The sequence below is a fragment of the Nonomuraea longispora genome (assembly GCF_004348345.1).
Lineage (GTDB): Bacteria > Actinomycetota > Actinomycetes > Streptosporangiales > Streptosporangiaceae > Nonomuraea > Nonomuraea longispora.
This window is the reverse complement of sequence record NZ_SMJZ01000026.1, coordinates 1-55,469: the sequence shown is the minus strand read 5'-3', so window position 1 is coordinate 55,469 and position 55,469 is coordinate 1. Positions and strand designations below refer to the sequence as shown.

Annotated in this window: 51 protein-coding genes, 1 tRNA gene, 1 pseudogene and 2 riboswitches; of the genes and pseudogenes, 32 read left to right on the top strand and 21 right to left on the bottom strand. The window is 70.0% G+C overall.

The features are described from left to right. The 11 genes from dacB to E1267_RS09980 all read left to right on the top strand — a co-directional run. Positions 1-654, top strand: a 654-nt coding sequence (dacB, locus tag E1267_RS10030) for a D-alanyl-D-alanine carboxypeptidase/D-alanyl-D-alanine endopeptidase (RefSeq protein ID WP_132332072.1), incomplete at its 5' end; no start/stop codon positions are given. Between the two features lie 78 nt (positions 655-732). After that, positions 733-1,809 carry a zinc-dependent metalloprotease gene (locus tag E1267_RS10025; RefSeq protein WP_171055449.1) on the top strand — a complete coding sequence of 359 codons (1,077 nt, stop codon included), beginning with the start codon at positions 733-735 and terminating at the stop codon, positions 1,807-1,809. A gap of 74 nt (positions 1,810-1,883) precedes the next feature. Continuing rightward, a complete protein-coding gene (gene tilS / locus E1267_RS10020) occupies positions 1,884-2,885 on the top strand; it encodes a tRNA lysidine(34) synthetase TilS (RefSeq protein WP_132332070.1) in 1,002 nt (333 codons plus the stop codon). A 10-nt stretch (positions 2,886-2,895) separates the two neighbouring features. Beyond that, positions 2,896-3,447 carry a hypoxanthine phosphoribosyltransferase gene (hpt, locus tag E1267_RS10015; protein WP_132332068.1) on the top strand — a complete coding sequence of 184 codons (552 nt, stop codon included), beginning with the start codon at positions 2,896-2,898 and terminating at the stop codon, positions 3,445-3,447. A 250-nt stretch (positions 3,448-3,697) separates the two neighbouring features. Next, positions 3,698-5,692: an ATP-dependent zinc metalloprotease FtsH gene (ftsH, locus tag E1267_RS10010; protein ID WP_132332067.1), complete on the top strand. Its 1,995-nt coding sequence runs from the start codon at positions 3,698-3,700 to the stop codon at positions 5,690-5,692. Further along, a complete protein-coding gene (folE, locus tag E1267_RS10005; protein ID WP_132332065.1) occupies positions 5,689-6,267 on the top strand; it encodes a GTP cyclohydrolase I FolE in 579 nt (192 codons plus the stop codon). The genes ftsH and folE overlap by 4 nt, the downstream gene beginning before the upstream one ends. Before the next feature lie 58 nt (positions 6,268-6,325). After that, positions 6,326-7,183 carry a dihydropteroate synthase gene (folP, locus tag E1267_RS10000; RefSeq protein WP_165959538.1) on the top strand — a complete coding sequence of 286 codons (858 nt, stop codon included), beginning with the start codon at positions 6,326-6,328 and terminating at the stop codon, positions 7,181-7,183. Continuing rightward, complete coding sequence (locus tag E1267_RS09995; protein ID WP_132332063.1) at positions 7,180-7,626, top strand: nuclear transport factor 2 family protein; 447 nt, start codon at positions 7,180-7,182, stop codon at positions 7,624-7,626. Before folP ends, E1267_RS09995 begins: the two co-directional genes overlap by 4 nt. Next, positions 7,616-7,978: a dihydroneopterin aldolase gene (folB, locus tag E1267_RS09990; protein ID WP_132634350.1), complete on the top strand. Its 363-nt coding sequence runs from the start codon at positions 7,616-7,618 to the stop codon at positions 7,976-7,978. Before E1267_RS09995 ends, folB begins: the two co-directional genes overlap by 11 nt. Next, the gene (gene folK, locus E1267_RS09985; protein WP_132332059.1) at positions 7,978-8,481 is read left to right on the top strand and encodes a 2-amino-4-hydroxy-6-hydroxymethyldihydropteridine diphosphokinase; all 504 of its coding nucleotides are present in this window, start codon (positions 7,978-7,980) and stop codon (positions 8,479-8,481) included. The genes folB and folK overlap by 1 nt, the downstream gene beginning before the upstream one ends. Next, positions 8,478-8,933 (top strand): DUF3180 domain-containing protein, encoded by a 456-nt coding sequence (locus E1267_RS09980; protein ID WP_132332057.1) that lies wholly within the window; start codon positions 8,478-8,480, stop codon positions 8,931-8,933. The genes folK and E1267_RS09980 overlap by 4 nt, the downstream gene beginning before the upstream one ends. Here E1267_RS09980 and E1267_RS09975 read toward each other — a convergent pair. Genes E1267_RS09975 through E1267_RS09965 form a run of 3 tightly spaced genes read right to left on the bottom strand, consistent with a single transcriptional unit; the run spans position 8,930 to position 11,377 of the window. After that, positions 8,930-9,115, bottom strand: coding sequence for a hypothetical protein (locus E1267_RS09975; RefSeq protein ID WP_132332055.1), 186 nt, complete (start codon positions 9,113-9,115; stop codon positions 8,930-8,932). The two genes, E1267_RS09980 and E1267_RS09975, sit on opposite strands and share 4 nt — an antisense overlap. Beyond that, positions 9,108-10,235: an acyltransferase family protein gene (locus E1267_RS09970; protein ID WP_220449398.1), complete on the bottom strand. Its 1,128-nt coding sequence runs from the start codon at positions 10,233-10,235 to the stop codon at positions 9,108-9,110. Before E1267_RS09970 ends, E1267_RS09975 begins: the two co-directional genes overlap by 8 nt. Then, entirely contained in the window at positions 10,232-11,377 is a 1,146-nt protein-coding gene (locus tag E1267_RS09965; protein WP_132332053.1) for an NADH-quinone oxidoreductase subunit D, read from the bottom strand. Before E1267_RS09965 ends, E1267_RS09970 begins: the two co-directional genes overlap by 4 nt. Positions 11,378-11,501: 124 nt before the next feature. On the opposite strand from E1267_RS09965, the gene E1267_RS45300 reads away from it, so the two are divergent. Next, on the top strand, positions 11,502-12,128 hold the full coding sequence (locus E1267_RS45300) for a DoxX family protein (protein ID WP_181957774.1): 627 nt from the start codon (positions 11,502-11,504) through the stop codon (positions 12,126-12,128). 3 nt (positions 12,129-12,131) lie between these two features. On the opposite strand, the gene E1267_RS09955 is transcribed toward E1267_RS45300, so the two are convergent. Then, positions 12,132-13,430: an aminotransferase class V-fold PLP-dependent enzyme gene (locus tag E1267_RS09955; protein ID WP_132332051.1), complete on the bottom strand. Its 1,299-nt coding sequence runs from the start codon at positions 13,428-13,430 to the stop codon at positions 12,132-12,134. A gap of 43 nt (positions 13,431-13,473) precedes the next feature. Next, positions 13,474-13,589, bottom strand: a riboswitch (SAM riboswitch). A 107-nt stretch (positions 13,590-13,696) separates the two neighbouring features. Here E1267_RS09955 and E1267_RS09950 point away from each other — a divergent pair. Further along, entirely contained in the window at positions 13,697-14,893 is a 1,197-nt protein-coding gene (locus E1267_RS09950; protein WP_246063676.1) for a cytochrome P450, read from the top strand. On the opposite strand, the gene E1267_RS09945 is transcribed toward E1267_RS09950, so the two are convergent. Further along, a complete protein-coding gene (locus tag E1267_RS09945) occupies positions 14,877-15,839 on the bottom strand; it encodes an SAM-dependent methyltransferase (RefSeq protein ID WP_132332047.1) in 963 nt (320 codons plus the stop codon). The two genes, E1267_RS09950 and E1267_RS09945, sit on opposite strands and share 17 nt — an antisense overlap. 171 nt (positions 15,840-16,010) lie before the next feature. On the opposite strand from E1267_RS09945, the gene E1267_RS09940 reads away from it, so the two are divergent. From E1267_RS09940 to E1267_RS09910, 7 genes are all read left to right on the top strand, one after another. Next, positions 16,011-16,238 (top strand): chaplin, encoded by a 228-nt coding sequence (locus tag E1267_RS09940; protein ID WP_132332045.1) that lies wholly within the window; start codon positions 16,011-16,013, stop codon positions 16,236-16,238. Positions 16,239-16,642: 404 nt separating this feature from the next. Beyond that, on the top strand, positions 16,643-17,533 hold the full coding sequence (locus E1267_RS09935) for a Rossmann-like and DUF2520 domain-containing protein (protein ID WP_132332043.1): 891 nt from the start codon (positions 16,643-16,645) through the stop codon (positions 17,531-17,533). Between the two features lie 19 nt (positions 17,534-17,552). Beyond that, the gene (gene panC / locus E1267_RS09930) at positions 17,553-18,389 is read left to right on the top strand and encodes a pantoate--beta-alanine ligase (RefSeq protein WP_132332041.1); all 837 of its coding nucleotides are present in this window, start codon (positions 17,553-17,555) and stop codon (positions 18,387-18,389) included. Between the two features lie 81 nt (positions 18,390-18,470). Beyond that, entirely contained in the window at positions 18,471-21,014 is a 2,544-nt protein-coding gene (locus E1267_RS09925) for an L-aspartate oxidase (protein WP_132332039.1), read from the top strand. 3 nt (positions 21,015-21,017) lie between these two features. Further along, positions 21,018-21,800 (top strand): type III pantothenate kinase, encoded by a 783-nt coding sequence (locus E1267_RS09920; protein ID WP_132332037.1) that lies wholly within the window; start codon positions 21,018-21,020, stop codon positions 21,798-21,800. A gap of 49 nt (positions 21,801-21,849) precedes the next feature. Further along, complete coding sequence (lysX, locus tag E1267_RS09915) at positions 21,850-23,331, top strand: bifunctional lysylphosphatidylglycerol synthetase/lysine--tRNA ligase LysX (protein ID WP_132332035.1); 1,482 nt, start codon at positions 21,850-21,852, stop codon at positions 23,329-23,331. A 530-nt stretch (positions 23,332-23,861) separates the two neighbouring features. Then, positions 23,862-24,074, top strand: a complete 213-nt coding sequence (locus E1267_RS09910; RefSeq protein ID WP_132332033.1) for a helix-turn-helix domain-containing protein — start codon at positions 23,862-23,864, stop codon at positions 24,072-24,074. Between the two features lie 29 nt (positions 24,075-24,103). Here E1267_RS09910 and E1267_RS47165 read toward each other — a convergent pair whose 3' ends face one another. Continuing rightward, a complete protein-coding gene (locus E1267_RS47165) occupies positions 24,104-25,060 on the bottom strand; it encodes a C40 family peptidase (RefSeq protein WP_281283610.1) in 957 nt (318 codons plus the stop codon). Between the two features lie 93 nt (positions 25,061-25,153). Beyond that, positions 25,154-25,297, bottom strand: a riboswitch (cyclic di-AMP (ydaO/yuaA leader). 268 nt (positions 25,298-25,565) lie between these two features. Between E1267_RS47165 and E1267_RS09900 the strand changes: the two genes are divergently transcribed. The 5 genes from E1267_RS09900 (at position 25,566) to E1267_RS09880 (ending at position 32,861) form a co-directional block, all read left to right on the top strand. After that, positions 25,566-26,135 carry an amino-acid N-acetyltransferase gene (locus E1267_RS09900; RefSeq protein WP_181957773.1) on the top strand — a complete coding sequence of 190 codons (570 nt, stop codon included), beginning with the start codon at positions 25,566-25,568 and terminating at the stop codon, positions 26,133-26,135. A gap of 85 nt (positions 26,136-26,220) precedes the next feature. Continuing rightward, a complete protein-coding gene (locus E1267_RS09895) occupies positions 26,221-27,729 on the top strand; it encodes an RDD family protein (protein WP_165959536.1) in 1,509 nt (502 codons plus the stop codon). Positions 27,730-27,839: 110 nt separating this feature from the next. Next, a complete protein-coding gene (locus E1267_RS09890) occupies positions 27,840-28,328 on the top strand; it encodes an RDD family protein (RefSeq protein ID WP_132332027.1) in 489 nt (162 codons plus the stop codon). Positions 28,329-28,843: 515 nt separating this feature from the next. Continuing rightward, positions 28,844-29,176, top strand: a complete 333-nt coding sequence (locus E1267_RS09885; RefSeq protein WP_132332025.1) for a histone-like nucleoid-structuring protein Lsr2 — start codon at positions 28,844-28,846, stop codon at positions 29,174-29,176. A 1,183-nt stretch (positions 29,177-30,359) separates the two neighbouring features. Continuing rightward, complete coding sequence (locus tag E1267_RS09880; protein WP_132332023.1) at positions 30,360-32,861, top strand: ATP-dependent Clp protease ATP-binding subunit; 2,502 nt, start codon at positions 30,360-30,362, stop codon at positions 32,859-32,861. Positions 32,862-33,015: 154 nt separating this feature from the next. On the opposite strand, the gene E1267_RS09875 is transcribed toward E1267_RS09880, so the two are convergent. From E1267_RS09875 to E1267_RS09865, 3 genes are read right to left on the bottom strand one after another with little or no spacing between them, the layout of a single operon-like run. After that, complete coding sequence (locus tag E1267_RS09875) at positions 33,016-33,507, bottom strand: GerMN domain-containing protein (RefSeq protein ID WP_132332021.1); 492 nt, start codon at positions 33,505-33,507, stop codon at positions 33,016-33,018. Continuing rightward, the gene (locus tag E1267_RS09870; RefSeq protein ID WP_220449397.1) at positions 33,504-34,955 is read right to left on the bottom strand and encodes a sensor histidine kinase; all 1,452 of its coding nucleotides are present in this window, start codon (positions 34,953-34,955) and stop codon (positions 33,504-33,506) included. The genes E1267_RS09875 and E1267_RS09870 overlap by 4 nt, the downstream gene beginning before the upstream one ends. Positions 34,956-34,962: 7 nt before the next feature. After that, a complete protein-coding gene (locus E1267_RS09865; RefSeq protein ID WP_165959535.1) occupies positions 34,963-35,637 on the bottom strand; it encodes a response regulator transcription factor in 675 nt (224 codons plus the stop codon). Positions 35,638-35,828: 191 nt separating this feature from the next. Here E1267_RS09865 and vanY-N point away from each other — a divergent pair, with 191 nt between their 5' ends. Together vanY-N and E1267_RS09855 are read left to right on the top strand one after the other, a co-directional pair. Further along, positions 35,829-36,374: a D,D-peptidase/D,D-carboxypeptidase VanY-N gene (vanY-N, locus tag E1267_RS09860; protein ID WP_132332017.1), complete on the top strand. Its 546-nt coding sequence runs from the start codon at positions 35,829-35,831 to the stop codon at positions 36,372-36,374. Positions 36,375-36,464: 90 nt separating this feature from the next. Next, positions 36,465-38,474, top strand: a complete 2,010-nt coding sequence (locus E1267_RS09855; RefSeq protein WP_132332015.1) for an ATP-binding protein — start codon at positions 36,465-36,467, stop codon at positions 38,472-38,474. A 25-nt stretch (positions 38,475-38,499) separates the two neighbouring features. Here the strand turns inward: E1267_RS09855 and E1267_RS09850 are convergent, their stop codons facing one another. The 3 genes from E1267_RS09850 to E1267_RS09840 form a co-directional block, all read right to left on the bottom strand. Then, positions 38,500-39,192 carry an aspartate/glutamate racemase family protein gene (locus tag E1267_RS09850; RefSeq protein ID WP_132332013.1) on the bottom strand — a complete coding sequence of 231 codons (693 nt, stop codon included), beginning with the start codon at positions 39,190-39,192 and terminating at the stop codon, positions 38,500-38,502. Positions 39,193-39,270: 78 nt separating this feature from the next. Then, a complete protein-coding gene (locus tag E1267_RS09845; RefSeq protein ID WP_246063681.1) occupies positions 39,271-40,641 on the bottom strand; it encodes a UDP-N-acetylmuramoyl-tripeptide--D-alanyl-D-alanine ligase in 1,371 nt (456 codons plus the stop codon). 5 nt (positions 40,642-40,646) lie between these two features. Continuing rightward, entirely contained in the window at positions 40,647-41,603 is a 957-nt protein-coding gene (locus E1267_RS09840) for a D-alanine--D-alanine ligase family protein (protein ID WP_132332009.1), read from the bottom strand. Between the two features lie 572 nt (positions 41,604-42,175). Between E1267_RS09840 and E1267_RS09835 the strand changes: the two genes are divergently transcribed. Further along, positions 42,176-43,117 (top strand): TIM barrel protein, encoded by a 942-nt coding sequence (locus E1267_RS09835; RefSeq protein WP_132332007.1) that lies wholly within the window; start codon positions 42,176-42,178, stop codon positions 43,115-43,117. 94 nt (positions 43,118-43,211) lie between these two features. On the opposite strand, the gene E1267_RS09830 is transcribed toward E1267_RS09835, so the two are convergent. After that, on the bottom strand, positions 43,212-43,682 hold the full coding sequence (locus E1267_RS09830; protein ID WP_132332005.1) for a MarR family winged helix-turn-helix transcriptional regulator: 471 nt from the start codon (positions 43,680-43,682) through the stop codon (positions 43,212-43,214). A gap of 60 nt (positions 43,683-43,742) precedes the next feature. Here E1267_RS09830 and E1267_RS09825 point away from each other — a divergent pair, with 60 nt between their 5' ends. Next, positions 43,743-44,120: a cupin domain-containing protein gene (locus E1267_RS09825; RefSeq protein WP_132332003.1), complete on the top strand. Its 378-nt coding sequence runs from the start codon at positions 43,743-43,745 to the stop codon at positions 44,118-44,120. A gap of 14 nt (positions 44,121-44,134) precedes the next feature. After that, entirely contained in the window at positions 44,135-44,551 is a 417-nt protein-coding gene (locus E1267_RS09820; RefSeq protein ID WP_132332001.1) for a cupin domain-containing protein, read from the top strand. A gap of 210 nt (positions 44,552-44,761) precedes the next feature. Here the strand turns inward: E1267_RS09820 and E1267_RS09815 are convergent, their stop codons facing one another. Continuing rightward, the gene (locus E1267_RS09815; RefSeq protein ID WP_132331999.1) at positions 44,762-45,637 is read right to left on the bottom strand and encodes an HhH-GPD family protein; all 876 of its coding nucleotides are present in this window, start codon (positions 45,635-45,637) and stop codon (positions 44,762-44,764) included. A 360-nt stretch (positions 45,638-45,997) separates the two neighbouring features. Between E1267_RS09815 and E1267_RS09810 the strand changes: the two genes are divergently transcribed. Continuing rightward, positions 45,998-46,660, top strand: a complete 663-nt coding sequence (locus E1267_RS09810) for a hypothetical protein (protein WP_246063674.1) — start codon at positions 45,998-46,000, stop codon at positions 46,658-46,660. Between the two features lie 272 nt (positions 46,661-46,932). On the opposite strand, the gene disA is transcribed toward E1267_RS09810, so the two are convergent. The 7 genes and pseudogenes from disA to E1267_RS09775 form a co-directional block, all read right to left on the bottom strand. Then, complete coding sequence (disA, locus tag E1267_RS09805; protein ID WP_132331995.1) at positions 46,933-48,009, bottom strand: DNA integrity scanning diadenylate cyclase DisA; 1,077 nt, start codon at positions 48,007-48,009, stop codon at positions 46,933-46,935. 41 nt (positions 48,010-48,050) lie between these two features. Beyond that, positions 48,051-49,454: a DNA repair protein RadA gene (gene radA / locus E1267_RS09800; protein WP_132331993.1), complete on the bottom strand. Its 1,404-nt coding sequence runs from the start codon at positions 49,452-49,454 to the stop codon at positions 48,051-48,053. A 52-nt stretch (positions 49,455-49,506) separates the two neighbouring features. After that, positions 49,507-51,753 carry a M28 family peptidase gene (locus tag E1267_RS09795; RefSeq protein ID WP_132331991.1) on the bottom strand — a complete coding sequence of 749 codons (2,247 nt, stop codon included), beginning with the start codon at positions 51,751-51,753 and terminating at the stop codon, positions 49,507-49,509. 333 nt (positions 51,754-52,086) lie between these two features. After that, positions 52,087-53,145 carry a WD40 repeat domain-containing protein gene (locus E1267_RS09790; RefSeq protein WP_132331989.1) on the bottom strand — a complete coding sequence of 353 codons (1,059 nt, stop codon included), beginning with the start codon at positions 53,143-53,145 and terminating at the stop codon, positions 52,087-52,089. Between the two features lie 101 nt (positions 53,146-53,246). Further along, positions 53,247-53,860: pseudogene (locus tag E1267_RS09785) on the bottom strand (transposase). A 108-nt stretch (positions 53,861-53,968) separates the two neighbouring features. Further along, positions 53,969-54,042: transfer RNA gene (locus E1267_RS09780), tRNA-Pro, on the bottom strand. A gap of 65 nt (positions 54,043-54,107) precedes the next feature. Then, complete coding sequence (locus E1267_RS09775; RefSeq protein ID WP_132332074.1) at positions 54,108-54,971, bottom strand: metallophosphoesterase; 864 nt, start codon at positions 54,969-54,971, stop codon at positions 54,108-54,110. An 89-nt stretch (positions 54,972-55,060) separates the two neighbouring features. On the opposite strand from E1267_RS09775, the gene E1267_RS09770 reads away from it, so the two are divergent. Next, positions 55,061-55,469 (top strand): GatB/YqeY domain-containing protein (locus E1267_RS09770; RefSeq protein WP_132331987.1); only part of this gene is annotated, 409 nt, incomplete at its 3' end.

The window sequence follows — 55,469 nt, the reverse complement described above, 5'->3', positions numbered from 1 at the left end:
CCCCAATACGCCGCCACGGCCTTCGCCGGGCTCCTCAGGAAGGAGGGCATCGCGGTGTCGAAGTCCGTACGCCAGGGCGACGCCCCCGCCGGCGCCGCCGAACTCGGCCGGGTCGACTCCGCCCCCATCTACGCCCTCGTCGAGCACACCCTGACCGAGAGCGACAACGACATGGCCGAGGCGCTGATGAGACACGTCGCCATCAAGGAAGGCCAGCCGGGCTCCTTCGAAGGGGGCGCCAAGGGCGTGACCGCCGTACTCCAGCGGCTCGGGGCCGCCCAGGGCGTGACCGCGCTCTCCGACGGCAGCGGCCTTTCCATCCGCAACCGCATCAGCCCCCGCGCCCTCGCCAAGATCATCGCCATGGGCGGTTCCGCCGACCACCCCGACCTGCACGCCATCGCCTCCGGCATGCCCATCGCCGGCTTCTCCGGCACCCTCGGCAACGGCCGCCGCTTCACCGCCGCCGACAGCAAGGGTCAGGTCGGCCTCGTACGCGCCAAGACCGGCACACTCAACAACGTCAACACCCTGGCGGGGCTCGCCACCACCAAGGACGGACGGCTGGTCACCTTCGCCTTCATGGCCGACCACGTACCCGTCAACGCCGAACCCGTACTCGACCGCCTCGCCGCCATCGTCGCCCGCAACTGAGACGCACATGGCGATCCTGCGGATCGCGGCTCGGCCGGTCCTTCGCGGGCACGACGAGAAGCACGTACGGTGGACGTTATGCAGGTGATCGACTGGGATCTGGCCGTCACGACCGGCACGCGCCTGGTGCGCCCCGGTCCTCAGGTGAGCCGGGAGGAGGCCAGGCAGGCCGTCACCGAGCTCCGCACCCTGTCACGTGAGGCCGAGGGCCACGTGCGCGAGTTCACACAAATTCACACCGACACCGCGCCACAGCCCGCGACCATCGTCGACCGGCCGGGCTGGATCAAGGCCAACGTCGAGGGCTTCCGCGTGGTGCTCGAACCCCTGACCCAGCGCATGAGCAGCGGCGACAACCCGCCGCCCGCCATCGTCACGGCCGTGGGGTCCCGCATCACGGGCGTCGAGGTCGGCGCCGTCCTGGCGTTCCTGGCCTCGCGCGTGCTGGGCCAGTACGAGCTGTTCCTTCCGCCCGACCCGACGGGTGAGGAGCCGACGGGCCGCCTGACCCTGGTCGCGCCCAACATCGTGCACGCCGAGCGCGAGATGGCCGTCAACCCGCACGACTTCCGCCTGTGGGTCTGCCTGCACGAGGAGACCCACCGCGTGCAGTTCACGGGCGTGACGTGGCTGCGCGAATACGTGCGCTCGCAGATGACCGAGTTCCTGCTGGCCTCCGACCTCGACCTGCCCACGCTGCTCGAACGCCTGCGCAACGCCGCCGACACGGTGGCCGACGTGGTGCGCGGCGGCGAGGGCAACCTCATCGACGCCATCCAGTCGCCCGGCCAGAAGGAGATCCTCGACCGCCTGACGGCCGTGATGACCCTGGTCGAAGGGCACGGCGACTACGTGATGGACGCCGTCGGCCCGTCCGTGGTGCCGTCGGTCGCCGACATCCGCTCCAAGTTCGCCCAGCGCCGCGAGGGTGGCTCCCGCCTCGACCGCACGGTCAGGCGGCTGCTGGGGATCGAGGTCAAGATGAAGCAGTACGCGGAGGGCTCGGCGTTCGTCCGCACCGTGGTCGACCGGGTCGGCATGGACGGCTTCAACAAGGTCTGGACCTCGCCCGAGACACTGCCGACGACGCAGGAGATCTCCGACCCCGACCGGTGGGTCTCCCGCGTCATGGGCACTCCGGCCCTGCCCGCCTGACCCGCCTCACCGCGCTGTCCTCAGGGCTGCGCGGTGAGGCCCGGCGTTTCCCGGCGGCGGCGTGAGCCGGGACAATGGGCTGCGTGGGGCCACATCCAGCAGTCGCCGACGTACGCAGGGCTGTGCGCGAGGCGCTGGCCGGCGTCGAGAAGGGCGCGCTGGTCCTGGCGGCGTGCAGCGGCGGAGCCGACTCCGTTGCCCTGTCGGCCGCCCTGGCGTTCGTGGCTTCCCGGATGGGCCTGCGGGCGGGGGCGCTGACCGTGGACCACGGGCTGCAGCCGGGCTCGGCCGAGCGCGCCGCGACGGTGGCGGAGGCGGCACGCGGCATGGGCCTCGATCCGGTCGAGGTGCTCACGGTGACGGTGGGTACGGCGGGTGGTCCCGAGGCGGCGGCCAGGGACGCGCGCTACGCGGCGCTGACGGAGGCGGCCGACCGGCTCACGGCGACGGCGGTCCTGCTCGGGCACACCAGGGACGACCAGGCGGAGACGGTCCTGCTCGGCCTGGCGAGGGGGAGCGGGCCGCGTTCGTTGTCGGGCATGGCGGCGAGCAGCGGGCGTTATCTGCGGCCGTTCCTCGGTCTTTCACGGGCCACCACGGTCGCCGCCTGCCGGGCGCTGGGCCTGTCCCCGTGGGACGACCCGCACAACGACGATCCCCGCTTCACGAGGGTGCGCGTCAGGAGGCACGTGCTGCCGGTGCTGGAGAAGGAGCTGGGCCCGGGGGTCGCGGAGGCGCTCGCGAGGACCGCGGGGATGGCGCGCGAGGACGCCGACGCACTGGACGGGTGGGCGGATTCGGCGTACCGAAATTGCGCTCTAAGCGATATCGAGGGGTCGGTCAGGTTGTCCGTGGGCGAGCTGGAGAGATTGCCCAACGCCGTCAGGCGGCGGGTCCTGCGCCGCGCGGCCATCGCTGCGGGAGCACCGCCGGGAGCGCTGTCGGCCGCCCACGTGCTGGCCGTGGACCGGCTGGTCACGCGGTGGCACGGGCAGAAGGCGGTGGACCTGCCCGGGGGTCTGTCGGCCGTGCGGCGGTATGACACCCTGATACTCGCCATCAGTCCCATCCCGTAAGGAACCACAGGTGGACGCTGCCGACATGGGCAATGACCTGGAAAAGGTCCTCATCTCCGAGGAAGATCTCCAGGTCAGGATCAAAGAGCTCGCCGGCCGGATCGACGAGGACTATGCAGGCAAGGAAGTCCTGCTCGTGGGCGTGCTGAAGGGCGCGGTCATGGTGATGGCCGACCTGGCGAGGGCTCTGCACGTGCCCGTGCAGATGGACTGGATGGCGGTGTCGTCGTACGGTGCCGGCACGAGGTCGTCGGGTGTCGTACGCGTGCTGAAGGACCTCGACACCGACATCCTCGACCGCCATGTGCTGATCGTCGAGGACATCATCGACTCCGGTCTGACCCTGCACTGGCTGCTGGAAAACCTGAAATCGCGCAATCCGGCCTCGCTGGAGATCTGCGCCGCGCTGCGCAAACCTGACGCGGTGAAGGTGCCTATCGAGGTGAAATACGTGGGTTTCGACATTCCCAGCGAGTTCGTCATCGGTTACGGCCTCGACTACGCGGAGCGATACCGCAATCTGCCCTTCATCGGCACGCTGGCTCCGCACGTTTACACCTAGCGATTCCGCCGGTGTTCCCGGCGGGCCGGGAACACCGCGCAACGTGACGTACGTTGATAGGGCAAGACCGGTGTAGCGGGCGGGTCCCTCCGTGCGCTGTGCCGGTGTACCTTCGGACTCCTGAAGGGTGACCCCGTGTCCCCTTCGGGTAGTCAGAACTCGCGGTGTCGGATGCCGCGGCCCCGGGGCGACCCGGGGTTTCACAGGCCATGGTCAGGAAGGGACGGGCCCGCAAGGGGTTCCGCATCGGATGGATCTCAAGCGATTTACACGTGGGCCACTGCTGTGGATCCTGGGCATCGTCGTGCTGCTCCTGCTCGTCACCCAGCTCTGGAGCGGTGGCGGCAATTACAAGCCGGCCGACACGTCCTTGGTTCTTCAGCAGATTCGCGCCGGAAACGTCAGCAACGCCAAGATCATCGACAAGGACAACCGGATCGAGGTGACGCTGACCAGCCCCGTCGTGGTCAAGGCCGGCGACGCCCCGACGAAGCTGATCCAGTCCGACTGGGTCACCGGTTACGGCAGCAAGCTGACCGACGAGCTCCAGGCTCAGGTCGACGCGGGCAAGACGAAGAGCTTCGCCACCGAGGTGCCGCAGGAAAACTTCCTGGTGAGCCTCCTGGTGAGCTTCCTGCCGATCGTCATCATCGTGCTGATCTTCCTGTTCATCATGAACCAGATGCAGGGCGGCGGCTCCCGGGTGATGAACTTCGGCAAGTCGAAGGCCAAGCTGATCACCAAAGACACCCCCAAGACGACCTTCTCCGACGTCGCCGGCGCCGACGAGGCCATCGAGGAGCTGCAGGAGATCAAGGAGTTCCTGCAGGCTCCGTCCAAGTTCCAGGCGATCGGCGCCAAGATCCCCAAGGGCGTGCTGCTCTACGGCCCGCCCGGCACCGGCAAGACGCTGCTGGCCCGCGCGGTCGCGGGTGAGGCCGGCGTGCCGTTCTACTCGATCTCCGGTTCCGACTTCGTCGAGATGTTCGTCGGTGTCGGCGCCTCGCGTGTTCGTGACCTGTTCGAGCAGGCCAAGGCCAACGCTCCGGCGATCATCTTCATCGACGAGATCGACGCGGTCGGCCGCCACCGCGGCGCCGGCCTGGGCGGCGGTCACGACGAGCGCGAGCAGACGCTCAACCAGCTGCTCGTCGAGATGGACGGCTTCGATGTCAAGGGCGGCGTGATCCTCATCGCGGCCACCAACCGGCCCGACATCCTCGACCCGGCGCTGCTGCGTCCTGGGCGTTTCGACCGGCAGGTCACCGTCGACCGGCCCGACCTCGAGGGCCGCAAGGGCATCCTCAAGGTGCACGGGCGGGGCAAGCCGTTCGCTCCCGACGTCGACCTCGACGTGATCGCGCGGCGCACCCCCGGCTTCACCGGCGCCGACCTGGCCAATGTGATCAACGAGGCGGCCCTGCTCACCGCGCGGGCCGACCAGAAGCTGATCACGATGGAGCTTCTCGAGGAGTCGATCGACCGTGTCATGGCAGGGCCCGAGCGCAAGACGCGGGTCATGTCCGACAAGGAAAAGAAGATGATCGCCTATCACGAGGGCGGTCACGCGCTGGTGGCGCACGCGCTGCCCAACTCCGACCCGGTGCACAAGATCACGATCTTGTCCCGTGGCCGCGCGCTCGGTTACACGATGACGCTGCCGATGGAGGACAAGTTCCTGGCCACCAGGTCGGAGATGATGGACCAGCTCGCGATGTTGCTCGGCGGCCGGGCGGCGGAGGAGCTCGTCTTCCACGAGCCGACCACCGGCGCCTCCAACGACATCGAGAAGGCCACGGCCGTCGCCCGCCGCATGGTGACCGAATACGGCATGAGCGAGCAGCTCGGCGCCCGCAAGTTCGGCAGCGGCCAGGCGGAGGTCTTCCTGGGCCGCGAGATGGGTCACGAGCGCGACTACTCCGAGAAGATCGCCTCCACGATCGACGAGGAGGTCCGCCGGATGATCGAGACGGCGCACGACCAGGCCTGGGACATCCTGGTCGAATACCGCGACGTGCTCGACAACCTGGTGCTCGAGCTCATGGAGAAGGAGACCCTCTCCCGTGAGCAGGTGCTCCAGATCTTCAGCCCGGTGGTCATCAGGGAGCACCGTCCGTCCTATGCGGGCTACGGCAAGCGGCTGCCCTCCGACCGCCCGCCGATCCTGACCCCGAAGGAGCAGTCGGCCAACGGCTCGCTCACCACGGGCCACCAGGACGCCCTTCCGTCCGGAGACAGTGCGTGACGCAGCACGACATCGACCAGGGCCGGATCGAGAAGGCCGTACGCGAGATCCTCTACGCCATCGGCGAGGATCCCGACCGCGACGGCCTCCTCGACACGCCTGCCCGGGTCGCCCGCGCCATGACCGAGCAGTATTCAGGGCTCGGCCAGACGCCCGAGGACGTGCTGACCAAGGTCTTCGACGTCGACCACGACGAGATGGTGCTCGTCAGGGACATCGAGGTCTACTCGACCTGCGAGCACCATCTGGTCCCGTTCCACGGGGTGGCCCACGTGGGCTACATCCCCAACCAGCGCGGTGAGGTGACGGGCCTGTCCAAGCTGGCCCGCCTGGTCGACGTGTTCGCCCGCCGTCCCCAGGTGCAGGAGCGCATGACCTCGCAGATCGCCGACGCGCTCATGCGGGTGCTGGAGCCGCGCGGGGTCATCGTGGTGGTCGAGGCCGAGCACCTGTGCATGACGATGCGTGGGGTGCGCAAGCCCGGTGCCAAGACCGTGACCTCGGCGGTCCGCGGTGACTTCCGCACCAGCGACAAGACCCGTTCCGAGGCAATGGCGCTGATTCTCCACCGCTGATGACGGAACGGGGTACCCACGATGTCATCACGTGTCGGGAAGCGCCTAGGCTTGGCCCATGACTAGCGTGCCCATGAACGTGCCGGGAGGCGCGGATCGGTGCCTCGTCATGGGCGTGGTCAATGTGACGCCCGATTCGTTCTCCGACGGCGGGCGATGGTTCGACGAGGAGGCCGCGATCCAGCACGGCCTCGACCTGGTCCGTGAGGGCGCCGACATCGTCGACGTGGGCGGCGAGTCCACCCGTCCCGGGGCCGCCAGGGTGTCCCTGCAGGAGGAGCTCACGCGGATTCTCCCGGTGATCAGGGCGCTCGACGCGGAGGGTGTGCGGGTCAGCGTCGACACGATGCGGGCGGAGGTCGCGAGGGCCGCGGTCGAGGCGGGCGCGCGGCTCGTCAACGACGTGAGCGGCGGGCTGGCCGACCCCGACATGCCCCGCGCGGTCGCCGCGACCGGAGTCCCCTACGTCGTGATGCACTGGCGCGGCCACAGCCACGACATGGACAGCCGCGCCGTCTACGCCGACGTGGTCACCGAGGTCCGCGAAGAGCTGAGCAAACGGGTCGATCTGGTGTTGGCGGAGGGCGTCACGGAGGAGCAGATCGTGATCGACCCCGGTCTCGGGTTCGCGAAGAACGCCGACCACAACTGGGCACTGCTGGCCGGCATCCCGAAGCTCGCCGAACTGGGTTATCCGCTATTGGTGGGCGCGTCGCGCAAACGGTTCCTCGGCCGACTGCTGGCCGGCCCCGACGGCACACCCCGGCCGTTCAGCCGCAGCGACGACGCGACCTTGGCGGTGACCGCGCTGGCCGCCCACGCGGGCGCTTGGTGCGTGCGCGTGCACGAGGTAGGTCCCAATGCCGATGCCGTGCGCGTGGCCGCCGCATGGAAGAGAGCCGGAGCCAACACATGAGCGTCGACACCGCCGCTATCGAGACGGTGAACCAGGAGTTCTACACCGCTATCGAGAACGCCGATCTCGACAAGATGACCGAGATCTGGGCGGAAGACTCCGGTGACGAGCAGGTGAGCTGCGTGCACCCGGGCTGGACCCTGCTGACGGGCCGCTCGGAGGTGCTGCGGTCATGGGCGTTGATCATGGCCAACACCACCTACATCCAGTTCGTGCTGACCGACGTCAACACGACCGTGCTGGGCGACGTGGCCGTGCTCACCTGCGTGGAGAACATCCTCACCGCGGGCGAGGAGGGCGAGTCCAGCTTCGCCGCGGGCAAGGTGGTGGCCAGCAACGTCTACCTCCGCACCCCGCAGGGGTGGCGGTTGTGGATGCACCATGGCTCGCCCGTGCTCCAGAGCGATGACGACGAGGAGGAGGACGGCGAGCTTGAGCGCTGATCGCATCGCCCTCAAGGGCCTGCGGGCCCGGGGGAGACACGGCGTCCTCGCTGCCGAGCGGGAGCTCGGGCAGGAGTTCGTCATCGACGCGACGTTGTTCCTCGACACCGCGCCGGCGGCGGCCGGTGACGACCTCACCAAGACCGTCCATTACGGCGAGCTGGCCGAGGCCCTCGTCAAGGTCGTGGAGGGCGAGCCGGTCGAGCTGATCGAGACGCTCGCGCAGCGGCTGGCCGAGGTGTGCCTGGCGAATGAGCTGGTGCACAGGGCCGAGGTGAGCGTGCACAAGCCGGCGGCACCCATCCCGCTGCCCTTCGACGATGTGGTCGTGACGATCGAGCGGAGCCGCTGATGAAGGCTGTCATCGCCCTGGGCAGCAACCTGGGGGCCCGCTTCCAGACGTTGCAGGGCGCCGTCGACACCCTGTTCGACGCCCCTGGGCTGAGGTTCGTGCAGGCGTCCCCCGTCTACGAGACCGACCCCGTCGGCGGCCCGTCCGGGCAGCGCCCCTACCTCAACGCGATCGTGATCGCCGAGACCACGCTGGAGCCCTTCCGGCTGCTGGAACGGGCGCTCAACGTCGAGGACGCCTTCGGCAGGGTCCGGGGCGAACGGTGGGGGCCGCGCACTCTCGACGTCGACCTGGTGGCGGTGGGCGAGCTCGTCAGCGACGACCCCGAGCTGACGCTGCCGCATCCGCTCGCCCACGAGCGCGCGTTCGTGCTGGTGCCCTGGTCGAAGGCCGATCCCGAGGCGGTGCTGCCCGGTCGCGGCCGGGTGGCCGACCTGCTGGAGGGGCTCGACCGGCAGGGCGTACGCCTGCGCGACGACCTCAAGCTGCAGAGGCCGGATTGAGGCCCACACATCCCGGCCATCTGGTCGGCATCCTCGTCGTCGTCGCGCTGCTCACCTGGGTGGTGATCCAGCCCGTCTACTCCGACCTGCCGCTGATGCCGTGGACCGCGATCCCCACGGTGACGTTGCTGGCCATCGGCGAGGGCTACACCGCCTGGCTGACCAAGGCCAGGATCGAGAGAAAGCCCGGCACCAAGCCGGTGGAGCCGATGGCGGTGGCCCGGCTGGCGGCGCTGGCGAAGGCGTCGGCGTACGCGGGGGCGGCGTTCGGGGGGATCTTCGCCGGGTTCGGGCTGCACACGGCGCAGCTGCTCGACCGGGAGACGCCACGGGGCGAGTTCTTCGTCGCCGCGGGGTCGCTGGTGTCGTGCGTGCTGCTCGTCTGCGCCGCCCTCTACCTGGAGCACTCGTGCCGCATCCCCAAGGAGCCGGAGGACCAGGAGCGCGACTAGTGCTCGCCGGAGAGGTCTTCGGTGCTGCGCCGGGCGGCGGCCCGCACACGGTCGTGCCACATCTCCCGGCGCAGCAGGCGCAGCGCGCGGCGGATCACGTCGCTCGGCCGCTCGCCTTCCCGCAGCGCGGCGCTGATGATCCGCAGGTCCTCGGCGGTGGCGTGGAAGCCGATGTCAGGCATGTTCCGAGCCTAGGGAGCGGCTGACGTCCTCGTCCCGCTTTTGGCGCACAGGTGTGCGGCGCCGGCCGAAGAGATAGATGACGGGGGCGGTGCAGATCAGCGGGCCGATGATGGCGATGGGGCGTTCCAGCCACCATTTCAGGTCGGGCGGGATCTGGGTGCCCATGGTGCCGAACCACCACCACGACAATCCCAGCGCGATCGCCATCCCCGTGGTGTGGAAGAGGAACAGCGGCAGCGAATAACGGTTGATGAAGTCGTTGACCCGGCGCCAGCCCGGCCGTACGAGTACGCGTTCCATGGAGGGCCGCAGCACCTCCACGAGCCCGATCTGGAAGAGCAGCAGCGCCACGATCACGAACGTGGGCGGCGCCATGTTCGACCACTTGTCGCCGGGCACGCCCACCATCGAGCCGGGATAGATGCCCGAGTAGACCAGCCCGAACAGGGCGAACAGCCCGGTCCACAACAGTCCCTTGTCATAGCGGCGGGGCAGCGCCACGACCCGGTCGTAGAAGAACCCGGCCTGGTGCGCCAGCCCCCAGACGATGAGCATGTTGAGCCAGCCGACCCGGTCGACGCCGTAGCTGAAGCGCACCACGTCGATCACCAGGGCGGCGCCGCCGAGCCAGATCAGGGCGAGCACGTCGTAGCGGTTGTGCAGCCACAGCGCCACGGGCAGCAGCGCGATCAGCACCAGGTAGACGCCGAGGAACCAGAGTGGGCTGAGCACCAGCAGCACGACCCGCCACATCCAGTCGACGCCGAAGGCCCACGTGACGACAGCCCCGATGACGGCCCACACGCCGGACAGGACGAGCGCGGGTAAGGCGAGCGCGCGGATGCGCCGCAGGACGAACGAGCCGATGCCGACGCCCCGCGTCTTGGCCCGGTTCCAGGACAGCAGGTGCACGTGACCGCCGACGTAGAAGAACAGCGGCAGCACCTGCAGCAGCCAGGTGAGGATCCACAGGCCCGAGGTGAAGCCGAGCGGGCTGGTGGGCTCGGGGCCGTGCGGCTTCCATTCGAGAATGGTGAACGCCCAGTGCCACACCACCACGACGATCAGGCTCAGGGCGCGCAGCCAGTCGACGTACTTGTCGCGCTCTTGCGTCGTCACTTGTCGATGTCACCCACGACGAAGAACATCGAGCCGAGGATGGCGACCATGTCGGCCACCAGGTGACCAGGCAACATCTCGCGCAGCACCTGGATGTTGTTGTAGGAGGCGGAGCGCAGCTTGAGCCGCCACGGCGTCTTGTCGCCCCTGGAGACGAGGTAGTAGCCGTTGATGCCGAGCGGGTTCTCCGTCCACGCGTATGTGTGGCCCTCCGGCACCTTGAGCACCTTGGGCAGGCGCTGGTTGATCGGCCCTGGAGGCAGCGCGCGCAGGCGTTCGGCGCAGGCGTCGGCCAGGTCGAGCGAGACCTTGAGCTGTTCGAGCAGGACCTCGAAGCGGGTGTGGCAGTCGCCCGCGCTCCTGGTGATCACCTTGACGGGCAGCTCGGGGTAGGCGAGGTAGGGCTCGTCGCGCCGGAGGTCGAAGTCGACGCCGGAGGCGCGGGCGATGGGGCCGCTCACGCCGTACTGCATGATCTGGTCGTGGGTGAGCACGCCGACGCCCGTGGTGCGGGCCAGGAAGATGTCGTTGTTCAGGATGAGGTTCTCGATGTCGGGCACGCGGCGGCGGGTCTGCGCGACGGCCGCCGACACCCGGTCGAGCCAGCCGAGCGGCAGGTCTTCCTTGAGCCCGCCGACCCGGTTGAACATGTAGTGCATGCGCCCGCCGGAGATCTCCTCCATGACGGCCTGGATGCGCTCGCGTTCGTCGAAGGCGTAGAACAGCGGGGTGATCGCGCCCAGCTCCAGAGGGTAGGAGCCGAGAAACATCAGGTGGTTGAGCACCCGGTTGAGCTCGGCCAGCAGTGTGCGCGCCCACACGGCCCTGACCGGGGGCTCCATGCCGAGCAGGCGTTCGGCGGCGAGCACCACGCCCAGCTCGTTGGCGAACCCTGACAGCCAGTCGTGCCGGTTGGCGAGCATGATGATCTGGCGGTAGTCACGCACCTCGAACAGTTTCTCCGCGCCGCGGTGCATGTAGCCGATGATGGGCTCGGCGGTGGCGATGCGCTCGCCGTCGAGCGTGAGCCGGAGCCGAAGCACCCCGTGGGTCGACGGGTGCTGCGGGCCGATGTTGAGGATCATGTCCTCGGTGGCCAGTTCTTTCGCGCCCGCACCTATGCCGACCACACGTTCCGTCATACGGCCATGCTGCCACCGTCGTGGGTGTCGATCCAGCGGCGGGGGGACCGTCAAACCTTGGTATGCGTGTGCATCCCAAAGTCGGACATGGGGAGGGATATCTAGAACGGGGGGAGAAATCACCATGAAGAGAATATTGTTCGACGTCGCGGCTCTGGTCGCGCGCGTGGTGACGGGCGTGATCTTCCTGGCCCATGGATGGCAGAAGTGGCAGGGCGGCCTGGGCGCCGCCGCGCAGGGCTTCAGGGAGTCGGGGATCCCGGCGCCCGAGGTGGCCGCCGCGTACGCGACCGTCGTGGAGACCGTCGGCGGCATCTTCCTGATCCTCGGCCTGCTGGTCAGGCCCGTGGCGGTGCTGCTGCTGCTCAACATGCTCGGCGCGATCTTCTTCGTGCACTGGGGCCTCACCCCGCTGTCCGCCGACAACGGCTGGGAGGTGCCGGGTGCCCTCGGCTCGCTGAGCCTGCTGTTCCTCGTCCTGGGCGGCGGCCGGTTCGGCCTCGACGGCATCTTCCGCGCGATGTCGCGCCGGCGGGCCGAACGCCGCGCGGCCGAGGCGGACCTCGCCGCCCACGCCCCCGCCGGGCGGGGCGGCCCGACGACACCCTTGCTGGCGCAGGAGGAGCCGCCCCAGGTGCCCCGGCAGCCGAGCGCGCCGAAGGACAGCGGCCTCAGCGACAAGGACATGCGCGACATCGACGCCCTGGTCGGCGACGAGCAGCCACCACGCCGCGAACCGCCCAAGGGCTGACCTTCAGCGGGCGGTGAGGTCGCGCAGCGCATCGATCAGCCGGTCCACGTGCTCCTGCGTGGTGCCGATGCCGATCGAGGCGCGCACCGCTGACGCGGCGCCGTCCTCGCACCCGCCGTCCGGGAGCCCGTTCTCCGTGCCCAGCAGGTGCCGGACGAACGGGTGCGCGCAGAACTTGCCGTCGCGCACCCCGATGCCGTACTCCCCGGACAGCACCTCGGCCACCTCGCGGGCCGCTCGCCCCTCGACGGTGAACGACACGATGCCCACCCGCGGATGGTCGTCCCCCCACAGGGACAGCTCGCGTACACCCTCGATCGAGGCGAGACCGGCCCGCAGCCGGGCGATCAGGCGCTCCTCCTCGCGCACCAGTGGGGTCCATCCGGTGGCGGAGAGCGCGTCGCAGGCGGCGGCCAGCGCGATGGCGCCGAGCACATTCGGCGTGCCCGCCTCGTGCCGCGGCTCCGGGTCGTCGTGCCACTCGACCCCGCCGGCCACCGACCGGACCGCGCCCCCGCCTTTCAGGTACGGCTCCGCCTCGGCCAGCCAGTCACGCCGCCCGATCAGCACGCCCGCGCCGAAGGGGGCGTACAGCTTGTGCCCGGAGAACGCCACGTAGTCGAGGTCCAGCGCGGTGAGGTTGAGCCGCCGGTGCGGTGCGAGCTGCGCGGCGTCCACCAGGATCCTGGCCCCGTGCCGGTGCGCGATGTGGGCCAGGGCGGCGATCGGCCACAACTCGCCGGTGACGTTGGAGGCGGCGGTGACCACGAGCAGCTTGGGCCCGTCGATCGCGGCCAGCGTCTCGTCGGCGGCGCGCACGGCCTCGCCGGGGAAGGCGGGTGGCGCCAGGCGTACGGACCGGGGCCAGGGAAGGAGCGAAGCGTGATGCTCGGTGTCGAAGACGACGGTGGTCGTGCCCTCGGGCAGGCAGCGGGCGAGCAGGTTGGTGGCGTCGGTGGTGTTGCGGGTGAAGATGACGGCGTCGCCCGGCCGGGCCCCGGCGAACGCGCTGACGGTGTGCCTGGCCTGCTCGTAGCGGGCGGTGGTGAGCTGGGAGGCGTAGCCCGCGCCGCGGTGGACGCTGGAGTAGGCCGGGAGCGCGGCGGCGACGGCCGCGCTGACCGGCTCCAGACAGGGGGCGCTGGCGGCGTAGTCGAGGTTGGCGTAGCTCACCAGCCGGCCGCCCTTGACCGGCACCTTGAGGTCGGCGCCGAGCACGGCGGGGACAGGTCGCTCGGGCGTGGGGGCGAAGGCCTCGGCGGCCCTGGTGGAAGCGGACGTGAAGATCGTCAACGTGGACACGGCAGTTCTCCTCGGGGTCGCCGGACCCCTGGAGCAGCCACGGAGCCCGCGCTTGCCCGCCACACCTCGTGACGGACCAGGTCCTCACCCGGGGCACCCCGCCGCGGACGCGAGGGTTGCCGGCCAGCTAGCCGGGGCTTGTCGCTGGCACTCATGACCTACGTCAAGAACTATAACCCGGACCCGGGCATGCGTCGCAAGCGGGGGCAGCAGGCGCTGGAGGAAGAAGGCACTGCCGAAAGGGAGGATCCCGCTCCTAAGATGAAATGATGCGCTTTGATCCCTGGGATCCGGATTTCGTGGCTCACCCGTACCGCGTCTACGAGGAGCTGCGCCGCGACGCTCCGGTCAGCTACTTCGAACCGACGAACCAGTGGCTGATCTCCCGGCACGCGGACGTCAACGCGCTGCTCAGAGACCGCCGCCTGGGCCGGTCCTACCTGCACGTGGCCACGCACGAGGAGTTCGGCAGGCCGCCGGAGCCGGAGTTCCAGGAGCCGTTCTGGCGGGTGATCAGGGCGGGCATGCTCGACGTGGAGCCGCCGGTGCACACGAGACTGCGCCGGCTGGTGTCCAAGGCGTTCACGCCGCGCATGGTCGAGTCGCTGCGCCCCCGGGTCCACGCCATCGCGCGGGACCTGGTGGACACGTACGTCGCCAAGGGCGGCGGCGACCTGATCGCCGACGTCGCCGAACCGCTGCCGGTGACCGTGATCGCCGAGATGCTCGGCATCCCCGAGCAGGACCGCCAACTGCTGCGCCCGTGGTCGGCCGACATCTGCGGCATGTATGAGCTCAACCCTGCCCCCGAGGCCCAGCACACGGCGGTGCGCGCGGCGGAGGAGTTCGCCGCCTACCTCAAGGCCCTGGCCGCCGAGCGCCGCCCGCGCCCCGGCGACGACCTGATCAGCGCGCTCACCCAGGTCACCGAGCTGACCGAGGACGAACTGGTCGGCACGTGCGTCCTGCTGCTCAACGCCGGTCACGAGGCCACCGTGAACGTGACCGGCAACGGCTGGTGGGCCCTGTTCAGGAACCCCGCCGAGCTCGTACGGCTGCGCGAGGACCGCTCGCTGCTGCCCACGGCCGTGGAGGAGCTCATGCGCTGGGACACGCCGCTGCAGATGTTCGAGCGGTGGGTGCTGGAGGACATCGAGGTGCACGGCGTGCGGATCCCGCGCGGGGCGGAGGTGGCGTTGTTGTTCGGCTCGGCCAACCGGGACCAGACGGTGTTCGACGACCCGGACAGGCTCGACGTGGGCCGCGCCGACAACCCGCACGTCTCCTTCGGCGCCGGGATCCACTTCTGCCTGGGGGCGCCGCTTGCCAGGATCGAGTTGATGGAGTCGTTCGGTGCCCTCCTGGACCGCGCGGCCACGCTGGAGCTGCGCCGGGAGCCGGAGTGGAAGCCGGGCTACGTCATCCGCGGGCTGCGTTCGCTGGAGCTCACCGCCACTGGCTGAGCCAGCCGAAGCCGCCGAGCCCCGACGGATGGATCAGTTCGCCCTCCTCGGAGGCTCTGGCCAGGGCGCGCAGGTAGCCGCGCGGATCGACGTGGGCCAGGTCGGCGGGCGGCCTGGCGCCGGTGATGCCGAGGGCCCTGAGCGCGTCACGCTGTGTGGACAAGGTTGTGGATATCGCACCGGCTTCGCGCCCGGCCTCCGCGCACGCGTCGAGCGCGACATGTGCCGTGATGTCGCAGGTGCCGTCGGGGACGGGGGTCACGACCGCGCCGTCGCGGTATCCGGTCAGGGTGCCGCACGGCGGGCGGTTATCCACAGGATGTGCATAATCGATGGCGATCGCTCTGCCTCTGGTCAGGCGTGCGAGGACCGAGGCCCAGGCCTCGTCGCGGGGTCGCCCGATCTCCGCCCGCGCGCCCACCCCGCACAACGGCCACCATCGCTCGAGCCATTCGCGGTCGGCGTGGCCGGGCGGGTCGCCGAGCCGCTCCTCGCCGGTGCGTACGTCGACCATGATCAGCCGCGGTCCTTGGGCGGTCTGCTCCACCACGTCGATCGGGACGTTGTCGAGCCATTCGTTGGCGATGGCCAGCCCGGTGATGGCGGCGGGCAGGTCGGGACGCCAGCGGATGCGCCCGGGCAGGCCCTCGGGGCGGGGGCAGAGGTCGACGGCGGTGACCCGCAGCCGGTCGCGCACGCCCGGCTCGGCGGCGCCCAGGACCTGGGTGACGAGCGTCCCTTCGCCCGCGCCGATGTCGACCAGGTCGAGCACGGCGGGGGAGCCGAGCTCGGCGTCCACCTCGGCGAGCAGGGCCAGCACCGCGTCGGCGAACGCGGCCGAGGCGCTGACCGAGGTGCGGAAGTGGCCCGAAGGGCGTTCGCGTAGGTAGAAGCCCGCCTCGCCGTAAAGCGCACGCTGCGTGGCGGCGCGCCAGGTGAGCCACATGTCTGGACTATCTCATGACTTCCGCTGGGCACAGTAGGTCAGATAAAGACTACTCACTGTACTCGGATTGGGGTAGCGTTGACCTATTGTCATCGGGTGGTCACTCCTTGTGTCCCCTGTCGAGCACGCCCCGCGGCCCTCAAGACGGCCGCGCAACCGAGAGGAGCCCTCATGCTGAAGAAGGCCATGGCCGTCGCCGGAGCCGTTGCGATGTTGTCCCTCGCCGCCCCCGCGCACGCCGACATCACCAGCGGCGCCGGTGGCATCGCCTCGGGCAACCAGCTGCACCTGCCCATCGCCATCCCCGTCAACGTCTGTGGCAACGCGGTGGCGGTCATTGGCGGCGCGCTCGCCGGCTGCAAGGGCGGCGCCTTCGCCCACGTGCCCAGTCACCACTGAAAGGCGGAGCCCGGGCCGGCGCAGGCCGGCCCGGGTCCGTCCCGGGCTGGTCAGTCGGCGGTCGGCCGGCCCGGTGCACCTCCAAGAGGTTCACATCTTTCGCGGGCGTCGGGTCCAGAGGACGGACTCGGCGCCTGCTGCCATCGGTGAACCCCTCTCCTCATCTCTTCCGACAGGGGGTGCGTTTTTTGTATGCCCTTGTCGCTTTTGTCGTTAACTCAACGCGCGGCAAAGGCACGGTCACATGCTCGGCTCCGTCAGGCCGTTACCCTGGTCGCCAGCGCCATCACGAAAGATAGAGCCCGCATCAGCGAGCTGCCGCCCTGGTGCCGTCACTTGTCGAGACCCCGTGAGCGGCAGTGCGCCCAGCGGGTTTCTCGTTCGCAGTCGACAGGGGTGACGTCATGGACGCGGGTGATCGCCCGGCACGGCTGACCGTAGGCGTGCTCGGTGCGGGCAAGGTGGGCTCGGCCCTCGGGGCCGCGCTGGCGCAGGCGGGCCACCGGGTGGTGGCCGCCAGCGGTGTGTCCGACAATTCGCAGCGGTGGGCCGCCGACCGGCTCGGTGTCACGCTGTCCCGGCCCGACCAGGTCGTGGCGGCGGCGCAGCTGATCCTGCTCACCGTTCCCGACGACGCGCTGCCCGACCTGGTTCACGGGCTGGCGTCCACGAAGGCCGACCTGCACGGCAAGCTGCTCGTGCACACCAGCGGGGCGTACGGGCTGTCCGTGCTCGACCCGGCGGCCGGGGCCGGCGCGCTGCCGCTCGCGCTGCACCCGGTGATGACCTTCACCGGTCGCGACGACGATCTCAACAAGCTCACCGGCATCTCCTACGGCGTGACCGCGCCCGACGTGCTGCGTCCCATCGCCGAGGCCCTGGTGATCGAGATGGGCGGCGAGCCGGTCTGGATCGCCGACGCCGACCGCCCGCTCTACCACGCGGCGCTCGCGGGAGCGGCCAACCACATGGTCACGCTCATCGCCGAGTCGTCTGACCTGCTCGGGCGCATCGGCGTCGACCACCCGGGCCGGATGCTGGGGCCGCTGCTCGGCGCCGCGCTCGACAACGTGCTGCGGCTCGGGATCGGTGGGCTCACCGGCCCGGTGGTGCGGGGCGACGCCGACACCGTACGCAAGCACGTCGACGCGCTCATCCTGGCCGCTCCGGAGGCGGCCGACGCCTACATCGCGCTGGCCAGGCTCACGGCGGACCGGGCGCTCGCGGCGGGGCTGCTCAAGCCCGAGGAGGCGGAGAGGCTGCTCGACGCGCTGGGGGGCAACATATGGACTTGAAGGATGAGAGAGGGCCGGCATGGAGCTGATCGTCGCAAGGAACAGGGAAGATCTGGTCAAGGCCCGGGGTGGTGGCGAGGTGGCCCTCGTGCCGACCATGGGTGCGCTGCACGAGGGGCACCAGGCGCTGATCAGGCAGGCCCGCGCTCGGGCCGATCACGTTGTGGTCAGCATCTTCGTCAATCCTCTGCAATTTTCCCCTAATGACGATTTTTCGCGATATCCCCGTACATTCGAGGCGGATCTCGACGTGTGCCGTGCCGAGGGCGTCGACGTTGTGTTCCACCCGGCCGTCGAGGACATGTACGCGCCCGACCGCCAGGTGGGCGTCACCGCGGGCCGGATGGGCTCCGTCGTCGAAGGGGCAGCCCGGCCCGGTCACTTCGACGGGGTGCTCACCGTGGTGCTCAAGCTGTTCAACGTGGTCCAGCCGGGGCTGGCGGTGTTCGGGCAGAAGGACGCCCAGCAGCTCGCCCTCATCCGCCGTATGGTCGCCGACCTCGACCTGCCGATCGAGATCCTCGACGTGCCCACCGTCCGCGAGCCCGACGGCCTGGCCCTGTCCAGCCGCAACCGGTTCCTGTCCGATGACGACCGGCGGGTGGCGCTGGCGCTCTCGCGGGCGCTCCGGGCGGGTGCGGCCGAGCTCACGCCGTCCAGGATCCGCGCCGCGGCGCGGGAGGTGCTCGACGCGGCGGGGCCGGAGCTCGACGTCGACTACCTGGTCCTCGTCGATCCGGCGACCTTCGCCGAGGTGGACGGGACGTACGACGGCATGGCCGTGCTCGCGGTGGCCGCCAGGGTGGGGACCACGCGCCTGATCGACAACGTCAGCGTGACGTTGAGCCGCGGCTGAGCGGGCACCCCCGGGGAGAGTCCACGCCGGAGGACAGGTTATCGTCATGTTGACGAGATTTGCCTCGCTGAGGAGACCCCCATGAGTGCACCGGCGATCCCCCTCCGGTTGACCGCCCCGGCGCCCGGCTGGACCGTCGAGGCGGACGTGGTCGTCGTGGGCTCCGGCATCGCGGGCCTGACCGCGGCCCTGCGCTTCGCCGAGCTGGAGCCGGAGGCCAGGGTCCTGGTCGTCACCAAGGACGTGTTGTCGGCCGGCTCGACCCGGTGGGCCCAGGGCGGCATCGCCGCCGTGCTCGACCCTCACGACACCCCCGACGAGCACCTGAGCGACACGTTGCTCGCCGGGGTGGGGCTGTGCGACGTGGAGGCGGTGCGCACGCTGGTGAGCGAGGGGCCGGACGCGCTGCGGCGCCTCATGGCCAGGGGCGCGCGTTTCGACCGCGCCCCCGACGGCGAACTCCAGCTCACCAGGGAAGGCGGCCACCGCAGGCGCCGGATCGTGCACGCGGGCGGCGACGCCACCGGCGCGGAGGTGCAGCGGGCGCTCGTCGAGGCGGTCCGCGCAGGGTCGATCGAGGTGATCGAGCACGCCCTGGTGCTCGACCTGCTCAAGGACGCCGAAGGCCGGGCCGGGGGCGTGACGCTGCACGTCATGGGCGAGGGCGCGCGCGACGGCGTGGGCGCGGTGCGCGCCAGGGCCGTGGTGCTGGCCACCGGCGGCATGGGCCAGGTCTACGCCGCCACGACCAACCCCTCCGTCTCCACCGGCGATGGGGTGGCGCTGGCGCTGCGGGCCGGGGCGGTGGTGCGCGACCTCGAGTTCGTGCAGTTCCACCCGACCGTCCTGTGGCTCGGCCCCCAATCGACCGGGCAACAGCCGCTGATCTCCGAGGCCGTCAGGGGTGAGGGCGCGTTCCTCGTCGACCACGACGGGGAACGGTTCATGCCGGGCGAGCACGAACTGGCCGACCTGGCTCCGCGCGACGTCGTGGCCAAGGCCATCATGCGCAGGATGCGGGAGACCGGGCGCGAGCACGTGTACCTCGACGGGCGGCACTTCGGCCGCGACACCTGGCGGACCCGCTTCCCCACGATCTACGCCGTCTGCCGCGAGCACGGCATCGACCCGGCCGCCGAACCGGTCCCCGTCGCCCCCGCCGCCCACTACGCCAGCGGCGGCGTCCGTACGGACCTGCGCGGGCGGACCTCCATCGAGGGTCTGTACGCGTGCGGCGAGGTGGCCTGCACCGGCGTGCACGGCGCGAACCGGCTGGCCTCCAACTCCCTGCTCGAAGGTCTCGTCTTCGCCGAGCGCATCGCCGAGGACATCCATCGTGTACGTCCCGAGCCGGGCGACCCGGTGGCGGGACAGGCGGCGCCCGGCCTGGTGGACCCGCGGACCAGGCCCAGGATCCAGGGCCACATGAGCATGGGGGCGAGCGTCCTGCGCAGCCGCGAGTCGCTGCTGGTCACGGCGAAGGCGCTGCGGGACGCCCGCTGGACGCCCGTCGCGGTGCCCGCGTGCACCGAGTCCTGGGAGGCCACCAACCTGCTGACCGTCGCCACGGTGCTCACCGGCGCGGCGACGGCCAGGCTCGAGACCCGCGGCTCGCACTGGCGGGAGGACCACGACAGCCGCGACGACGACGAATGGCTGGGTCACCTTGACGTGACCCTGACGGAGGAGGGGCCGCGCATGACGTACACACCACATGGGAAGGCCGGCTCGCGGCGGCTCGCCGACCGGGAGGCCGCGGCGGGCGAGCTGTCCGCGGCAGGGCTCGACCCGGCGGAGGTGGACGCGCTGATCGACCGGGCGCTGGAGGAGGACCTGGGGGAGGAGGGCGACGTGACGAGCCTGGCCACCATCCCGGCCGACCGTCGCGCGGTCGCCGACGTGGTGGCCCGCAAGTACGGCATCGTCGCGGGGCTGGCCGTGGCCGAGGCGGTGTTCGTCCGGTTGGGGGCGGTCCGGGCGGAGCGCGCGGTCAAGGACGGCGAGCGGGTGCGGGCGGGCGACGTGCTGATGACCGTCGAGGGGCCGGTCAGGGCGCTGCTGACGGCCGAGCGTACCGCGCTCAACCTGCTCACCCACCTGTCCGGGGTGGCGACGCTGACCGGCAGGTGGGTCGAGGCGGTCAGCGGCACTTCGGCACGCGTGCGCGACAGCCGCAAGACGCTGCCGGGGCTGCGGGCGCTGGAGAAGTACGCCGTGCGCTGCGGCGGCGGCGTGAACCACCGGATGTCGTTGTCGGACGCGGCCCTGATCAAGGACAACCACGTGGTGGCGGCGGGAGGCGTGGCCGAGGCGTTCAGGGCGGTGCGGGAGCGTTTTCCCGACCTGCCGGTCGAGGTGGAGGTCGACCGGCTGGACCAGTTGGAGGCCGTGCTCGACGAGGGGGCCGAGGAGATCCTGCTGGACAACTTCACGGTCGAGGACACCGCGCGTGCCGTACATATCGTGAAAAAGCGGGTGGGTAACAGGGTTGCCCTTGAAGCGAGCGGGGGATTGACCTTGGAATCGGCTCGTGATGTGGCCGACACTGGCGTGGACTACCTTGCGGTGGGAGCGCTTACGCACTCGGCGCCGGCCCTTGACATCGCACTGGATCTGCGGGGGTAATTGATGCTGCTCACGATCGACGTCGGCAACACGCATACGGTGCTGGGGCTTTTCGAGGGCGAGGACGTCATCGAGCACTGGCGGCTGGCCACCGACGCCCGCCGCACCGCCGACGAGATCGCGGTCGTGCTGCAGGGTCTGCTGACGCAGTCGCCGCTGCTCAAAGGGGCCGACATCGACGGCATCGCCATCTGCTCCACCGTGCCGAGCGTGCTCAACGAGATGCGCGAGATGTGCCGCCGCTACTACGGTGACGTGAATGCGGTGATCGTGGAGCCGGGCATCCGCACCGGCGTCCCCGTACGCATGGACAACCCCAAGGAGGTCGGCAGCGACCGCATCGTCAACGCGCTCGCGGCCATCGACCAGTACGGCGGCCCGTGCGTCATCGTCGACTTCGGCACCGCCACCTCGTTCGACGCGGTGTCGGCCAAGGGCGAATACGTCGGCGCGGTCACCGCGCCCGGCATCGAGATCTCCGTCGACGCCCTGGCCGCCGCCGGAGCGCAACTGCACAAGGTCGAGCTCGTACGCCCCCGCTCGGTGATCGCGAAGAACACGGTGGAGGCCCTGCAGGCGGGCATCATCTACGGCTTCGCCGGCCAGGTCGACGGCATCGTCGAGCGCATCGCCGCCGAGTTGGCCGACGACCCCGACGAGGTGACGGTCGTGGCCACCGGCGGGCACGCGGGGCTGGTCGTGGGCGAGTCACGCTCGATCGACGTGCACGAGCCGTGGCTGACCCTCATCGGGCTGCGGCTGATCTACCACCGTAACGCGGCCTGAGACCCGCGCGAGTCCCTGTGGTTCGCCGGATCCCCTACCCTTTGTTGGTGTGAGCGACGAACTTCCCGAGCAGATGCGCATCCGGAGGGAGAAGCTCGACCGCCTTCGCAGCGAGGGCGTCGACCCTTACCCGGTGAATTTCCCACGCACGGCCACCAACGCCGAGGTCAGGGAGAAATACCAGGGCCTGGAGCCCGACACCGCCACCGGTGACACGGTCTCGGTCGCGGGGCGCGTCATGCTCAACCGCGTGGGCGGCAAGCTCTGCTTCGCCACCCTCCGCGACGGCGGCGCCGACCTGCAGGTCATGATCTCGCTCGACAAGGTCGGCGAGGAGTCGTTGGCCCGCTGGAAGCGCGACGTCGACCTGGGCGACCACGTGGGCGTGACCGGCGAGGTCATCACCTCGCGCAGGGGCGAGCTGTCCGTTCTCGCCGACAGCTGGCAAATCACCAGCAAGTGCCTGCGGCCGCTGCCGGAGAAGCACGTCGGTCTCACCGACCCGGAGGCGCGGGTCCGCCAGCGCTACGTCGACCTGATCGTCAACGACGAGTCCAGGAAGATGGCCAGGGTCCGCAGCGCCACCGTGCGCGCGGTGCGCGACTTCTGGCACGAGGAGGGCTACCTCGAAGTCGAGACGCCGATGTTGCAGCCGATCCACGGCGGCGCCACGGCCCGGCCGTTCAAGACGCACATCAACGCCTACGACATGGAGCTCTATCTCCGCATCGCGATCGAGCTCTATCTCAAGCGGCTCGTGGTGGGCGGCATCGAGAAGGTTTTCGAGATCAACCGCAACTTCCGCAATGAAGGCGCCGACTCGACGCACAACCCCGAGTTCACCATGATCGAGGCCTACGGCACCTACCTCGACTACCACGACATGGCCGACCTCACCCAGCGGATGTACCAGAAGGCCGTGGTGGCCGCCCTGGACGGCACGGTGGTCGTGCACGACGGCGTCGAGGTCGACCTGGGCATCCCCGAGTGGCCGCGCATCACCCTCTACGGCGCGGTGTCGGAGGCCGTCGGCGAGGAGATCACGACCTCGACGTCGCTGGAAGAGCTGCGCAAGATCGCCGACCGGCGCGAGATCCCGTGGGACCCGAAGTGGGGTCCGGGCAAGCTCGTGCAGGAGCTGTTCGAGGCGCTCGTGGAGCACACGCTCATCCAGCCCACGTTCGTCATGGACTATCCGCTGGAGACCTCGCCGCTTGCCCGGCAGCACCGCGACGACCCGCTCGTGACCGAGAAGTGGGACCTCATCGGGTTCGGCACCGAGCTCGGCACCGCCTACTCCGAGCTCAACGACCCCATCGAGCAGCGCCGCCGCCTGGTCGAGCAGTCCCTGCTGGCCGCGGGCGGCGACCCGGAGGCCATGCAGCTCGACGAGGACTTTCTGCAGGCGCTCGAATACGCGATGCCGCCGACGGGCGGCATGGGCGCCGGCATCGACCGCATGATCATGGCCTTCACCGGCAGGAACATCCGGGAGACCATTCTGTTCCCCCTGGTGAAGCCGACGCACTGACCCCCGCAGGATCGAGCGCCCGGAGGCATGGTCTTCCGGGCGCTCACGTTCGTGCCGTGCGGCACGTCGCGGGCCGTCGCCCCCGATCCGCACGGGCTTGTCAGCTCCGGGTCAAGGCCGTGGCCGGGCGTACGGCGTGCTCCAGGAGCTTGTCCGCGGCTCCACGGCCACGAGGGCGGCGGCCTCCGGCCGGGTCCGGAAATAACGGGCCGGCGCGTGCCGCAGCCCGTGGTGGAGAGCGGCTGCGCGTCGTATGGATCATGCAGAAACCCGCCGGCGGAGGGATCAAAAACCGGGCCGGTCGGCACCGGATCGAGCGTGACGCAAACGGCGGGCGCATGGTGCGTGGCGCGGCGGAACGTGCCGGCCCACGCGACCCGGCCATGTACCGCGAATCATGTCAACTGCGCTGGTCAAGGGCGGCGATTGTGGTGCTTGACGACCTTTCCATGATGCGTTTACCGTCTGCGAGGAGCGGCTGTGGCCTGGCTAAGAGGGGTCCAGGCCTGCTGCTGGGGGGAGGGCTCCCGATGGAAGTGCTCACTGAAGGCGTTGAGCTGAGCCATGCGGATCTGGCGTTACTGGCGGAACTCGCCAGAGGAGTCACGGTCGATCGAGTGGGGAGACACCTGGACATCAGCGGCCGCACCGTACGCCGGAGGTTGCGCGGCATCTGCGACCGCATCGGCGTCGCCACCGCGATCGAGGCCGTGGCGTGGGCGGCACGCCGCCAGCTGATCTAGCGGGGCGCGCGCCGCCGGGCCAGGGGCTTTCAGTCGGCGATGCGCACCGCACCCGCGAACGGCCGCCGTTCGATCGACGCGATCCGCACCACATCACCCGTCCGAGGGGCGTGCACCATCATGCCGCCGCCGAGATAGATGCCCACGTGATGCAGGTCGCTGTAGAAGAACACCAGATCACCAGGGCGCATCTCGTCGCGTGAGATGTGCCGGCCGGCCGTCCACTGGTTGCCGGTGTAGTGCGGCAGCGAGATGCCCACCCGCTGATAGGCCGCCATCACCAGGCCGGAGCAGTCATAGGAGCCGGGACCCTCGGCGCCCCAGACGTACGGCTTGAGCTGCTGTGTGAGCGCCCACCGTGCCGCCTGCGCGGCCTTGCCGCTGCCGGCGATCGGCAGGTTGACGCGGGTGGCGCGCGTGCCGGGACGGCCGGCCTCGCCCAGCGCCCGCCTGAACAGGTTGCTCTCGACCTTGGCGACCAGCTTGCTGATCTTGCCGCGCTTGGCGTCGAGGTCCTTGACGATCTTCTCGACCTCGGTGATGCGCGACTTGGCGCCCGCCCTGGCGCGCTCGGCGGCCTTCATGGCCTTGATGAGCTGGTTGAGCTCCTCGCCCTGCCGCTGCTCGATGGCGAACGTGGTCGCGGCGCTGTCGAGGAAGTTGTCGGGGTTCTCGGAGGAGGTGAACGCCAGCGCCCGGCTCAGCCCGCCCGTGATGTAGGCGTTCTGGGCGAGCAGGGCGGCCTTGGCGCGTTTGGCCGACAGGTCCGCCTCACTGGCCGCCAGCGTCTTACGTGCGGCCTCGGCGGCCTTCTTGGCCGTTTTCAGCTTCTCCCGCTGGCCGTTGAACTGCTCGGTGAGCGTCTCGATCTCGGTGTGCATCTTCTCGACCCGCGAGGCGAGGTCCTTGAGCGAGGGCTTGGGGTCGGCGAAGGCAGGGCCGGTGGGAACCAACAGCAGCAGCGCGGCGATTGTGAGACTTGCCACACCGAGGCGGTGGCGCGACCGGGGGGGTTGCGGAGGGCCGGCGTGCCTGCCCGGCGCCTTCCTCCCACGGTCGAGCGTGCGCTTCACCAACCATGCTCCTCTCATAGACGCCTACCGGGTTAGCTGACGGGTTCGGGCCGGAGCAGCCCTACCGAAAAACTCGGATTCACCCCGTGATGGCGGTCGCCACCGGCGGGTCCCCGGCTTCCCTGAAGGGGAATTGAGCGTGTCTCCCCGTGCGCGACACGCGGGGATCATCGTCGCTGGACACTAATGCACTCCGGGTTCCTGCTCAACCAGAACTGCCAACTCTGTAGAGGTTTCGCAACCGAAGTGTCACAAGGGGATCTCGGTGGCAGTCGTGCCGGTGGGGCCGTATGTGGTGCTTCCTCCCAGACGAGGCCCGGGCGCGGCGTCGTGCTCGCTCGGCCACGAGTTGTAACAGGATGGGCGGAGACATGCGAGTTAGGTCCGAGCCGTAATGACATCTGTACTCTGGAGAGCCATGGAGCAGGTGGCCGAACTGACTGTGCCCGAGACCGCGGTGGTGGTCCGGCGTGCTCGCACGCCTGACGTGCGGGGGGTCGGGCGCCTGGTCGACGCCTATGCGGGCGCGGGCCCGCGGCTCCTGAAGAAGGCCACGGTGACGCTGTACGAAGACGTGCAGGAGTTCTGGGTGGCCGAGCGTGGCGGTCAGGTCGTCGGCTGCGGGGCGCTCCACGTGCTCTGGGAGGACCTCGCGGAGGTCCGTACGGTGGCCGTCGATCCCGAATGCCGAGGCATGGGGGTCGGCCACCGGATCGTCTCGGCGCTGATCCAGCAGGCAAAAGATCTTGGTCTGCAGCGTGTATTCTGTCTTACTTTTGAGGTCGACTTCTTCGCGAGGCACGGTTTCCGCCGCATCCAGGGCACACCAGTCTCCCCCGAGGTCTACGCCGAGCTGCTGGCCTCGTATGACGAGGGTGTAGCGGAGTTCCTCGACCTGGAACACGTCAAGCCGAACACCCTGGGCAACACCCGCATGCTGCTCCATCTGACGTCGGGTGACGCGGACCTTGACCACACGGAAAGGTGATTGTTGATACCTATGTCGATACGTTGGGCAGCACAGGCATGTGTCCTGACATGTGCCACGCGCGCACTCGAAGCGAGGTGACACGGTGAGCACCGGACAGCCGCCGTACCCACAGGACGAATCCGGCGAGAACTCTGCGCCTCCCCACTACGGCCAGCAGAACCCGGGCCGCCACCCCAGCGAGCCCGACCCCGACGTCACCGTTGTCGGCTACCGAGCGGACGACGCCTACGGCCAGCAGCCCCCCCACGGTCAGCAGCAGGGCTACGGCCAGCAACCCCAGTACGGTCAGCAGCAGGGCTACGGCCAGCAACCCCAATATGGCCAGCAGCAGGGCTACGGCCAGCAACCTCAATATGGCCAGCAGCCGCAGTCCCAGCCCGACTACGGCCAGCAGCAGGGCTACGGCCAGCAGGCTCCCTCTCAACCGGCCTACGGCCAGCAACCCCAGTACGGCCAGCAGCCGCAGTCCCAGCCCGACTACGGCCAGCAGGGCTACGGCCAGCAGCCGCAGTCGGGCCAGCAGGGTTACGACCAGCAGGGCTACGGTCAGCAACCCCAGTACGGTCAGCAGCCGCAGTCCCAGCCCGGCTACGGCCAGCAGGGCTACGACCAGCAGGGCTACGACCAGCAGCAGTACGGCCAGCAGCAGGGCTACGGCCAGCAGCCGCAGTCGGGCCAGCAGGCTTACGACCAGCAGGGCTACGGCCAGCAGCAGTACGGCCAGCAACCCCAGTCGGGCCAGCAGGGTTATGACCAGAACCAGTACGGTCAGCAGCCGCAGTCGGGCCAGCAGGGTTACGACCCGCAGGGCTACGGCCAGCAACCCCAGTACGGTCAGCAGCCGCAGTCCCAGCCCGGCTACGGCCAGCAGCAGTACGGTCAGCAGGGTTACGGGCAGCAGGGCTACGGCCAGCAGTCCCAGCCCGGTTACGCCCAGCCCGGTTACGCCCAGCCCGGTTACGGCCAGCAGGGTGGCTACGACCAGCAGCAGTACGGCCAGGCCTACGGGCAGCCGCAGCAGGCCGGTTACGGCCAGGCCCCCTACGGCCAGCCGGGCTACGGCCCGGTCGGCGTGCAGCCGCCGGGAGCCCCCGCCCCGCTGGCGGAGTGGTGGCAGCGTCTGGTGGCGCGGATCGTCGACGGTGTCCTGTTCGGCATCGTGATGGTCGTGCTGTCTCTTCTCCTCACGGCGCTCTTCCTGGCGAGCTACGACTCGACCAGCGGCGCCACCTCGGGGCTGTTCGGCTCGTTCGCGCTCAACATCGTGCTGGCGATCCTCCTGACCGCCGTCTACGTCGGTTACGACTTCCTCATGCACAAGATGAAGGGCCAGACGGTCGGCAAGATGATCATGGGGATCAAGGTCGTGCCGGTGGGGCAGATGATGCCTCCTGGCGGCCTGCCGGGCGACGCCGCCATCAAGCGGGCCGGCGTGACCTGGGGTGCCTACATCCTCTACTTCCTGCCGTTCGGCACCCTGCTGGCGGCCGTCGTCTGCGGCCTGAACGGCGCCTCGATGCTCTGGGACAAGCCGCTGCAGCAGACGTTCGCGGACAAGTTCGCGAACTCCGTGGTGGTCAAGATCAAGTAATCGCTCGAACCGCGAAACAGGGGCCGGCTTCCCGTCGGCCTCTGTTTTGTATGTGAGGGTAGGTGCGGAATGTAGGGCTCCTGAGCCGTCGAAGACGCGAGGTGAGGGTTATGGCCGGAACGCCGCCGTGGGCGGACGCGGTGCCCGCGGAATGGTGGGAACGGCTGGCCGCCCGGATCATTGAAGCACTCGTCTTCGGCATCCTTTATTACATTCTGTTCATTGCGCTATGGGCTGTCTTCCGGACTGTCGGCATGATGGACGCGTTCGGCGGCCGGCTGCCCGGAGTGTTCGCGTGGGCGCTCGCGGGGCTGGGTTATACGGGTTACGACTGGTGGGCGCATTGGCGGCACGGGCGTACGTTCGGCCAGGCGATCATGCGGATCCGCCTGTCGCCACCGGGTGTTCGGGCCCGTGCTCTGCTCAAACGTTCCCTGCTCTATCCGGGTCCGGTCATGCTGATGGGCATTCCGGTGGTCAATCTGGTGGCGGGAATGCTGCTGTTCGGGATCGGTATGCTCATCCTGATCGACAAGCCGCTGGAGCGCGGCCCGCATGACAGGCTCGCGGGAACGCACGTGGTTAAAGATCTTCGCTGAGGCATCCGTACCTGCACAGATGTTTTTCGCAAAATTTTGGCATGATCCGGTAAGGAGCCTGGAGAGACTGGCATTAGGCTATGGGGCGTCCGGGTTGCCGGATGTAGGTCTCCCTGCGACACGCAGGGCATGTGTGTGCCGCTATGGTCGGGTGCGGGCGGTTGTCGCCTTGCGCACCATGAGGGGCCCGCAGTGCTCCCCCAAGGGGCGCTCCGCGCGCTTAATGCGCCCCGAAACCCCGTCAGCCGTGGAGGCGAGGACGAATGGAAGCCCTTACAGACGTATTGTCAGCGCTCATCCCCCCGGTGGTGGTGGGCGGCGCCTTCGTCTTTGGCGTCGTGAAGTTGGTCCGGGCGGAGGCCGTCGGCGGCAGGCGAAACCGTGAGGATCAGCCCGAGGGCGAGAACTGATCGGCCAGTCAGCCGAATCCCCGTAGCGCTGAATTGTCTCCACGCCTTTCCGGGTATATGTTTGGGCTGGCGAATGAAACAATGCTCCGCGAAAGGATTGCGTAGATGGCCAAGCAGATCCAGGAGATTCTCATCGATGACCTCGATGGGGGCGAGGCCAATGAGACGGTCAGCTTCGCTATTGACGGCTCCTCCTATGAGATTGACCTCAGCGACCTTAACGCGAAGAAGCTGAGGGACGCGCTCACGCCTTTCGTGCAGCACGCGCGCAGGGCCGGTGCCGTCACCACGCGTCGGCGTGGCCGCGGCGGCAACCGCGCGATGAGCCGCGAGAAGAGCTCGGAGATCCGGCAGTGGGCCAAGGCCCACGGCCTGCCCGTCAGCGAGCGAGGCCGCATCGCCTCCACCGTCGTCGAGAAGTACGAGCAGGCTCACTAGGAGAGCCGGCTGCTCGACCATGCGCTTATGCCGTTCGCCTAGGACCCCGGCGACCGCCATAAGCGCATGATCGTGTCCGGGTCGTTCTGAATGGCGGAGCGGCCCGGATGATGATCGACTCGCCTGTCCATATGCGGGCGTTTTGGCCGCGGATCGGGCGCCCTCTCGGCGCCGTTTCCGCGGCCGGGCGCCCGCATATGCGACGGTGCCGCGCCTGGCGCGTCCGAATGCGCCGCGCGGCCATACCCCATTCAACGTACGCTTCTCGCCGCGAGGCGCCCGGATTGCCCGCGGGGCCGCGTCATTCGCCTACCGTCACGGACAAGCGTCGCACTCATGGAACGCGCCATGACGGAAATCCGGGCGCCTAAAGACCGCCGACGATCTTCACGCGCTGTAGCCCTAACCGCGATCTCGACTCGCGCACGTGCCGGAAACCCCGTATGCCACGCGGGTGTGGGCATCGGCGCAAAACACCGCCGTACACGTTGCGTGGCCGTCGTGCCATAAGCGGCGCCGGGGAGATGTCGCGGCGCGGGGCATAACCCGCGGGCATGGGGGCGCCTCGCACAATCCGGCTTTCACGAGCATGTGCCCACAATGCCGGGCCATCACGAAGTGTGGCGGGCACCTGAATGCGGCCGCCCGGCGACGGCGAGGATGAGCGCGAATGTCATGCCCGGCCGCGGTGCAGTGTCTCATGATGCGAGATGAGATCGGTAACCGAGCTGACCGGTTGGCGTATTACTCTGTGTGCGGTGTGCGGCGTGTGTCCCGTTGTGCTCAGGGCGCAGCACGCGCGGTTGGCCAACCATTGCGTCGGGACATAGGATGATTGCGTAACAGATACGTACGCGGCATCTGGGATACGCGGGTGAAGTGGCGCCCCAGCCGGCTTCGCCCCCGATGTCCGATGGCCGATCGTGGTGATCCGGATACGGTGCGGCAGCACATTTCAGCCGCTTCCGCGAAGCGTCCTAAACATCGTTCGCTTGCGGCGTATCGGGAACACGTCACCCCCGAACGGTAGTTGGATAGAGGGTGAACGCCCTGTTCCCGGGGAACGTGTCTGCTATAGAGCGTGTCAGCGGCAGTGGGCACGGTGCGCCGAGCCAGGGCTAGCATGCGGGATGACGGGACCGGATTTACCGGCCTGACTGACCGCTCTGTGAGGAGCGACGAGATGTTCGAGAGGTTCACCGACCGAGCGAGGCGTGTTGTCGTCTTGGCCCAAGAAGAGGCCAGGATGCTCAACCACAACTACATCGGCACTGAGCACATTCTTCTTGGTCTGATCCACGAAGGTGAGGGCGTAGCCGCCAAGGCTCTGGAGAGCCTCGGCATCAGCCTTGAGGGTGTGCGCCAGCAGGTCGAGGAGATCATCGGCCAGGGCCAGTCGGCTCCGTCGGGGCACATTCCGTTCACCCCGCGGGCCAAGAAGGTCCTCGAGCTGTCGCTCCGTGAGGCTTTGCAACTGGGTCACAACTACATCGGCACCGAGCACATCCTGCTCGGGCTCATCCGTGAGGGTGAGGGTGTGGCAGCCCAGGTGCTGGTCAAGCTTGGAGCTGATCTCAACCGTGTCAGGCAGCAGGTCATCCAGTTGCTCCACGGCTATCAGGGCAAGGAGCCGGCCGCCGCGGGTGGCCCGCAGGAGTCGGCCCCGTCGACGTCCCTGGTGCTCGACCAGTTCGGCCGCAACCTGACCCAGGCGGCCCGCGAGGGCAAGCTGGATCCGGTCATCGGCCGTGAGAAGGAGATCGAGCGGGTCATGCAGGTCCTCTCCAGGAGGACCAAGAACAACCCCGTTCTCATCGGCGAGCCCGGCGTCGGCAAGACCGCCGTCGTCGAAGGATTGTCGCAGAAGATCGTCAGGGGCGAGGTGCCCGAGACGCTGAAGGACAAGCAGCTCTACACGCTTGACCTCGGCGCCCTGGTCGCCGGCTCCCGCTACCGCGGTGACTTCGAAGAGCGCCTGAAGAAGGTGCTCAAGGAGATCCGCACCCGTGGCGACATCATCCTGTTCATCGACGAGCTGCACACGCTCGTTGGTGCGGGCGCCGCCGAGGGCGCGATCGACGCCGCCAGCATCCTCAAGCCGATGCTGGCCCGCGGCGAGCTGCAGACGATCGGCGCGACGACGCTCGACGAATACCGCAAATACCTCGAGAAGGACGCAGCGCTGGAGCGCCGGTTCCAGCCGATCCAGGTGGCCGAGCCCTCGCTCAGCCACACGATCGAGATCCTCAAGGGTCTGCGCGACCGCTACGAGGCGCACCACCGCGTGTCCATCACCGACGACGCGCTGGTGGCCGCCGCGCAGCTGGCCGACCGCTACATCAGCGACCGCTACCTTCCCGACAAGGCGATCGACCTCATCGACGAGGCCGGCTCCAGGATGCGCATCCGCAGGATGACCGCGCCGCCGGACCTGCGCGAATACGACGAGAAGATCGCCAACGTCCGCCGTGACAAGGAGTCCGCGATCGACGCGCAGGACTTCGAGAAGGCGGCCGCGCTGCGCGACCAGGAGAAGCAGCTCCAGCTCAAGCGCGAGCGGCGGGAGAAGGAGTGGAAGGCCGGCGACATGGATGTCGTGGCCGAGGTCACCCAGGAACTCATCGCCGAGGTCCTGGCGACCGCCACCGGCATCCCGGTCTTCAAGCTGACCGAGGAGGAGTCCCAGCGCCTGCTCCGCATGGAGGACGAGCTCCACAAGCGGATCATCGGCCAGGACGACGCCATCAAGGGCCTGTCGCGTTCCATCCGGCGCACCCGCGCCGGGCTGAAGGACCCGCGGCGTCCCGGCGGCTCGTTCATCTTCGCCGGCCCCTCGGGCGTCGGTAAGACCGAGCTGTCCAAGGCCCTGGCGGAGTTCCTCTTCGGCGACGAAGACGCCCTGATCAGCCTGGACATGTCCGAGTTCATGGAGAAGCACACCGTCTCCAGGCTCTTCGGCTCGCCTCCCGGCTACGTCGGCTACGAAGAGGGCGGTCAGCTCACCGAGAAGGTGCGGCGCAAGCCGTTCTCCGTGGTCCTGTTCGACGAGATCGAGAAGGCCCACCCCGACATCTTCAACTCGCTGCTGCAGATCCTGGAGGACGGTCGCCTGACCGACGCCCAGGGCCGCGTGGTCGACTTCAAGAACACGGTCATCATCATGACCACCAACCTCGGCACCCGTGACATCTCCAAGGGCATCGGGGTCGGGTTCGCGAAGTCCAACGACGCCGACTCCAACTACGACCGGATGAAGTCCAAGGTGCAGGAAGAGCTCAAGCAGCACTTCCGGCCCGAGTTCCTCAACCGTGTCGACGACATCGTGGTCTTCCACCAGCTGACACCCAACGAGATCATCAAGATCGTGGATCTGATGCTCAACCAGGTCGACGCCAGGCTGAAGGACCGCGACATGGGGCTCGACGTCTCGCCCGAGGCCAGGCAGCTGCTGGCCGACCGCGGCTACGACCCGGTCATGGGCGCCCGTCCGCTGCGGCGTACGATCCAGCGCGAGCTGGAGGACTCCCTGTCCGAGAAGATCCTTTACGGCGAGCTCCGTCCGGGGCAGGTCGTCAAGGTGACCACCGAAGGCGAGGGCGACGACGCCAAGTTCGTCTTCAAGGGGGAGTCCGCCTCGACGGTGCCCGACTCGGCCGCCGCGATCGCAGCGCCGATCCAGCGCTGACATCCCGGTCTCGCGAAGCCCCCGCGTGGAGCGTCGTCCACGCGGGGGCTTTCGCATGGGCCGGCGACGCCGCGGCTCCCGGGGAGCTGTGCGAATGGCCCATGTGGTCGCCGAACGGGCCGAGCCCGGGCGATGGAGTCCGGCTACGCCGTCGTCATTCCGGGCACTCCCGGGGGCCGATGCTCTGCCCCGCGCCGAGGACGGTGACCTGGGTGGGGTTCTCCGGCGCCAGGGCGGCGGCCGTGCACACGATCTGGTCGACGGCCAGTGCGGACAGTTCGCCGGCCGGAGTGGACAGGGTCACCACCAGGTGGCCGTCCGGCTTGACGGTCACCGAGAACGGGCCGGCTTCGCCCGGGACGTCGGTGGTGAACCCGCGCGCCTGTTCCTTTCCGGTGGGTCCGGCTGCCAGCAGCGCGAGCGTGTCGGCTTTGAACAGGGGACGATGACGGGGCCGGGGCCGCGTCACCGCGTCGAGCCGGCCGTTCTTGACCAGGTAGAGGGTGATCGTCGCGGTGGGTGCGACGCCTCCGCTCGGCGGGTCGCCGGCCGGGATGACGTCGCTGGGCCGCACGCCGCAGCCGGCCACGGCGACGAACGACACGAGGCCCGCGGCGAGCACGCGGCAGGCGAGCCAGGCCTTCACTCGGAGCCTCCGTTCGGATCGGGTGGCCGGCGTGGCAGCCGCAGCGTGAAGACGGCGCCGCCGTCCGGGGCGTTGGTGACGGTGAGGTCGCCTCGGTGCAGGCGGGCGTTCTCCCGTGCGATGGCCAGGCCGAGGCCGCTGCCCTCGGATCTGGCCCTGGCCGCGCTGGCCTTGTAGAAGCGGTCGAACACGTGCGGCAACACCGCTTCGTCCAGCCCCGGTCCGTGGTCGCGGACCTCGACAGCGATCCAGTCCTGGCCGGCGCGGAGCCGTACCGACACCGGTGGCTCGCCGTGCCGCAGGGCGTTGCCGACCAGGTTCGCGAGGATGACGTCCACCCGGCGCGGGTCCAGCCGCGCCGTCACCTCGGAGGCGAGTTCGGTGTGCACCCGCTCCGGCCAGCCCCGGGTACGCAGGGTCGCGCGCACCAGCTCGGCCACGTCGACCTCGTTCAGTGCGAGGGCCGCGACGCCGGAGTCGAACCTGCTGATCTCGATGAGGTCGTTCACCAGTCCGGTGAGGTTGAGCGTCTCCTGGCTGACCAGTCTGGCGGCCCTGCCGGCGGGCTCGGGCAGCCCGTCCGCCTCCTCGTCGAGGATGTCGGCGACCGCGGTGAGCGCGGCCAGCGGGGTGCGCAGCTCGTGGGAAACGTCGGCCACGAACCGGCGGGCGTCGGCCTCCATCTCGCGCAGCTGCATGACGTGCCGTTCCAGCTCCGCCGCGGTGTTGTTGAACGTGCGCGCCACGTCGGCCAGCTCGTCGGAGCCGCGCATCTCGATCCTGACCCGCAGCTCGCCCTCGCCCAGCAGGCGTGCCGCCCGACCGAGCTCGCGCACCGGCCGCAGCACGCCACGGGTGGCCAGCAGTGCCAGGACGACCGCGAACGCCAGCGCCGCCCCGCCGGTGAGCCAGGCGCGTGCGGCGAGCTCGTTGATGCTGCGCTGTTCGGAAAGCAGGCTGCGAACGGTGTAGACCTCGATGCCGGACACCCGCGGTGCCTGGCCCCGTTCGGCGATCAGCAACGGCGCGCCGATGACCAGGAAGGGGGCGCCATGCCACTCCACGCGTTGCCACGCCATGACGCCGCCGGCCACGGTATGCCGTAGCTTCGGGGGAATGTCACCGGCGTCCAGGGGCGGCGCGTTCGGTAGCCCGCCCGGCTGCCACTGCACCCCGTGGTAGACGGCGATCGTGTGGGTGTCCTCGTCGATCAGGCTGCGGGCGATCCCGCCGAGCTCGGCGGGGCCCGGCGTCGCGGTGGGCAAGGGGAAGAGCGCCTCCAGGCGGCTCCTCATCGTGTTCACCGCGGCATCCTGGGTTCTCTCCAGGATGGCGTTGCGAGCCTCGACGTACATCCCGCCGGCCACCGCCGCCGCGGTGACCACACACAGCAGCGCGAACGCGGACAACAACCGGGTACGCAGCCCCGGACTCGGCCGAAGTGCCACCGGCGGCTCACACCGGCCCGAAACGGTAGCCGAACCCGCGCACCGTCTGCACGTAGACAGGCGCCGCCGAGTCGTCCTCGATCTTCGCGCGCAGCCGCTGCACGCACGCGTCCACCAGACGCGAGTCGCCGAAATACCCGTGCTCCCACACCGACTCCAGCAACTGCTGGCGGCTGTGCACCCGGCCCGGCGTGCCGGAGAGTTCGAGCAGGAGGCGCAGCTCCGTCGGGGCGAGGCCGACCGGCACGCCGCGGTGGGTGACCACCAGCCCGGCCCGATCGATGGTCAGGTCCCCGTGCCGCTCCAGCTCCGCCTGGTCCCGGCCGATCCGCCGCAGCACCGCGCGGATGCGGGCCTCGAGCACTCTGGGCTGCACCGGCTTGACCACGTAGTCGTCGGCGCCCGCCTCCAGCCCGGCCACCACGTCGATGTCGTCGCCCCGCGCGGTCAGCATGATGATCGGGACGTTCCCGGAGGCCCGCATGCGCCGGCAGACCTCGAACCCGTCGATGCCCGGCAACATCAGATCGAGCACGACGACGTCGGGAAGGTCCATGCGCAGCCGGTCCAGCCCCTGCTCGCCGGACTCCACCGCGCGCACCCGGTGCCCGTGCCGGGTCAGGGCCAGCTCAAGTCCCTCCCGCACGGCCAGGTCATCCTCGATCAACAACACTCGCGACACGCCGCCGAGTTTCACCGCACGCTCCCCGTAGCTCGCTCGCCGGTCAATCCATCCACTGTCGGCCCGTCGTGTCCCCGCCTCGTCCGCGCCGTGTCATGGTCGTGTCACGGTCACACCGACGGTGGCCGCCGTCGAGAAACGATGACAGGCGGCGGACAACGCACGCATATTCGGCGCCAAGCGTAGTCGCCATGAACGAACCACGTACCATCCCACCTCGGCCCCGCGACCGGCTGTTCGCCGCGGTCACGCTGGTGCTCGCCGTTCTGCTGCTGCCCGCGGCGTCCGTCCGCCGTCCCGGCCGCGCTCGCGAACTGGCGTGCACGTGGGCGTTACGGATGCGCTTCCCGGCCGAGGACCTCACCGGGCTCACCGACGGCACCCTGGCGGCGTTCACCGCGGCCCGTACCGAGGCGCTCTGGTGTCACGGCCAGTTGCTCGGCCTCACCTCGGGCTACCGCGATCCCCTCGTCCAGCAGCACATGTTCGACGAGGAGGTGCGCCGGTCCGGCTCCCCGGCCTCGGCACGCATGCTCGTGCTGCCGGCGGCGGAGTCCAGCCACGTCAAGGGCATCGCGCTGGACGTGCGCCCCCACGAAGGCGCGCGCTGGCTGGAGGAAAACGGCGCCCGCTACGACCTCTACCGCATCTACGACAACGAGTGGTGGCACTTCGAGTACCGCCCGGACCGCGGCGGCACACCACCACCCCGCCGGCCCCATCCCGGCCTGGGCTGACGGGGGACCAGCCGTGGCCCACCGGGGTGCGGCGCGGGGACGTTGACGGGTTCGCGCCCGCTAAGGGCGTTCGGAGAAGGGGCAAGAAATATGTCATCGGGACTGCTGGGGCGGCGCCTGCAAGCCGCGCGGGAGACGGCGTTCGTGGGGCGGAAGGAGGAGCTCGCGGCTTTCCAGGCGGCGTTGTACGGCGGCCGCAGCGTCCTGTACGTGCACGGTCCCGGCGGCGTCGGGAAGTCGGCCTTGTTGCGGCGGTTCGCCGGCGAGGCCGCGGCGGCGGGGCGGCCGGTGTCCCTGGTGGACGGGCTCATGCCGGCTCCGGCGGGCTCCGAGGCCGAGCCGGTGCTTCGTGATGCGGACGCGGTGTTGCTGGTCGACAACGTCGAACGTGTGCGGGGCTGGGAGGAGTGGCTGCGTGAGCGGTTCCTGCCGCGGGTGCCCATGGGGGCGCTGGTGGTGGTCGCGGGGCGATGTCCGCCGGACATGCGGTGGCAGGCGGATCCGGGATGGGCGGGGGCGCTGGAGGTGCTGCCGCTGCGTGGTCTGCGGGCCGGGGACGCGCAGGCTCTGCTGGACTCCCGCGGGGTGCCGGCCGGGCTGCGTGAACCGCTGCTGGCCTTCGCCGGCGGTCATCCGATGGCGCTGCTGCTGGGGGCGGCCGTGGCGGTGAAGGACGGCGGGGCCGGCAGGCGGTGGACGCCGAACCAGGACGTGGTGGCCACGTTGCTGGATCAGCTGGTGGGCGAGCTGCCGTCGGCGGCGCATCGGCATGCTCTGGAGGTCTGCGCGCACGCGCACATGACGACGGAAGACCTGCTGCGGGCGGCCCTGCCGGACGACGCCGCGGCGTTGTTCCAGTGGTTGCGGCGGTTGCCGTTCGTGGAGTCGTGCGGTCTCGGGCTGTTCCCGCATCACGTGGTGCGCGAGGTGGTGGAGGCGGACCTGCGCTGGCGCGATCCCGAGGGGTACGCGGCGATGAACGGCCGCATCCACGCCCACCTGGCGGAGAAGGTGCGCACGGCGAACGACGCGGACGTGCCCGGCGCGGTGGTGGCGCTGCTCTACCTGCGTCGCGGCAAAGGAGCGCCGGCCGGTTCGCACCGCTGCCGCGAGGAGGACGAGTTCCAGGAGGACGTGCTGCGCGAGGAGGACGTCGGCACGCTGGTCCGGGTGGCGACCGCGGCGGGGGGCGCGGCGTCCGCGGACTGCGCCGCCTTCTGGGCGCAGCGGCAGCCGGAGGCGTTCCGGCTGTACCGGCGGATCGCCACGGGCGAGCCCGTGGCGTTCTCCGCGTGGTTGCGGCTGGAGGAGCTCGACGAGGAGGAGTCGGCGGCCGATCCCGCCGTGGCCGCCGCGTGGGCGCACGCGCGGGCCACCACGCCGTTGCGCGCCGGTGAACACCTGGCGGTCGGCCGGCTGTGGGCGCTGCCGCCGTATCGCGAGCACTCGCCGCTGTCGGAGGTGATGCGGGGGCGGATGATCGCCACCTGTCTGCGGGCCGAGCGCCTGGCATGGTCATATATCGCGCTACGGCATCCGGACCAGGCATGGGCGGAGCATCTACGGCAGTACGGGATGCGTACCCTCTCCGAGAGGCTGGGCGAAGACGGCTACACCCTGTTCGTTCATGACTGGCGCGCGGTGCCGGCGCAGGCCTGGCTGGAGCGCATGAACCACCCGCCCGGCGGCCCGAGCGCCGCCACGGCGGAACTGGAGGTGTTGTCGCAGGCGCAGTTCGTCGAGGCGGTGCGCAAGGCGTTGCGCCGGCTGTCGCGGCCGGACGCGCTGGCCGCCTCCCCGCTGACGCGCACCAGGCTGGTCGCCGAGCGGGCCGGGCAGGATCCTGCCGCGGCGCTGGGCGACGTGCTCCGCCAGGCGATCGGCGAGTTGCGTGAGGATCCGCGTGCGGTCAAGTTCCACCGGGCGCTGTCCGTCACGTTCCTCCGCGGGACTCCTACCCAGGCGCTGGCCGCGGAACGGCTCGGGCTGCCTTTCACCACCTACCGCCGCCATCTGGCCGCGGGCGTCGAACGCGTCTGCGCCTGCCTGTGGCGGCGGGAACTGTACGGCGACGGAGCGCCGGCGTACCCGTCCACCTGATCCGCCGCATCGTGGCCACACCCGGTCAGCCGGCGAGTGCGAAGGCGGCCGCCGCCTCCGCGTGCAGCCGAGCGCTCGGCAGCACCGGGATGGCGCTGTCCTTCTCGCCGACCAGCAGTTCGATCTCCGTGCAGCCGAGGATGACGGCTTCGGCCCCGTCGTCCGCGAGATCATCGATGATCCGGGCGTACGCGTCCCTGGACGATTCCCGGAGCACGCCGCGCACCAGTTCGTCGAAGATCACGCGGTGGACCAGTTCGCGCTGCTCACGCCGCGGGACGACCACGTCGAGGCCGTGAGCGGCCAGCCGGTCGCGGTAGAAGGGCTGCTCCATGGTGAACCGGGTGCCCAGCAGGCCGACCCTGCGCATGCCCCTGGCGCGGATCTCGGCGCCCAGCGCGTCGGTGATGTGCAGCACGGGCACGCTCACGGCCCGCTCCACGTCGTCGCCCACCCGGCTGAAGGTGTTGCTGCAGATGAGCAGGAGGCCGGCACCGAGATCCGCCAGTTTCCCGCCGGCGCCGGTCAGCAACGTGCTCACCTCGTCCCAGCGGTCGGCGAAGATGAGGTCCTCGACGGTCGTATAGTCGACCGACCAGATGAGGCTGTTGGCGGAATGGCTGCCGCCGAGTCGCTCGCGTACCCGCTGGTTGATGATCTGGTAGTAGATCACCGTCGATTCCCAGCTCAATCCGCCGATGAGACCGATAGTGCGCATGAAACCTCGCTTCGCCTGCTCGTTCTGAAGGCCAGAAAATGGATTGCCGGACGATGCCCACGTCCGCGCCGCGACCGGTCAGGCGCCGGCCAGCGCGCGGGCGCACGCACCGAGCCCGATCTCGCTGGAGGCCTTGACGAGCACCACGTCTCCCGGTTCGAGCAGCGCGGTGGCCAGGCTGAGGGCTTCGGCCACGTCCTCGACGGTGTGGACGGCCATCTCCGGGTTCGACGACTCCGCCGCCTGAGCCATCGCGAGCGGATCCCCTGCTCCGACCGCGATCAGCACGTCGAAGTGGAGGTCGGCGACGAGCCGGCCCATCTCGGCGTGCCGGGCGCGCGAGGCCTCCGCCTGCTGCCCCATCGCGCCGAGCACGGCGACGGTACGACGTGCGCCCGCCAGGGCCTTCACCGCCCGCAACCCGGCCCGCATGGAGTCGGGGCTGGCGTTGTAGGCGTCGTTGACGATGGTGACGCCGTCAGGTCGTTCGGCGATTTCCAACCGGCCCGCTGAGCGCCGCCGTGCGGCGCTCAGCCCGCCGGCGATCTCGGCGGCGTCCAGGCCCAGCACGGTGGCGACGGCGGCGGCGGCCACGGCGTTGCTCACCTGGTGCTCACCTATGAGGTCGAGCTCGACCGGGGCGCGGCCGGAGGGCGTCACCAGCTCGAACGCGGTCCGCGCCCCGTCGGTCATCCGCACGTTCCCCGCTCGCACCTGTGCCTCCGCCGACCGGCCGTACCACAGGATTTGCGCCCTGGTACGGCCGGCCATCCCCCTGACGTACGGGTCGTCGGCGTTGAGCAGCGCGAACCCGTCCGCCGGGAGCGCCTCGACCAGCTCGCCCTTGGCCTCGGCCACGTCGGCGGGCCCGGCTCCCATGCGCTCCACGTGTGCGGTGCCGACGTTGAGCACCAGCCCGACCCGCGGCGGCGCGATCCCGGTCAGATACGTCAGGTCGCCCTTCCTGCCCGCGCCCATCTCCAGCACCAGGTACCGGGTGGTGGCATCGGCGCGCAGCACGGTGAGCGGCAGCCCGAGCTCGTTGTTGAACGACCTGTCGGTGGCGACCGTCGCGGCGTGCCTTTCGAGCACCTGGGCGAGCAGGTCCTTGGTGGTGGTCTTGCCCACGGAGCCGGTCAGGCCGATCACGACCGGGCTGATGTGTTCGAGCAGGTGCCTGGCCAGCAGGCCGAGCGCGATCTGCACGTCCTCGACCACGAGGGCGGGCACACCGACGGGCCTAGAGGCCAGCACGGCGACGGCGCCGCCCGCTATGGCGCCGGGCGCGTATTCGTGACCGTCGACGTTGGCGCCGGCCGCCGCGGCGAACAGGCCGCCGGGCAGCACCTCGCGGGAGTCGACCGCCGAGGGCGCCGTCACCGTCGCCTGCGGGTCGCGCACGTCGTGGAGGCTCCCGCCGACGACCCGCGCGATCTCGTTCAGCGTCATGGGGATCACGGGCGCCTCCTGGCGAACGCCAGGTCGATGAGGCGGTGCAGCAGGTCCGGGTACGGGACGTCGCTGGCGGCCCAGGCCCTGGCGTAGACGGAACGGGAGGTGAAACCGGGCATGGTGTTGATCTCCAGCACGTACAGGCGCCCCGTGTCCTCCTCGTAGAGGAAGTCGACACGGGACAGGCCGTAGCCGCCGATCGCCCGGAACGCGCGCAGGGCCAGCTCGCGTACGTCCTCGGCCACGTGTTCCGGCAGCGCGGCAGGGATGGTGGCGATCTCGGCCCCGCTGAGGTATTTCGCCTCGTAGTCGAGCCAGTCGCCGGGCACGATGAGCTCGCCGGGCACCGATGCGTCCGGCGCGTCATGGCCGCCGAGCACGCCGCAGACGATCTCGCGCGCCGTCACGCCCTGCTCGACGACGACCATCCGGTCGTAGGTCAGCGCCAGGTCCACGCCCGCGCGCAGCTCCTCCATGGAGGTGACACGCGAGATGCCGATGGAGGAGCCCATGCCGGCCGGTTTGACGTACATCGGCCAGTCGAGCGACTTCACCAGACCCAGGGGGTCGGTGGTGCCGCGCCACTCATGCTCGGTGAACCACACATGGGGAGTGACCGGAATGTCCTCCGCCAGGAACGCGCGCCGCATCGCGACCTTGTCCATGCCCACGGCCGAGGCCAGCACGCCGCAGCCCACGTACGGGATGCCCAGCGTCTCCAGGAATCCCTGGACGACGCCGTCCTCCCCGAACGGCCCGTGCAGCACGGGGAAGACCACGTCCGCCAGATCAGGTCGCGGCTCCACCGGCCATCTGCCCTGCCGGTCGATGATGACGGCGACGGGCTCGTACAGGTCTTTGGGCAGAGCGTCGAGCACGGCCTGCGCCGACTGCAGCGACACCTCATGCTCGGCCGACGGCCCGCCCGCCAGCACGGCCACGCGCACGCGTTCACTCACGATCGATCAGCCTTTCCCACGGCAGGACCAGCCCGCCGAGTGTCGGCTCTTCGCGTGACCGGTTACCAGGCCATTCGCTGTCCGCTTTGCTGCCGATCGGGGGGTGACGGGCCGGTTCGACACGCTCGGCCCGCCCGTCAGAGCCGTGTGCCTGCCTGCCCTCCGCGGCTGAGATGTTGTCTGCGGGCTTGCGAGGGCGGCTCTGATGCCGGTTTGTCCTGGAGCGGGCGGTAGGCGCTCAGCGGCATGATGAACCGTTCAGAGGGCCGTGAATTCGTCAATCCGGCCCGGTGTGACGGACCGTGCCTCTAACATGACGTTCCCTGCAAGATCCGCGCGTCGAGAGCTCCGCCGGATGCGGTCGTTGCCCGATTGTTCAGTGCCGAGGTGTTTCGCCACCGAAAGTAGTACTACACTGTGTAGAGCTTCGCCTTGGTGCGACTGCTCCCCCGGGAGTAGTACGAAGTCAACCCAGGGCGGACGCGCTCGCCACCCGTCGGCAGGCATGCTCACAGGGTTCGCACGTCCGAGGCGGGCGACGGGAAGACACAACGCAAGCCTGGAGGAAACCGATGCGCCTGCGTCACGATGACGGAACGCTCGTTCACCTCGCCTACAACGCAGGCGTCCACCCCGCTGAGGACCTGGAGAACCTGATCGCCCATCTGACCCGCTACGCCGTGCCCGTGCGCAAGCGGCTGGGGGTCGAGCGCATGGGCATCGGGCTGTGGTTGTCGCCGGCCGTCGCCGACCACCTGACGGCCGACCGCATCGAGCTCGTACGCCTGCGACGCTCCCTGGAGGAGCGCGGCCTCGAGGTCGTCAGCCTCAACGGCACGGGGGGACGCAACCAGGACGTGCCCGGCCCCGACTGGGCCAAGCCCGAGCGCTACCGCTACACGATGGCCCTGGCCAAGATTCTGGCGTTCCTGCTTCCCGACGACGTACGGTTCGGGAGCATTTCCACCATACCGATCGGTTGGCGCCGCGACTGGCCCGCCGACCTGCACTCCATCGCCACCCGCCGGCTCGAACGGCTGGCGCGCGAGCTGCGCGGCATCTACAGCGTGACCGGCAAGACGATCAGGGTCGGGTTCGAGCCGTGGCCCGGGTGCGTGCTTGAGACGACCGAGCAGGCGCTGGAGCGGGTGTGCGGCATCGACTCCGAGCACCTGGGCGTGTGCCTGGACGCCTGCCACCTGGCCGGCGGAGCGGAGGAGGCGGGCGTGGCGCTCAAGGGGCTGGCCGAGGCCGGCGCGCCGGTGGTCAAGCTGGGGCACGTACACAGCCACACGGGGGAGACGCCGAGCAGCACGGGCGCCGTGTTGCACGACACGCTGACGGCGATGTTGTCGGGGGCGGTCAGCGGGAGCGCGCACATCGAGGTGGAGACGCACAACCTGATGGTGCCTGGGCGGGCCAAGGGGCCGGGGGCGCTGGTGTCGCTGCTCGCCGACGAGCTGGCCTGGGCCCGTACGAACCTGACCAGCCTGGGCCTGCAGCTCGCCGCCTAGCGCCCGCCCGGACGCGGCTCGGCGTTCCTCGACGTCGTCTCCGAGCGGCGGCGGGCCTACGACCGGGAAGCGCGCGGATCGCCCGGTCCGCCGGTCAGAGGGAGCCGAACCAGCCCGGGGTGTCCAGGCGCCAGAGGCCGTCCGGGGTGAGCCTGCGCAGGTCGGCTTCGAGGGCGTGCAGCCGGTCCTCACCGAGTTCGTCCGCCCAGCGGGCGCGCAGGTCGTCGAAGATGCGGGCCGAGCGGGTCAGCGCGTCCATACCGTACGGCGTGAGCCGGGTGATCTTGCGCCGGGTGTCGTGCGAGTCGGTGGTGCGTTCGACGTAGCCAAGGCGTTCGAGGGTGTCGATGGTCTTGCCCGCGGCCTGTTTGGAGACGCCGAGCATGCGGCCCAGTTCGACGGCGGTGGTGCCGCGCGGGCCGATCGCCTGCATGACGAACCCGTGCATGGGCCGCAGGTCCGGGTGACCTTGGCGGGCCAGCTCGTCGTGCAGCTCGTCGATCAGCACCCTGAAGGCGAGCAGCAGGCGGAGCGGAAGTTCGAAGCCGGGGGCGTCACTTGACATGTTAGACAACCTGATTGACTATATGGACAACTTGGTTGCCTATCCTAGGAGGTTGAGGGCGTGACTGTCATTCGTGACGCCGAGGCGCGGCGGACGCGGACCCCTGCCGGGGTCATGACGACATTCGCCTCGCCGGCGCAGGGAGGGGCCTCGCGGGCGATGTGGCGCGTGGACGTCGAGCCGGGCACGTGCGGGCCCGTACACGACTTCGACAGCGAGCAGGTGTGGAACTGGACGGCCGGAGCTGCCGTGGTCGAACTGGGCGGTGACCGGTTCGAGGTCGCGGCGGGCGACACCGTCGTCATGCCCCCGCGCACGGTGCGGCGCGTGCTCGCCGACCCCGGCAGCGGCTACACCGCCGTCGTCACCGCCCCGGCTGGTGCCAGGGCTCTCGCCGAGGACGGCGCCGACTACGGCGTTCCGCCGTGGATCGTCTGAGGAGGGTGATCACTATGGCCGTTGTCCGGTCCGCTGGTTCCCGCAGGATCGAGACGCCCAACGGCGTCATGACCACACTTGCCTCACCGTCGCAGGGAGGGGCTGAGCAGGCCGTGTGGCGGGTGGAGGCCCGTCCCGGCATGGTGGGGCCGGTGCACGCGTTCGACGCCGAGCTGGTGTGGACCTGGCTCGACGGCGCGGCCGTCGTCGATCTCGGTGACCAGCGGTACGAGGTTGGCCCCGGGGACACCATGGTGTTGCCCGCAGACGTGAGCAGGCAGATGTTCGCCGACGCCGAGCGAGGGTTCGTCTCCATCGTCGCGGCGCCTTCTGGGGCCCACGTCTACAACCCTGGCGGCGTGTCGGAACCGGACGCCTGCGACCTGGCACCCAAGGGCACGGAACGTACCGTCCCACCCTGGGCCCGCTGACAACCTCGCCCAGCGGCACCTCGCACCCGTCGTGCCGGTCAGGCGGCGCGTGGAGCCTTGACGCCGTTCCGCCAGGCGGCCGTCGCTCGGACAGCGGCCCGTCGCGCACCTCGGCGTGGCGGCGAGAGCGACCGTTCCGACGGCAGGTACACAGCGTCGTTCGGTGCGGCGGCTCGCAGCCAGGAGGCGGGTGTCTCCGGAAGCCGGGAGTCAGGAGTGGGGGAGGCGGTACGTGCCGTCGTCGAGAGGTTCGGCGAGGCCGTCGGCCACCAGCCCGTCCAGGGCGCGTTCGCGCTGCACCGCGTCGTCCCACACGGCGTCGAGCGCCGCCTTCGGGACCGGTCCGTGAGCTGACCGGAGCACGGCGAGAAGGCGGCCGCGGCACTGGCGGTCGGTGCCCGCGTACGTCTGGCCCTTTCGTGCGGGGCCGGAGTGTGGCGGCTTGCCGGCCAGCCGCCACGCGCACAGGTGGGTGATCGGGCAGTCGGCGCAGCGTGGCGCGCGGGCCGTGCAGACGAGGGCGCCGAGCTCCATCACCGCCACGCCCCAGCGGGGCGCGTCCAGCTCGGGCAGGAGTGCCTCCGCCAGCCGCCGCTCGGCCGCCGAGGTGGCCGTGGGCGGGTATTCCTCGGCGCGCAACGCCCGCGCGAACACCCTGCGCACGTTGGTGTCGAGCACGGGATGGCGGCCGCCGTAGGCGAAGCTGGCGACCGCGGCGGCGGTGTATTCGCCGATGCCGGGCAACGACAGCAGGGTCGCGTGGTCGGACGGCACCTCGCCGCCGTGCTCCTCCGTGACGGCCCTGGCGCACGCGTGCAGCCGCAGCGCCCTGCGTGGATAGCCGAGCCGGCCCCAGTGGCGTACGGCCTCGCCCGGCTGCTCGGCGGCCAGCGCCTTGGGCGTGGGCCAGCGGGCCATCCATTCGTGCCAGACGGGCAGGACGCGGGTGACCGGGGTCTGCTGGAGCATGATCTCGCTGACGAGCACACCCCACGGTGTGGCGTCGGCGGCACGCCACGGGAGGTCCCGGGCGTTGTCGGCGTACCAGTCGAGAACGGGGGCGTGCAGGAGGTTCGGCTCAACCACGCGGTCAAGCGTATGCCGAGTTCGCGGCCTTCGGCGTGTCGTCACTCTTCGTGGCTGGACAATTACCATGCTGAGCGTGGTGACTCCTCCGCTCCCTGAAGGGAGAGGCTTCTTGCCGAGTCGTTGGCACGGCCTGGCGAAGGGCGAGCCCTCACACACTGCTCGAGCGCGGCGGCCCGCTCGCTGGTGGGGCGCAACGGGGACGTGAGCGAGCGACCTGCGCACACACGCTTTCCGACTCTCACGACCGGCAAGGCAACGACCACAGGAACCGACCAGATCGGAAGGGAGGGAGCGCGGGGTCCTCCACCTGGTGAAGCAGGTGGGGAGCACCGCGCGAACCCGATGGACCCGGATTCGATGCGCGGCGACGGCGGTGACGTCTACTGGCGGCGTCGGATGAGCGTGCTGGTGGCGGTTCTCGTCGTGGTGGCCGTGGTGGCGTGGGCGTGCTCCAGCGGCGGCAGCGGACCGGGCCGTACGTCGAGCGCGCAGTCGTCACCGAGCCCCACGCCCAGCGTGGACCCGCTGCTGGCCGGGCTGCGTACGCTCGCTCTCGGCACGGCCAGCCCGTCGCCGACGCCGACGGCCACCACCACACCGACCCCCACCGCCGAGCAGAAACAGCCAGGTCAGCCCTGCGCCGAGGACGACCTGGTGCTGAGCCTCCAGATCGGCAAGGAGCAGATCTACGCCGGCGACGCCCGGCCCACCTTCCTGGTCACGCTGGTCAACACCGGGCCCGTGATGTGCACGGCCGACGTGGGGCCGCGGGCCATGGAGATCCGCATCACCTCGGGGGCGGACCGCATCTGGTCGAACGCCGACTGCGTGAGCGGATCGGGTACGGAGGTCGAGGAGCTCCAGCGGGGAGTGCCCCACGTGAGGTCAGTGGAATGGGACCGCCGCCGCTCCAGCGCCGACTGCCGGGCCACCTCGGCGACCGCTCTGCCGGGCACGTACGTGGCCACCGCGCGCATGGGCGAACTCCGCAGCGGCAAGGGCGTCTTCCACCTGCGTTAGTGCTGTGACCGGAAAGGTTCGCCTGGTTGGGGCAGGGACTGTCCGTCGACCGACTGCCACCAGCACCGCTGAGCGCGGCAATACGCAACCGGCTCTTCCCTGCCGCCCTGCCTGGAGACTCCACTCTGGTGCACCGGCCGCGGAGAGCTCGACGGCCTCCCTCGCAGACCTCATGAGGGTGGGAAAGCAGGCGATCGGACTGATCGAGCCCGCAGACGTACGTTCCCGGTCACAGCGCAGGCCGCGGAACTCCACACGCTTCCGGCCGGCACTCAGACATAACGTTCGAGGATGGAGGACTCGGCGAGGCGCGACAGGCCCTCGCGTACGCTGCGCGCCCGCGACTCCCCGACGCCGCCCACCGCCTGCAGGTCGTCGATGCTGGCGGCGAGCAGCTTCTGCAGCCCGCCGAAGTGGTTGACCAAACGGTCGACCACGGTGGCGGGCAGGCGGGGCACCTTGGCGAGCAGCCGGAACCCCCTGGGGCTCACCGGGGTCTCGAGCATGTCGGTGCCGTTGTGGCCGAGCACCTGGGCGACCACCGCGAGGTCGAGCAGTTCGTTGCCGGACAACTTGTCGAGGTCGTGCAGAGCCTCGACCAGGCGGCGCTGGCGGCGGCCGGCGGGCGCGGGGAGATAGTCGCGGATGACCAGCTCCCGCTCGGAGTCGACCCCGGCGACGAGCTCGTCGAGCTGCAGGGACAGCAGCCGGCCGTCGGTGCCCAGCTCGACGACGTAGCCCTTGATCTCGTCGGAGATGCGCCTGACCATTTCGAGGCGCTGGGCGACGGCGGCCACGTCGCGGACCGTGACCAGGTCTTCGATCTCCAGGGCCGACAGGGTGCCGGAGACCTCGTCGAGACGGTGTTTGTAACGTTCGAGCGTGGCAAGAGCCTGGTTGGCCTTCGACAGGATCGCCGCCGACTCCTCCAGGACATAGCGGATGCCGTCGAGGTAGAGGGCGATGATGCGCATCGACTTGCTGATGGCGATGATCGGCAGGCCGGTCTGCCGGGCGACGCGCTGGGCGGTGCGGTGGCGGGTGCCGGACTCGTCGGTGGGGATGGCGGGGTCGGGCACGAGGTGCACGGCAGCGCGCACGATCTTGTGGTCGCCGCTCACGACGATGGCGCCGTCCATCTTGGCCAGTTCGCGCAGCCGGGTGGCCGAGAAGTCGACGTCGAGCTCGAACCCGCCGCTGCAGACCTTGTCGACGACCCGGTTGTAGCCGAGCACAATCAGCCCGCCGGTCTGCCCGCGCAGGATGCGCTCCAGGCCGTCGCGCAGCGGAGTGCCCGGGGCCACAGCTGCCAGGGCTTCGCGACGACGGTCGTCAAGACTCCTATCCACCTGACCCCCGTGTCGATCGGTCACGCCCAGCTTAGCCTCGCTTATGTGACGTGTGTGAGTGCGTCCCAGACGTTCTCCGCCTGGACGACCTCGAAACCGGGGGCGAACGCCACCGGCCCCACGGGCACCAGAGCACGCTGCCCGTTACGGCGACGGCCGCCCTCTTCGAGGGATCCGGCGGGCACGAGGGCGCGCTTGAAACCCATCCTGGCCGCCTCGGACAGCCGCCTGCGGACGTCTTTGACCGGACGCAGCTCGCCCGCCAGGCCCACCTCGCCGAGCGCCACCAGACCGGCGGGCAGCGGCTTGTCTCCCGCGGCGCTGGCGACGGCCAGCATGACCGACAGGTCGATGGCGGGATCGGCCAGCTTGATGCCGCCCACGGTGGCGGTGAACACGTCGCACCCGCCCAGCCGGGCGTTGAGCCGGCGCTCCAGCACGGCGAGGATCATCTGCACGCGGTAGGTGTCGAGCCCCGACGACGTGCGCCTGGGCTGCTGGGCGTCGGTGCGGGCCACCAGGGCCTGAACCTCGGCGGGCAGCGGGCGGGTGCCCTCGACCGTGACGGTGACGCAGGTGCCGGGCACCGGCTCGCTGCGCCGCGAGACGAACAGACCGCTCGGGTCGGTGATGCCCTCGATGCCCCGCTCGTGCAGGTCGAAGCAGCCGACCTCGTCGGTGGGGCCGAACCGGTTTTTGATAGCGCGCACCATGCGGAGCCTGGAATGGCGGTCGCCCTCGAAGTTGAGCACGACGTCGACCAGGTGCTCGAGCGTACGCGGGCCGGCGATCGAGCCTTCCTTGGTGACGTGGCCGACGAGCACGGTCGCCATGTTGCGCTCCTTGGCGAGGCGCACGAGGTTGGCCGCCACCTCGCGGACCTGCGTGACCCCGCCGGGCACGCCGGTGGCCTGGGCGGAGCCCACCGTCTGCACCGAGTCGACCACCAGCATGGTCGGCTGCACCTTGTCCACGTGGGTGACCAGGGCCGACAGCTCGGTCTCCGCGGCGAGGTAGAGGCGGTCCTGGATGGCGCCGATGCGGTCGGCGCGCAGGCGCACCTGGGCCGCCGACTCCTCACCTGTCACGTAGAGGACCGTCTCCCGCTCGGCGACGCGGGCCGCGGCCTCCAGCAGGAGCGTGGACTTGCCGATGCCCGGCTCACCCGCCAGCAGCACCACCGCGCCCGGCACGAGGCCGCCGCCGAGCACCCGGTCGAGCTCGGCGACGCCGGTGGTGCGGGCGGCCGCCACCTCGGCCTTGACCTGGCCGATCGGCAGGGCGGGGGCGGTGGTGGCGCCGGCCTGGACGACGCTGACGCCCCGCGCGCCCTCCTCGTCGACCGTGCCCCACGCCTGGCACTCGCCGCACCGGCCGACCCACTTCGTGGTGCGCCAGCCGCACTCGGCGCAGCGGTATCCAGGTTTCGGGGCAGTCTTGGCCATGCGGAGCAGGCTAGCGGCAGGCACCGACAATCTTCGAGCCCCGCCCCGGGCGTCACACCGTCACCTCGCGGAACACCGTGGTCTGCGGCCCCATGACGGCGGTCTCGGCAGGCGGCTCGTAGCCCGGCACCACCGACAGGTCGTAGCCCCGTCCGAAGACCCGGACCCGTGTCGTCTCGCCGGCCCGCACCACGAGGGTGACCTCCAGCGGCCCGGAGGGCGCATGATAGGTGAAGCCGTTTCCGGTGCGCAGCTCTCTCCCGTCCACCACGAGCGGCCCCAGCCGTGACTCGACGCTGAGCCCGACGAGGGGTGTGCCTGCCGGGGTGAGCCGGAGGGTCAGAGTACGCCTGCCCGCGGCGCTCTCGTCCTTGAGCACGTCGAGGGCGGGCGCGCGGAGAGCGGCGGCCTTGGGGGCCGGCTCGGTCGCCCATCCGTCCTGGCCGAACCACCGCTTCCCGTCGTTGCCCGGCTCATCGGTGAGCCTGCCCCAGACGGCCTGCCCGCTGCCTTCGTCCATGGCGTAGGCCAGCCGGACCTGCCGCGGGTGCTCGGCGTCGAACCGGTCCACCGCCAGCCCGGCCACGATCAGCCCCACCGCGGTGACGGCCGCCGCCACAGGCAGGCCGCGTACGCGTACGCGATCGATGAGCGGCAGCAACAGCAGCAGCATGAGCGCGAAGTGCGGCGCCGCGAGCACCCCGCCGAACTGCAGTCCGATGTCCAGCGAGCCCACCGCGGTGCCCCCCAGCAGCATGACGGCGGGGGTCGACCCCAGGGTCAGCGCCAGCACCTGCCACCCGTCGCCGCGCACCCGCCGCGCCACCAGCCACCCCGCCGCCGCGAACAGCGCCGGCCAGGTCAGCGTGTGCGAGCCGCCGGGTGACAGCACGGCGAACAGCACGCCGAGCAGCGCCACCAGCAGCACCGACGAGGCGCCGTGCACGGCGAACCGGCGGGCGGCCAGCACGAGGGCGAGTGTGAGGACCAGCAGCCCCGCCTGGTAGAGCCACGGCCGGTAAGGGTCGCCCGCCAGCATGCCGGCGTATTCGGGCCTGATGAGCTGGAGCAGCGGCCACAGGCCGTAACCGGCCGCGGCCGTGACAGCCACCAGCACGAACGCGAGCCCGGCCGCCGCGAAGGTGCGCGGCACGGACGCCGTCTTGTTGTCGGGCGTGTGCGGCGCAGACGCCGTCCCATGTTCGGGCTTGTGCGACGTGGACGCCGTTCCGTCCATGGACGGTGGGCGGGAGCCGGTGCGTCGGCGCAGCACCCGGACCAGCACGCCCGCCAGCACCAGCGCGGCGCCCGCGACGACCGGCTCCAGCCAGGCCGGATAGCGGACCAGCAGCCCCGGGACGGTGAAGTAGACCAGCTCGTCGCCGGACTTCATCGAGGCCAGGTCGGTCTCCGCCAAGGCGCGTGTGAGGGCCAGCGAGTTGGCGCCCATCTGCTGCAACGATCCCTGGTCGAGGTGCGCGGGGTCGTCGAGGGGCGAGTGGTAGTAGGCCCCGCCTCCGACGAACGCCGAGTCGATCCCCAGCCAGCCCGCCCGGCCGAAGGCGTGGAAGTCGGTGTTGTTCGGCAACACGCTCATGACCGCGGCGAAGGCCGAGTCGGCCGACGGGTGCGGCGCGACGGAGCCGTACAGAGACATGAGGGGCGCGGCACCCGGCGAGGTGCGGAACGTCTGCACGGTGCCGCGGTTGCCGCGCGCCTCGTTGTTGAGCACCACCACGGTGCCCTCGCCGGCGAAGCCCTTCCTGGTGAAAGCCTCCGCGCCGAGCAGGCCGTCCTCCTCGCCGTCGGTGAGCAGGAAGACCACGTCGTTCCTCACCTTGTCAGGAAGAGCCCTGGCGACCTCGAGGATCGTGGCCACGCCCGCGCCGTCGTCGGAGGCGCCGGGGCTCGCGGCCACCGAATCGTAGTGGGCGGCGAGGACCACCTTGCCCGTCGGGTCGGTGCCTGGCCGGGTGGCGACGATGGTGCGCATCCGGCCCATGGGGACGGCGTCGTCGTAGTCGTCGAGGGGCAGGACGCCGACGCCTTCCTGCACGCGCACGTCCAGGCCGAGCTCACGCAGCTCTGCGATCAGATGGCCGCGCACGCGGGCGTGCTCGGCGGACCCGACCGGATGCGGCGCCCTGGCGATGATCTGGAGGTGCTCGTGCGCCCTGACGGCGCTGAAGGATCCTGCGGGCGCGTCGGCGGCGAGCGGCGCGGGGGGCGCGAGGTCGATGAGCGTGACCGCGAGCAGCGCCGCGAGCGCGAGGAGTCCGAGCAGAGCGTTGCGGGCCATGCGGCAACGGTAGGCTCCACGGCCAGCCCAGCGAATCAACCCGTGGGACGATCTCGCACGTCAGCCGAAGGGTTTACACCAGGCGCGTCTCCCCGACCCACGTCGGGCTCCGCGGCTTACGTCGGGCCCTTCCGCGACCCATGCCAGGCCCTCCGCGCCTCGTCGGGCTCTGCGGCTTACGTCGGGCTCCTCCGTGCCTTTGAGGGCGCGCAGATAGGCGTGGGGGGACCCGGCAACAGAACGGGCACAGGTCTTGGTGATCATGGCAGTCTCATCCGCCGAGCACGGACCACCCACCGCTGGGACGAACGCCCGAACCGCTGCCCATGACCTCTACAACGGGAACTCCCAGAGGTGGACCGGGTCGTTGTGAGCACTACTGATGATCACCGGGCGGCTGTCAAGATCGGCCACCCGCAGTCCGAACACCTCGCTGCCGTGCCCCTGGAGCGGCCGGCCCAGCAACCGGCGCTCGGCCAGGTCCCACACGCAGATGGCACCGTCCATCGCGCCGGTGGCGGCGAACGCACGACCGTACACGGTTCCCGCGGTCAGGCACCTGATTTCGCCCCCGGGCACGGTGAAGGGTTCGCCCCAACCGCTGGATTCGGGATCTCCCAGCACGAGGCTCTGCCCGCCCGCTGCGACCACCCACATACGACCGTCGACCGAGGCCAGGGCGAACTCGGTGGGCTTCTCCTCGAGGTCGTCGAATTCGACGAGGTGCCGCTCTTCCTCGACGTCCCACACCAGCACGCCACCATCCCGGCCGCCGGCCACCACGACCGGCCGGCCTGCCGACAGTCCCGCCGCGGCGGCGCTACTGGCGCCCGACTGGCATTCCAGCTCCTCAATGTCCACGAGAGAGTCATAAGGCGAGGGCTGCTCCGGCTCTGTCACCGAATCGTCCTCGTCGTCAAGGTCGCCATCGCCGTCACCCCAGTCCTCCGGCTCGGCATCGGACGGGTCCCACAACTGCACGCCCCAAGTTCCGACGAATCCCACGAGCAGTATCGAGCGATCACCGAAATCGGCCCTGACCACCGAGCCCGTGCCGCCCTCCTGTGCGCTCAGCCGAACCTTGCCTGTCTCCAGATCCCACATGGCGAAGCCTTGGTGGTCACCTCCGCCGCCGATCACGATCCGGCCGTCCACCACCGCAGCACCGATCGCAGTGAGGTCCGTGAGCGGGAAGCGCTCGTCCACGATGTCGAGCTCGTGATGTGTCCAGCGGTCGCTGGCCGGATCCCAGGTGCACGCACGCCGGTCTTGCCCGGGGCTGCCGACGAGGATCAACTTGCCGTCGAGAGTGACGAGATCGAAGTCCACGATCTCGTGGCACGACGGAGGCAGGCTGGAGATCAAGGGAGAGTGAACGGTCATGGCGAACATCCTGGCAACCTCCTCTGACAATCGGCTCGCCAACCGTCTGCTCAGCACACCGATCCGGACGGCGGCCAGCCGCCTATCCGCGCGACCCCTTAGACGGTGACTCATTTGGCCAGTCGGCGGTAGCAGAGGAGAGCCGCGGCGACGGCGACGAAGGACGCGAAGTGGTCGGCCCGACGTTCGTAGCGTCGGTGTAAGCGGCGGCAGCCCACCAGCCACGAGAAGGTCCTCTCACGACCCATCGGTGACGTCCCAGGCGCTGGCTGGACTCGATCCCACGGCGCGCGATGCGCGGGGTGATGCCGCGGACGCGCAGAAAGGTGCGCAGATGGGGGTAGCCGTAGCCCTTGTCGCCGTGGAGTTTGCCCCGTCGACGACGTCGGGGGCCACGTCGGGAGCGTACGGGCGGGATCGAGCGCACCAGCGGTTCCAGTGCCAGGCTGTCGTGGACATTGGCGGCGCTGATCGCGACAGCCAGGGGCAGACCGGTCCGCTCGGTGAAGTGGCGGTGCACCGTCTGCCAGGAGGCGCCGAACACCGGCGGCAACTGCCGTCAGGCGCACCCGGTGGTGGCCACGTACACGATCGCCGCAAGGACCACCCGATCGTCGACACGCCGCCGTCCACCACCTTGCGGTCGCGTCGGCGCCGGCGGGACCACCCGCTGGAACAACTCCCACAACTCATCAGGCACAAGCCGTCGAAGAAACGCATCCACGAACGAACTAACGATCAATCCCCAAATGAGTCACGGTCTTAGTCACTCAGGAGACAGAAGAGGCCGCTTCCGGTCTTCGGAAGCGGCCTTCTACCTGCGGTCCAACTGTCGGGGTGGCGGGATTTGAACCCACGACCTCTTCGTCCCGAACGAAGCGCGCTGCCAAGCTGCGCTACACCCCGGTCGCACGCCGTCGTGCACGTGCTTGAAAAAGTCTAGCGGACTCCCAAGGTGGTTGTGACCGCCTTTATCGTCGGGGCACCAGCGTCAGGAGGCTGGCCTCCGGGAAACAGGCGAACCGGGCCGGCGCGTACGGCGAGGTGCCGAGGCCGGCGGACACGTGCAGCCAGGCGGAATCGTGGCGACTCAGCCCCTTCACCCTGGCCCGGTCGATGCCGCAGTTGGTGACCAGGGCGCCGTAGAACGGGATGCAGAGCTGGCCTCCGTGGGTGTGGCCGGCCAGCAGGAGTTGGTAGCCGTCGTCGGCGAAGCGGGTCATGTTGCTCGGCTCGGGGGAGTGCATGACGCCCAGCCGCAGGTCGGCGTCGGCAGGTGCGGGGCCGGCCACGAGGTCGTAGCGGTCGCGGGAGATGTGGGAGTCGTGGATGCCCGCCACGGCCACGTCGAGGTCGCCCACCTTGACGCGGGCCGTGGTGTTGTTCATGTCGAGCCAGCCCTCGGACGTCATGCCGGCGCCCAGCTCTTCCCACGGCAGGTTGGGGACGCTCTGGCGGCGTTCGTTCCTGGACGTGCGCCACAGGTAGCGGGCCGGGTTTTTCGGCTGGGGGGCGTAGAGGTCGTTGGAGCCGTAGACGAACAGGCCCGGGCGGGACATCAGGGGCTCGAGGGCGTGCAGGAGGGCCGGCACGGCTTCCGGGTGCGCGATCGAGTCGCCGGTGTTGACGACCAGGTCGGGCTCCAGGGCGCCCAGCGAGCGCACCCACTTGATGAGCATCGAACGCCGAGGCGTCAGGTGCAGATCGGACAGGTGGAGGATGCGCACGGGACGCTGGCCGCGCTCCAGCACGGGTACGTCGAAACGGCGCAGGCGGAACGAGTTGCGCTCCACCACGGAGGCGTAACCCAGTCCGGCCAGGCCGAGACCGAGCATGGACAGTGGCACTGCGACGGCTTTCCTCACCCATTCATGATGCCTGACATCCGGCGCGGGGCGTTCGCGCAGGCGGCAAGATGGTGCGCATGAGCGCATTGAAAGACAAGCTGAAGGCCGATCTGACGGCTTCGCTGAAGGGCCGGGACGAGGTACGTCTCCGGACGATTCGGATGGCCCTGGCGGCGGTGAACGTCGAGGAGGTCTCCGGCAAGGAGTCCAGGGAGCTGACCGACGACGAGATCGTCAAGGTGTTGACCAAGGAGGCCAAGAAGCGGCGGGAGGCGGCGGAGGCGTTCCGTAACGCCGGGCGGTCCGAGCAGGCGCAGGCGGAGCTCGACGAGCAGGCGGTGCTGGAGGAGTATCTGCCTGCTCAGCTGTCGGACGACGAGCTGGCGGCGCTGGTCGACGCCGCGATCGCCGAGACCGGCGCGTCGGGGCCGCAGGCGATGGGGCAGGTCATGAAGGCCGTCAACCCGAAGGTCGCCGGGCGGGCCG

Excerpts from the sequence above, each read along its gene's own strand:
- E1267_RS09835 (WP_132332007.1), top strand. The coding sequence starts at position 42,176 with ATGCGCCTGCGTCACGATGACGGAACGCTCGTTCACCTCGCCTACAAC.
- E1267_RS09940 (WP_132332045.1), top strand. The coding sequence starts at position 16,011 with ATGCTGAAGAAGGCCATGGCCGTCGCCGGAGCCGTTGCGATGTTGTCC.
- ftsH (WP_132332067.1), top strand. The coding sequence starts at position 3,698 with ATGGATCTCAAGCGATTTACACGTGGGCCACTGCTGTGGATCCTGGGC.
- E1267_RS09975 (WP_132332055.1), bottom strand. The coding sequence starts at position 9,115 with ATGCCTGACATCGGCTTCCACGCCACCGCCGAGGACCTGCGGATCATC.
- E1267_RS09900 (WP_181957773.1), top strand. The coding sequence starts at position 25,566 with ATGGAGCAGGTGGCCGAACTGACTGTGCCCGAGACCGCGGTGGTGGTC.
- E1267_RS09795 (WP_132331991.1), bottom strand. The coding sequence starts at position 51,753 with ATGGCCCGCAACGCTCTGCTCGGACTCCTCGCGCTCGCGGCGCTGCTC.
- folP (WP_165959538.1), top strand. The coding sequence starts at position 6,326 with ATGACTAGCGTGCCCATGAACGTGCCGGGAGGCGCGGATCGGTGCCTC.
- E1267_RS09890 (WP_132332027.1), top strand. The coding sequence starts at position 27,840 with ATGGCCGGAACGCCGCCGTGGGCGGACGCGGTGCCCGCGGAATGGTGG.
- E1267_RS45300 (WP_181957774.1), top strand. The coding sequence starts at position 11,502 with ATGAAGAGAATATTGTTCGACGTCGCGGCTCTGGTCGCGCGCGTGGTG.
- E1267_RS09810 (WP_246063674.1), top strand. The coding sequence starts at position 45,998 with ATGCGCGGCGACGGCGGTGACGTCTACTGGCGGCGTCGGATGAGCGTG.
- E1267_RS09855 (WP_132332015.1), top strand. The coding sequence starts at position 36,465 with ATGTCATCGGGACTGCTGGGGCGGCGCCTGCAAGCCGCGCGGGAGACG.
- E1267_RS09775 (WP_132332074.1), bottom strand. The coding sequence starts at position 54,971 with ATGCTCGGTCTCGGCCTGGCCGGACTGGGTTACGCCTCCGTGGTGGAG.
- tilS (WP_132332070.1), top strand. The coding sequence starts at position 1,884 with ATGGGCTGCGTGGGGCCACATCCAGCAGTCGCCGACGTACGCAGGGCT.
- E1267_RS09920 (WP_132332037.1), top strand. The coding sequence starts at position 21,018 with ATGCTGCTCACGATCGACGTCGGCAACACGCATACGGTGCTGGGGCTT.
- panC (WP_132332041.1), top strand. The coding sequence starts at position 17,553 with ATGGAGCTGATCGTCGCAAGGAACAGGGAAGATCTGGTCAAGGCCCGG.
- E1267_RS09885 (WP_132332025.1), top strand. The coding sequence starts at position 28,844 with ATGGCCAAGCAGATCCAGGAGATTCTCATCGATGACCTCGATGGGGGC.
- E1267_RS09820 (WP_132332001.1), top strand. The coding sequence starts at position 44,135 with ATGGCCGTTGTCCGGTCCGCTGGTTCCCGCAGGATCGAGACGCCCAAC.
- E1267_RS09910 (WP_132332033.1), top strand. The coding sequence starts at position 23,862 with ATGGAAGTGCTCACTGAAGGCGTTGAGCTGAGCCATGCGGATCTGGCG.
- E1267_RS09790 (WP_132331989.1), bottom strand. The coding sequence starts at position 53,145 with ATGTTCGCCATGACCGTTCACTCTCCCTTGATCTCCAGCCTGCCTCCG.
- vanY-N (WP_132332017.1), top strand. The coding sequence starts at position 35,829 with ATGAACGAACCACGTACCATCCCACCTCGGCCCCGCGACCGGCTGTTC.
- E1267_RS09950 (WP_246063676.1), top strand. The coding sequence starts at position 13,697 with ATGATGCGCTTTGATCCCTGGGATCCGGATTTCGTGGCTCACCCGTAC.
- E1267_RS09995 (WP_132332063.1), top strand. The coding sequence starts at position 7,180 with ATGAGCGTCGACACCGCCGCTATCGAGACGGTGAACCAGGAGTTCTAC.
- E1267_RS09850 (WP_132332013.1), bottom strand. The coding sequence starts at position 39,192 with ATGCGCACTATCGGTCTCATCGGCGGATTGAGCTGGGAATCGACGGTG.
- E1267_RS09945 (WP_132332047.1), bottom strand. The coding sequence starts at position 15,839 with ATGTGGCTCACCTGGCGCGCCGCCACGCAGCGTGCGCTTTACGGCGAG.
- folK (WP_132332059.1), top strand. The coding sequence starts at position 7,978 with ATGAAGGCTGTCATCGCCCTGGGCAGCAACCTGGGGGCCCGCTTCCAG.
- E1267_RS09925 (WP_132332039.1), top strand. The coding sequence starts at position 18,471 with ATGAGTGCACCGGCGATCCCCCTCCGGTTGACCGCCCCGGCGCCCGGC.
- E1267_RS09830 (WP_132332005.1), bottom strand. The coding sequence starts at position 43,682 with ATGTCAAGTGACGCCCCCGGCTTCGAACTTCCGCTCCGCCTGCTGCTC.
- E1267_RS09845 (WP_246063681.1), bottom strand. The coding sequence starts at position 40,641 with ATGACGCTGAACGAGATCGCGCGGGTCGTCGGCGGGAGCCTCCACGAC.
- radA (WP_132331993.1), bottom strand. The coding sequence starts at position 49,454 with ATGGCCAAGACTGCCCCGAAACCTGGATACCGCTGCGCCGAGTGCGGC.
- E1267_RS10025 (WP_171055449.1), top strand. The coding sequence starts at position 733 with ATGCAGGTGATCGACTGGGATCTGGCCGTCACGACCGGCACGCGCCTG.
- E1267_RS09935 (WP_132332043.1), top strand. The coding sequence starts at position 16,643 with ATGGACGCGGGTGATCGCCCGGCACGGCTGACCGTAGGCGTGCTCGGT.
- E1267_RS09880 (WP_132332023.1), top strand. The coding sequence starts at position 30,360 with ATGTTCGAGAGGTTCACCGACCGAGCGAGGCGTGTTGTCGTCTTGGCC.
- E1267_RS09965 (WP_132332053.1), bottom strand. The coding sequence starts at position 11,377 with ATGACGGAACGTGTGGTCGGCATAGGTGCGGGCGCGAAAGAACTGGCC.